The sequence below is a fragment of the Rhizobium sp. NPDC092011 genome (genome assembly GCF_044756305.1).
In the GTDB taxonomy this organism is placed as follows: domain Bacteria; phylum Pseudomonadota; class Alphaproteobacteria; order Rhizobiales; family Rhizobiaceae; genus Rhizobium.
In genome coordinates this window covers 1-57,671 of record NZ_JBIVSO010000014.1, presented here as the reverse complement: position 1 = coordinate 57,671, position 57,671 = coordinate 1, and the positions used below count along the sequence as shown (strand labels likewise).

Genomic DNA, 57,671 nt, shown 5'->3' with positions numbered 1-57,671 from the left:
GGGATGATCGGCTCCTTGAACATGAACTTCAGCAAGTCGGCGAAGGACTGAAACAGGCCGAAGGGACCGACGACGTTCGGGCCACGGCGCAGCTGAACCGCCGCCCAGATCTTGCGGTCCGCAAGCAGAATGTAGGCGATGAAAATCAGCAGGCAGACCAGGAGCAGCAAAGACTGGCCGATCATGATCAGCGCCGGCCAGAGATAGGTCGAAACGAATGAATCCATAGTCCTCTGCCCTTACTCTGCCGCAGCCTGGAAATTGTTGCGGGCCAATGCCGAGCACTCAGCCATGACAGCCGAGGCGCGCGCTATCGGGTTCGTCAAATAGAAGTCTTTGATCGGCGAAGCAAATGCCGATTTGCCCATCGCACCGGCTTTTTTCGCAAGTGCGGCAATTTGGGCGCTATCGGCTTCGGCAATCTCGTCGATACCGGCGAAATGCGGGAAGGCTGCATAGAGCTTTGCGCGCAATTCTCTCAGCGAATCAAAGGGAAGCTTCTTTCCGAGCACGTCGGAAAGTGCACGAATGACAGCCCAGTCCTCACGGGCATCGCCCGGTGCGAAACCGGCGCGGTTGCTCATCTGGACGCGGCCTTCGGTGTTGACCCAGGTGCCCGACTTTTCGGTGTAGGCAGCAGCCGGGAGAATGACGTCGGCGCTCTGGGCGCCGTTGTCGCCATGCGAGCCGATATAAACAGTGAATTTCGCGCCCTTGCGGCTGAAGTCGAGCTCATCGGCGCCCAGCAGGAAGAGGACATCCATGGACGACAGCATGGCAGCCGCATCGGCGCCCTTTTCACCCGGAACGAAGCCGAGATCGAGGCCGCCCACGCGGGACGCTGCCGTATGCAGTACAGCAAAACCGTTCCAGCCATCCTTGACGACGCCAACGGCAGCGGCAAGCTTGGCCGCATTTGCAAGCACCTGCGCACCATCTTCGCGGATCAGCGCGCCCTGGCCGATGATGATCATCGGGTTCTGGGCGTTCTTCAGAACCTCGGCAAACTTGTGCGAGCCGCCGACGAGATCAGCGAGAGTGTCCGGACCAGCACCGAGATAATCATAGCTGTAGCGCAGGTCGGCATGTTCGCCGATCACGCCGATCGGGAACTTGCCGCGGCGCCAGCGCTTGCGGATGCGCGAATTCAGTACGGCTGCTTCGAAGCGCGGATTGGCGCCGACGATCAGCAGCGCGTCGGCAGCTTCGATGCCCTGAATGCTCGGGTTGAAGATGTAGCTTGCGCGGCCGAGCGACGGATCAAGCGCCGTCCCGTCCTGGCGACAGTCGAGGTTCTCGGAACCAAGCGACTTCAGAAGCTCGGACAAAGCATACATTTCTTCGACCGAAGCCAGATCGCCGGCGATGGCGCCGATCTTGTCGCCGCTGGTGGCAGCAACGGCCGACTTGACTGCGGCGAAAGCATCGCCCCAGGTAGCGGGCTGCAGGCGGCCGTCCTTGCGAACGTAGGGCTTATCGAGGCGCTGGGTCTTCAGACCATCCCAGATGAAGCGGGTCTTGTCCGAAATCCACTCTTCGTTGATCTGCTCGTTGACCCTAGGCAGCACGCGCATGACTTCGCGGCCACGAGTATCGACGCGGATCGCCGAGCCGAGCGCATCCATGACGTCGATCGATTCGGTCTTGTTCAGCTCCCACGGACGAGCCGTGAAGGCAAAGGGCTTCGAGGTCAGCGCTCCCACAGGGCAAAGGTCAACGACGTTGCCCTGCAGCTCGGAGGTCATCGCCCGCTCGAGGTAGGTGGTGATCTCGGCGTCTTCGCCGCGGCCAATCAGGCCGAGTTCGGAAATGCCGGCAACCTCAGTCGTGAAGCGGACGCAGCGCGTGCAGTGAATGCAACGGTTCATCACGGTCTTGACGAGCGGGCCGATGTACTTGTCTTCGACAGCGCGCTTGTCTTCCTGATAGCGCGACGAGTCGATGCCGAAAGCCATAGCCTGGTCCTGCAGGTCGCATTCGCCGCCCTGGTCGCAGATCGGGCAATCCAGCGGGTGGTTGATCAGCAGGAATTCCATCACGCCTTCGCGGGCCTTCTTGACCATCGGCGTGTTGGTGAAGACTTCCGGAAGCTCGCCGTTCGGGCCGCCGCGAATGTCGCGCACGCCCATGGCGCAAGATGCCTGCGGCTTCGGCGGGCCACCCTTTACCTCGACGAGGCACATGCGGCAATTGCCGGCCACCGACAGTCTTTCATGGAAGCAGAAGCGCGGGACTTCGGCGCCGGCTTCCTCGCACGCCTGGATAAGCGTGTAGTGATCCGGAACTTCGATCTCTTTACCGTCAATCTTCAGTTTAGCCATCGTCCACTCAGTCCTATGTCACGTCTCCAGCCGAACCTGGCCGCAGACAATTTCATGATCGCAAACCGGATTGCCACCGGCGCGGCATGACCGCCGCGTGGCACCGGTTCGCTCCCAATAAGCTCTGCCGTATCTTGTCCCCGCAAGATCAGCGTCGCGATGAAAACACACGGGGCTTGCCCCGTGCCATCTCCATCGCCTTCATTCACTCTCCTCGGCAGCTCGATACAGCCGAGAAAAACTCAACTCCGGCCCTTGGCCAGCTGCGCCTTCGCCTGACCAACCCAGTCGTCGCGCCGGATGCGGCCATCGAAACCAAACTCGGCGTCGATCCGCTCGATATCGGCGTCGCTCCAGGCGGCGATATCAACGAAACGCTTGATGTCGCGCCCGTTCAGCACCTGCTCGAGTTTCGGACCGATGCCCGAAATCTGCTTCAGATCGTCTGCCTGCGCCGCAGAATTGCGACCGCGCGCAGGAACCGGCTTCGCGGCCACCTTTGTCGGCGCTTCGACCTTAGCCGCGCTTTTCGCAGGAGCCTTACTCTTTGCGGAAGGCACGACAGCCGCAGCAGCGGGTTTCGGAGCCACCTTCCTTGCAGCAGGAAGCTTCGGCTTTACAGCCACCGGCTTCGACACCGCAGGTTTGGCAACGGGCGAGGCCTTAACCGGCTTCGCATCCCCTGCCCCGTTTTTCTTCACCGACGTCTTTTCGTCGGCGACGACATCATTCTTTCCGTCCGGCTCGGCTACATGCTTGTTCGCAGTCTCGGCCGCAGCCTGAAGCGCGCCGAAAAAGGCGCCGGCGATCTGAGATGCAACGCCGAAACCGACAGCCGCCGCAGCGGCAAACGCCGCCGCCGGATGCGCCATCAGCGGATGAATTGTCATGGCAGGCGAATTCCGCAGCATATCGGCAGCGATACGGCCGAGCTCGGCCGATGCATCATCGGCCGCTCCGCTGTCCTGCTTGATATCCGTGGTCTTCGCCATCATGATCCTTACTCGGCCGCTTCCAGAACCGCGCCGCGGCTCGTCGCGTTTGCGGTGTACTGGTCGATGCGCTTTTCGATCTCGGGACGGAAGTTGCGGATCAGGCCCTGTACCGGCCATGCAGCGGCATCGCCGAGCGCACAGATGGTATGACCTTCGATCTGCTTCGTCACCTGGAACAGCATGTCGATTTCGCGCTTCTGCGCGTTGCCGCGTGCCATACGCTCAAGAACGCGCCACATCCAGCCCGTGCCTTCGCGGCAAGGCGTGCACTGGCCGCAGCTTTCATGCTTGAAGAAGGCCGAGATGCGGGCAATCGCCTTGATGATATCGGTCGACTTGTCCATGACGATCGCGGCAGCCGTGCCGAAGGACGACTTGACTTCACGCAGGCCGTCGAAATCCATCGGGCAGTCGATGATATCGGCAGCCGGAACGACGGGGCAAGATGCGCCGCCGGGAATGACGGCAAGCAGGTTGTCCCAGCCACCGCGAATACCGCCGCCATGCTTTTCGACCAGCTCACGGAAGGTGATGCCCATGGTTTCCTCGACCGTGCAAGGACGATTGACGTGACCGGAGAGCATGAACAGCTTGGTGCCGACATTGTTCGGGCGTCCGAAGGACGAGAACCAGCCAGCGCCACGACGCAGGATCGTCGGGGCAACGGCGATGGACTCGACGTTGTTGACGGTGGTCGGGCAGCCATAGAGACCCATATTGGCCGGGAAAGGCGGCTTCAGGCGCGGCTGGCCCTTCTTGCCTTCCAGGCTTTCGAGGAGCGCAGTTTCCTCGCCGCAGATGTAAGCGCCGGCGCCATGATGAACGTAAACGTCAAAATCCCAGCCAAGCTTGTTGTTTTTGCCCAGCAATCCGGCATCGTAGCACTCGTCGATCGCGGCCTGCAGAGCCTCACGCTCACGCATGTATTCGCCGCGAACGTAGATATAGGCAGCATTTGCGCCCATGGCGAAACCAGCGATGACGCAGCCTTCGATCAGCGTATGCGGATCGTGGCGCATGATGTCGCGGTCCTTACAGGTGCCGGGCTCGGACTCGTCGGCATTGACGACGAGATAATGCGGGCGACCGTCGCTTTCCTTCGGCATGAAGGACCATTTGAGACCGGTCGGGAAGCCTGCACCGCCGCGACCGCGAAGGCCGGAGGCCTTCATCTCGTTGATGATCCAGTCACGACCCTTTTCGAGGATTTGCTTCGTGCCGTCCCAGTGGCCGCGCGACATGGCGCCCTTCAGGGACTTGTCCTTGAGGCCGTAGATATTGGTAAAGATGCGATCCTGATCTTGTAACATGCTTCACCTCTTACCGCGGCTTCTTGCCGAAGACCTTGATATATTCCGCTTCGCCACCCTTAGCGAGTGCCTCAGCCTGCCTGACCCAATCGTCGCGCTCGATCCGGCCCTTGAAATTCAGATAACCGTCGACCCAATGGCGCTCGGCCTCGTGCCAACCGGCAACCTGCGCGAAGGTGAAGATGCCGAGTTCATGCAAGATGGACTCGATCTTCGGACCAACGCCGGAAATCAGCTGCAGGTCGTCGGGCTGCGCAGGTCTTTCGATGCCGGCAGGGCGATCCTTGTCGTCAAGCGACGGCTTCTTGGCGGCATCGACTTTTTCCGGCGAAGCGCCGGCAATGGGTTGCTCAGCCGCAGCCTTTGCCTTGGAGGCAACGCTCTTTGCCTGGGCTTCATCCGACAGAAGCGACGTCAAGCCGCCTTCCGGAGCGGAGAAAACGCGATCGATCTGAGGACCGGTCGGAACTTCACTGCCCTTGCCTGCGGCGAAAGCATCGATGATCTCTTCGAGACGTGCCGGCGTCAGATCCTCATAGGTATCCTTGCCGATCACCACCATCGGTGCGTTGACGCAGGCGCCCTGACACTCGACTTCTTCCCAGGAAAGCGTGCCGTCGGCATTGCGCTCGAAGGCGTGATCGTGGATCCGGCTCTTGCAAACCTTGATCAGCCCTTCAGCGCCGCGCAGCATGCAGGGCGTGGTGCCGCAAACCTGTACGTGAGCGCGTGTGCCGACCGGGTGAAGCTGGAACTGTGTATAGAAAGTCGCAACTTCGAGCGCACGGATATAAGCCATGTCAAGCATGTCGGCGATCTTCTCGATCGCCGGTCGCGTGACCCAGCCTTCCTGCTCCTGTGCCCGCATCATCAGCGGGATGATCGCGGACTGCTGACGGCCCTCGGGGTATTTCTTGATCGTCTTTTCAGCCCAGACCGCATTCTCCGCATTGAAGGCGAAGGCGGCAGGCTGGAATTGATCTTCGGCTAGTCGACGAACGGACATCTTTCACGCCTTATCTCAGTTTAAGGACCCACACCGCGTATTCGTCAGAGACGAAAATTCGCAGGCATAGGCCGACTGGTCTTTCTGCATAAACACAACAAACTTGCCGCCGTTCGGCACAGCGGCCTTGATCTGATACCCGCGGGAAAGAAGATCCGCGACGGTCGAATCCCCGCCCTGCGTCGTCTCTTTTCCGCCTTTCGCAGGGTTCGTGCTCGTTGCATTCGAACCCTGCAGGTTGATGCTCGGCAGGCTCGGCGTCTTGCTGGGCTGCTGTGCGGAGACCCCGCTCGCGACCAGAAGCGCCGGAATGATCACCTGCCAGGCTCGCATCAACGATCCACCTCACCGAACACGATATCGAGCGAACCAAGCACCGCCGCAACGTCAGCGAGCTGATGGCCGCGGCACATGAAATCCATGGCCTGCAGATGCGCATAGCCCGGCGCGCGGATCTTGCAGCGGTAAGGCTTGTTCGAGCCGTCGGACACCAGATAGACGCCAAACTCGCCCTTCGGCGCTTCGACGGCTGCGTAAACTTCGCCGGCCGGCACGTGATAGCCTTCAGTGTAAAGCTTGAAGTGGTGGATCAGCGCTTCCATCGAGCGCTTCATCTCACCGCGCTTCGGCGGAACGACCTTGCCATCGAGTGACGAGACCGGTCCCGTCTTGGCATCGCCGAGCAGGCGATTGACGCACTGCTTCATGATGCGAACGGATTCGCGCATCTCGATCATACGGATGAGGTAGCGGTCGTAGCAGTCGCCGTTCTTGCCGATCGGAATGTCGAATTCGAGATCGGAATAGCATTCATAGGGCTGCGCCTTGCGCAGGTCCCAGGCAGCACCGGAGCCGCGAACCATGACGCCGGAGAAACCCCAGGCCCAACAGTCTTCCAGCGAAACCACGCCGATATCGACGTTGCGCTGCTTGAAGATGCGGTTGCCGGTCAGAAGATCGTCGATATCGTCGAGCGCCTTCAGGAAAGGATCGCACCAATCGCCGATGTCCTGCACAAGCTTCTCGGGAAGATCCTGATGAACGCCGCCCGGACGAACATAGGCAGCGTGCATGCGCGAGCCGGAGGCGCGCTCGTAGAACACCATCAGCTTTTCGCGCTCTTCGAAGCCCCAGAGCGGCGGCGTCAGCGCGCCGACGTCCATGGCCTGCGTCGTGACGTTCAGAAGATGCGACAGGATACGGCCGATTTCCGAATAGAGTACGCGGATCAGCTGGCCGCGGATCGGGATGCCGATGCCGAGCAGCTTTTCGACCGCCAGCGCATAAGCATGTTCCTGGTTCATCGGCGCGACATAGTCGAGGCGATCGAAGTAAGGAACGGCCTGAAGATAGGTCTTCGTCTCGATCAGCTTTTCCGTGCCGCGATGCAGCAGGCCGATATGCGGATCGACGCGTTCCACAATTTCGCCGTCCAATTCAAGGACAAGACGCAATACGCCGTGCGCAGCCGGATGCTGCGGGCCGAAATTGATGTTGAAGTTGCGAACGTTATGTTCTGTCATGGCGGCGATGCTCGCGTTGTCAGATATTCAGAGAATGGCAGGCTGAAACCCGCCACACGCCTTCAAATTATACCTTGGCCTTTTCGTCACCGGGCAGCACGTAGTCCGTGCCTTCCCAGGGAGACAGAAAGTCGAAATTGCGGAATTCCTGCTTCAGCTCCACCGGCTCATAGACGACGCGCTTGGCGGCATCGTCATAGCGGACTTCGACGAAACCTGTCGTCGGAAAATCCTTGCGCAGCGGATGGCCTTCGAAACCGTAGTCCGTCAGGATGCGACGAAGATCGGGATGACCGGTGAAGAGAACACCGTACATATCCCAGGTCTCGCGCTCGAACCAGTCGGCGCCGGGATAGATACCACAGGCGGAAGGAACAGGCTGATCCTCGCCGACCGGAACCTTGATGCGAATGCGAAGATTCTTCTTGGGCGACAGCAGATGATAGACCACGTCGAAACGCTCGGCGCGCTGCGGCCAGTCGACGCCGCAGATATCCGTCATGTTGACGAAGCCGCATTTGGCGTCGTCACGCAGGAAGGTCAGCAGTGCGATAACGTTTTCGGTCGTCGTCGTCACATTCAGTTCGCCGTACTTGATCTCGCTCGACGAGATCAGGGCGCTGCGAACGTCCGTGAGGTAGGCGGCGAGCTCGTTCAGGGCTTCACTCATAATACCTTGTCCCCTGCCTTACCGTTCGATCGTGCCGGTGCGCCGGATCTTCTTCTGCAGCAGAAGCACGCCATAAAGCAGCGCTTCCGCCGTGGGAGGACAGCCCGGGATATAAATGTCGATGGGCACGACGCGATCGCATCCGCGCACGACAGAATAGGAATAGTGATAGTACCCGCCGCCGTTGGCGCAAGAGCCCATCGAAATGACGTAACGCGGCTCCGGCATCTGGTCGTAGACCTTGCGGAGCGCAGGCGCCATTTTGTTGGTCAGCGTGCCGGCAACGATCATGACGTCCGACTGGCGCGGCGACGCGCGCGGCGCAAAACCGAAACGTTCGACGTCGTACCGCGGCATGGAAACCTGCATCATCTCGACGGCGCAGCAGGCGAGACCAAAGGTCATCCACATCAGCGAGCCCGTACGGGCCCAGTTGATCAGCTCATCGGTGGAGGTGACCAGAAAACCCTTGTCGGCGAGTTCATTGTTGATCTCGCCGAAGAACGGGTCGTTGCTGCCAACCGGCCTGCCGGTTGCGGGATCGATGATCCCCTTCGGCTGCGGCGCAACGAGCGTTGTGTTGCTTGGGGCTACTCCCATTCCAGGGCTCCCTTCTTCCATTCATAGATAAAGCCGATGGTCAGCACCGCGAGGAACACCATCATCGACCAGAATCCGAACCAGCCGATCGCACCGAAGGATACGGCCCACGGGAAAAGGAAGGCGACTTCCAGGTCGAAGATGATGAAGAGAATCGATACCAGGTAGAAGCGGATATCGAACTTCATGCGGGCGTCATCGAATGCGTTGAAGCCGCATTCATAGGCCGAGAGCTTTTCGGAATCAGGCGCCTTGAAGGCGACGGCAAACGGCGTGATCAACAACGCCAGGCCAATCACCAAGGCAATACCAATGAAAATCGCTATCGGAATATAGGAACTGAGCAGTCCAGTCATCATGTCCATCCCTGCCTGCGATCAGCGCCGGGGCGGCGCATCTGAGCAAATGCCCAAGCAAGCGAAAGAGTGTTGCAACAAAGCCGTGGTTAGCGCAGCCGGAGCGCGGGCGCAAGCCTTTTGAATCTGTCGTTTGGAGTACTGTCGAGCGGTAGATATCAATATGTTGCGACGGCATCGCGACAAATCGGCGCAAAGGCCAAACGGCTCTTTCGCAATCGCAATAAATTGGTGTTTAATTGTAAAGGCTTGGAAAGAATGGCGCGAGTGACGGGGCTCGAACCCGCGACCTCCGGCGTGACAGGCCGGCACTCTAACCGACTGAGCTACACCCGCGCATTGTTTGGCATTTCAGCCGAGTGCAAGAACCGGAATTCTCCTTGAAAATGGCGCGAGTGACGGGGCTCGAACCCGCGACCTCCGGCGTGACAGGCCGGCACTCTAACCGACTGAGCTACACCCGCACTTCATTTCAAGTATTCCGGCTGCTTTCGCACCCATCAAAGCGGCCCTCGCCGTTCGATGAGCGGCTAACTACGGGGTTCGTGTTTGGGTGTCAAGCAGGTTTGAATACAAATCGATGACAGAATGCGAATTGTTTTGGACAACCCTGCCTGCAGTTTTCTGTCCTCCCGATTTGACATGGCAGGTTCCCACCGGACGCATTGCATAAGAGCCGGCGCGTCCCGTGGCTGCCCTGCCGGTTTGAGGACGGCATATGTGGACGACCACCGTCGAGGATGTGCAAAATTCAAAAAAATCAAAAAATCTTCACAAACACTCTTGCGGTTTGTCGTCGTTCCGCATAGATCACGGCCACCGAATGCGGCGGGGCAATGACCCGCTTCGCTGAAGGGCGATTAGCTCAGTTGGTAGAGCGCCTCGTTTACACCGAGGATGTCGGGAGTTCGAGTCTCTCATCGCCCACCATTTTCCCAAACTAAATCAAAGAGTGATCAGGCCACGCGAGACGAGGTCGTGTCCGAGGCGAATTACGCCCATGGATCGCTGTGATTACAGCTCAGTAATTGCCTACGATGACGATTCCGAGGAGTCCGACGGAAACCACGACAAGAGCCGCGATGATCATCAGCAACTCTTTCAACATGAATTTTTCCATTTTGCTGCCGTCCATGAGGTCTCCTCCCTCGCAAACAACTAGATGCTTTCCGGCTTCAAGCCGAATCACGACCTTATATTACTACAAATTCAGATAATGATTTGCCGCAATATTGACCATACCGGCGCAAATCAACTTGAAATGATCAAGAAACAACGATTCGGGTATTTGTCAGGCAACGTGAATCTTTACAGGCCTTTCCCTCGGCGGCGGATCGACATACGCACCGGGCGAATTGACCGTCCCCGACAGCAACCTATCGGCGATCTGCGTTGCAGCCGCGCGCGCGCCGTCGCTGGAACAGAAATTGCCCCGAACATGTACGGCAGCCGCAAGTAATCTGACGAACGCATCGCGAAGCTCTGCCGACGGCGGCGCTGGGTGGCGCCAGAATCGGTCGAGAGGAGCATGGTCGCTCAGCCCCTCGATATCGTAAACAGCCGTTCCCAGTGCTTTCACGGGCTTGCCGACATTCAGCGCGGAAAGCGCTGCAGTGGAATTGACCGTCACCATCCCTTGGCTGGCGACAATCAGCCGGTCAAGATTGCCGCCGTCCAGGAAATGGACACGAGGCGACAATCCCAATCCGTCGCTGATGCGCCCGATGTAAGCCTTCCAATCCACAAGCCCGTTATCGAGAGGATGCAGCTTGACGACAAGTTCCGTGCCGGCGGCCGCATTTTCTGCAAAGGAGCGGAGAATCAGCCTGATGGCGTCCTGCTGGCAATGGAACGGCGAGTGCGAACGCAGCTGGAAATCGGTCTGAAGCTGGAGCGGATAAACGAAGAATCGCGTGCCGCCCGTAGTCAGCTTCTCGATCAGGCCTTCAGCCTCGCGAGCACGCCTGCCGCTGGCCGGCAGTTTGCGCGACCATCCGGCATACTCCATCAGGGGATGGTAGAGCCCGTGGCGCCGATAGCCGGGATAGAGAAACCATAGAAAGGCGACGGGAAGATAGTATGCGAGATCATAGAGCGCTTCCGCGCGAAAGGTCTGGCTGAAACGGCGCTTCCAATCCGGCTCAGGCAGACTGGACGCGGCCTTGATTATATAAGCCGGATCCGTCGGGAAGTGGGAGTTGGAAGACAATCCGTCCCGCTCGAGCGTCACCCAATCCGGTCGCAAATAACCCATCTCGACGACGTTGACGCGGACACCTCGACGTTTCGCCTCTTCGATGGCAACGCGATGATAGGGCCGCTCCTCGCCATGCAGAATCATATCTGTGACGCCGTCGGCTTCGATTCGTCGCCCGATGTAGCTACGCCAACCGGCAAAATTGCCGCGATAATTGATTGCATCGCCCGCGCGCCAAGAAATCCAGTCACCGGCGTTCAGATTGATGCGGATGCACCGAGTTCCTGCCGCCTTCAACTCCTTCGCCGTCTCGACGAAGAGCGGTGACGATGGCCCCTGCAGGAAAAGGAATACCTTTGGGGAATCACCGGCCTCCCCCCGCCCTTCAGCCATTATTCCGGAACCTCGGTACTTAGGCCCGCATAGCGCAGCATCGCGCCGATGAAATTCCAGGGCGCTTCTTCCTGTGGCGGCTTGGGCTTTTGCGAATGCGCCCGGGCCCGCCCCAGCGGAACGATGACATAATCCGTCCGCGGATCCGGAAAAGGATCAGCAAATGCCTTCAGCAGGGGCGCGTGATCGCCGTAGAACAGCAACCAGACCGGGCGATCCAATCTGTCTAGGTGATGTGCGAGATTGCCCAGCGCGTGATCGGCACGCATCAGCAGTTCGCTGTAGATATCCACCGGATTGTCCAGATCGCCGCAACGACCCGGTTCCCAGGGACCGTGATTCGCCATGGATGCAACGAAGATGAAATTCTTGTCCGTACCGTCCTCGTCAATGGCGCGAATCACGCTTTTCGTCAGCGAGAGATCGCTGACATAGGGACCATCGCGCTCCGGATTGTGATCGAACTCGTCGAGCATCATCATCCGGTCGAAGCCAAGTTGCGGCAGAGCCTTGTGACGCAGGAAGAATGTCTTGTCATAGGGATGGATGAACTGGGTCTTCCAGCCAGCTTTCTTCAACCGCGCCGGCCAGACCACATCCTTGTAGTGGCTGGCGCGCAGATAGGGATAGCTTGCGTCGATATGGACATTCTCCGGCAACAGCCCGCTTAGCACCGCAAATTCGGTCCGCAGTGTATAGCCGCCTTCGAAGACATTGGTCATCCGGCCCCATTGGGCTGCCTGCTCCCGCAGCCGATCGAGGTTGGGAAGCTTGAGGCTCTCGACGCCGAAGTGCCGGAGGTCGATAAAGGATTCGGATTGCCATACGACGATCAGCGGCTCGTCGTCGCCATGCTCCCAAAGCTCATGCAAAGCAGAGATGAAACGCCCCGAGAGATCAGAGACGATCGCTTCGCGTTTCACGCCGACCCAGATGACGAAATGGAAAACCACCGAGGAGAACGCTCCGAATCGGACGGTGTCCATTTTGACATCGACCCGGCCGAGATATTTCTGCGTGAAATGGCAGACCGGCTCGCTGACAACCCTGCTGAACAGAGCAAGCCATGGCGAAATGGCCACGGCGATCATCAGAAGAACCCAGAAAATGCGATTGTGAAGCGGCAGGATCGACGGCTCCCAATACATATAGAGGCCGCTCAGGCCGAATACGTAGGCGAAGGCGATGATCCAGAAGAAGATATTCAGCGAGGTCGCGTAAAATATCTCCTTGTACTTGAAGACGTCGACAACGAGCGCGATGTCGGAAAAGACCAGGGGCTCACGGATAAACTCGAATTTTGCTCGCGAAATTCCGGTGAAGATAACGAAAAAACTGATGACTGCCTGGCAGCTATAAATCGGGCGCCAGGAGATCGCAAAGAAGGCCGCATAGATCAATGCAATCACGGGAAGCTTGACGCCCCAGTCGCAAAGACGGCGCCGCCAGGTTCTCTCCGTACGATTCTGCGCGTTGATCGCCGCCGGCATTGCGAAAATGTCGGTCATGAACACGACGACACAGGAAATCGCGAAGCAGGAAAGCGTCAAAAGAAATGGAAAATCATGAAGTTTCAAGACTGCGCCATCCAATGCCTACGGACCGTGACAGCGTTTCTGAGCCTGCTGGAGACAGGTCACCGATTCACTGACTTGCCTTTACCTGCCAATTTTCTTGCCGGAAGCCCGGCATCGCCCACCGTACAACCTCAATCACTCTTGCGTCCTACTTACCATGATAAGAGCCGTCGTCTGCCCCCTCGGCCGGGTCAGGCTGTCTTTTTCCTGTTATCTTTCGCGTTTTTCGCGAAAACCACCACATCAGCGGCGGCTTAATCAACGGGCCGAAGTAGGCAAGCATCGCGAGAGAAAATCCGAAATGGACCTTTGCCCTCCCCCGATCCACACCGCCAACGATCTTTGCAGCCACCCTCTCTGCATCCCACGGCTTGACGGAGCCCATCAGGATTTCAGCTTCGGCTGGCCGCATGGCGATCTCGCGTCGGTATTGCGGCGTCAGCGTATCGGGCGGAAAACAGATGGACACCTGGACGCCGTGGACACCAGCCTCCGCTCTCAAGGCTTCTGCGAAACCATTCAATGCGGATTTCGAGGCACAATAAGCGGTATAGCCAAAAATACCGATCAAGGCGGCGCCGGAGGAGATCATCATGATCCTGCCCTCGCCACGGCTTTTCATTCCCTTGTAGACCGCGCGCACAACATTTGCCGTTCCAAGCAGATTGATCGACACCTGCTCGTCAAAGACGGAAGGCGGCATCGCATCGAAAGCAACAGGTTCGACGACACCGGCGGAAGCAACGAGAATATCGCAAGGTCCGAATGACGCTTCGCAGGTTTCAATCGCCGACAAGGTCTGAGCAGCGGAGGTAACATCGACGGATATGGTCTGAATCCGCGACCTGTCGCTACCTGGCAGCTCTGCAATCTCAGCTTGCGCCTCTTCCAGACGCCCCGGATGGCGCGCCAGGAGAGACACCTGCTCCCCTCTGCTTGCGTAGATTTTCGCTATCGCCAGACCTATCCCGCTCGATCCCCCGGTGACGATAACGTGCATGAAATCCCCAACCTGATGCTATGACTTGCCACCCGAAGTCTGCGTCATCGGCAACAACTGCATCATCTTTTCCATGTCAAGCGAGGCCAGTCCGAAATTCCTGTCCTCCAAGCTCTTGAGTTTCGCGGCCGTCAAGGCGACGGCCCGGCGGATCTGCTCTTCGGTGTGATCGCAGGTGATGAAGAAGCGGAGACGCGCCATACCTTCCGGCACGGCCGGATGGATGATCGGCAGCACATTGATGCCTTCGGCCAGCAGATCATTGGAAAGCTGAGCGGCACGAAGCGAATCACCGACGATAACCGGCACGACGGAGCGGCCGATGCTGATACCGGTATCCAGACCAGCCTCTTTTGCACATTCGAGGAACAGCTGCCCGTTGCGGCTGAGGCGCTGTGTCCGTTCCGGCTCGGACTGAAGAATATCGAGGCCGGCGATGGCGGCGGCTGCAAGAACGGGAGAAAGACCGACACTGTAGACGAAACCGCCTGCCTCGGCTTTCAGGATATCAACAAGCGCGCTGCTGCCGGCGATATAGCCGCCGCAGCTTGACGTCGTCTTTGACAGCGTACCCATCCAGATATCGACATCGCGCGGATCGAGCCCGAAATGTTCGAACGTGCCGCGGCCCGTCTTGCCGAGGATACCGAGCGCATGCGCTTCGTCCACCATCAGCCAGAAACCGTAGCGGGCCTTCAACTCAAGCAGGGCCGGCAGGTCGGCCACATCGCCATCCATCGAATAGATGCCTTCGACGATCACGAGGATACGTCGGAAATCCGATGACAGCGTCTTCAGGATGCTCTCGAGATTCTCTACGTCGTTATGCTTGAAAAGCCGCCGCACGGCGCCTGAAAGCTTGATGCCAGCCAATGCGCTGTTGTGGATGAACTCATCATGGATCACCAGATCCTGAGGCCCCATGAGGCAGCCGATCGCCGCCACATTGGTCAGGTAGCCGCTGACGAAACAAACCGCAGCCTCGACGCCATAGACTTCTGCAAGCTTCTTCTCCAGCTCGACATGCCCCGGTCGTTCGCCTGCAACGAGGCGACTGGCCGAGGCGGAAATCCCGAAGCGATCGATCGCCTCCTTGGCGCTCGCCATCACATGCGGGTCGGTATTGGTAGCCAGATAGTCATATGAGGCAAAGTTGACGAATTCGCGCCCGCCGATTCGCGTCGTCGCGCCCGCAGCGACGTCGTGCGAGCGATAGAAGGGATTGGCGACGCCAAGCATTTCGCCCGCTATCCGCTGGGTTGCGACGCGTTTGTATTCGGGCAGATCCTCGAAGCGGATCGCCTGACGCTGCTGCGGCAGAGATTGCCGGTTCAGTCGCTCGGCGCGATTTCGCCCGGAGGATTGGCCAACGCGGCGCATTTCTTCGAGCAGGCTGCTTTTGCTCTGCTCGGCCGGGCTACCGCCATTGGCATCTTGCGTGGTCACTGGACGGCCCTTTTTTCCTGTTCGGCAGTGTGGCTGCGGGTCAGGCGTTCGACCACCTGATCCTCGATTGCCGGAGGAGCCTCCCCACCATCGCCACCGCGGTTCATGACGCGGTCGCGTAGACGGCTAACCACGTCGCTCACGGTCGTGCCCTCACCTACACCGCTCAAGGGAATATCGAAACCGGTCTTCTGCTGGAAGCTCATGCCGAGTTCCATGGCCATCAGGCTGTCGAGACCGATGTCCTTCAGCACCTTGTCGGGTGTCACGGTATCTTCGGTCACCCGAAGGATCGCAGCGATCTCGGCGGCGACCAGCGCGTGAAGAGCGGCTTGCGCCTCCTCCTCCGACTTGCCCTTGATCAGCTCCACAAGATCGATGCTATCGCCTTCGTTCAGCGACTGATGGCTTCCGGCATGACGCATCAGCGGCTCGAACAGGGATCGGCCCGATATCGGCAGCAAGCGAACGGCATTCCAATCGATTTCGCCGATCATGACGGCGGCCGCATCGACGGCCCCTTTGTCGGCCAACATGTAACGCTCGACCTGCTCCAAGGCGTCACGAGCTTTCAATGCAGCCTTGCCGATACGCTTGGAGAGCAGTTCGTTGACTTCACTGTTCCGGGCAAGGAAGCCCTTGTCCGCGATGGCGCCGAAGCCGACAGCAAGCGCAGGCTTGCCTGCTGCGCGCCGCGCACGCGCCAAGCCTTCCAGATAGCCGTTTGCCACGACGTAGTTGGCCTGCCCGGGATTGCCGAGCATGGTCGTCGCCGACGAAAACAGCAAGAAGAGTTCCAGGTGGTCTTTCTGCGTCAAACGATCGAGGATCTCGGCACCTCTTATCTTGACGTCAAGAACCGGCCGGTTGCGCTCCGGCGTCAGATTGGCAAGCAGCGCATCGCCCAGGACCATGGCGGCATGGATGACGCCCTTAAGTCCGCCTTCGGCACGAATAGACGCAAGCAGCGTCTCAACAGCGGCCTCGTTGGTAACGTCGCAGGCGTGCAGAGTCGTCACGACGCCTTTCTTCGACCAATCGCTCATCGCCTTCTTGGTTTCGGCATCGGCTTCACCTCGGCGCGAGCTTAGCGCGATTCGCCGCGCGCCCTTGGAGACGAGCCAATCGGCTGCGGTCAGCCCGAAGCCGCCGATACCGCCGACGACGAGGAAAACGCCCTTGGAATCAAAGCGCAGGGACTTGGCCGGCGCTGGCAGGACGCTATCGACCTCGGGAACCGGGGGGCGTACGACGATCTTGCCGATATGACCGGCATTCTGCATGAGCCGAAACGCATTGCCGATCTCGTCATATGCGAAGGCGCGATACGGCAGCGGGGTCAGCTTTTCATCCGCAAAGAGCTGACCGATTTCGGCGAAGATTCGGCGCGTCAGATCGGGAACATTGACCAGCAGCTGATCGGCGTCGATGCCGAAGTAGCTGACATTGCGCCGGAACGGCCGCAAGCCGATCTTGCGATCGGAATAATAGTCTCGTTTGCCGAGTTCCAGGAATCGCCCAAAGGGTTTGACCAGCTCGATGCTGCGCTCCATCGCTTCGGAGAAAAGCGAATTGAGAACGAGATCGACGCCTTCGCCGCCCGTCAGCCTGCGCACACCGCTAACGAAATCCAGAGATCGGGAATCGAGCACATGCTCCGCCCCGAGCAGCTCAAGGAAACGCCGCTTCTCGACCGTGCCGGCCGTGGCAATCACCTTGGCGCCCTTGAGCTTGGCGATCTGAAGTGCTGCCAGGCCAACGCCACCCGCTGCCCCATGGATCAGGATCGTTTCGCCCGGCTGAATGCGGCCAAGTTCCACCATCGCGTAATAGGCTGTCAGGAACGCGACCGGCACAGTCGCCGCAGCAACGGTTTTCATCTTTTCCGGCAGTCTGGTTACACCGTCGCGGCGGACACGAACATGGGTGGAGAAGGCCGCAGGCCCAATCCCCATAACCTTGTCGCCGACCCGCAGATCTTCGACGCCATCTCCGACGGCAAACACCCGGCCGGCAAATTCCATACCAATGGTGGCGCCGGCAAAGCCGTCTTCCAATGCCTCTTCCGGTAGAAGGCCCATCGCCCACATGATGTCGCGGAAATTGAGACCTGTCGCCTCAACGGCAATGACGACTTCGTCTTCTTCCGGCGCAGGGAGCTTTGTCTCCTCCCAAGCCATGCTGTCCAGACGACCACTTACATGCTGTCGGATCGTCGCGGCTGTGAAGTCGTGCCGGTTCGCGTCCGTGGCGATGAACGGGCCAGCGGCGGCGCGGATTTCACGCACCTCTCCCGTCGAGCGCTCCAAAACCCACTCTCTGTTGTCGGTCTCCGCCCGCAAAATGGTTTCGACCGCCGTCAGGGCACGTCTGTCATCCGCATCGGCATCCAACAGGTGCAGGTCGAAAGCGTCGTATTCGTTTTGAAGGACGCGCGCAAAAGCCCACAGACCCGCATTGGCGACGTCAACAGATCCATCGACCAGGGGCGAGCCTCCCGGGGAGACCACGACCAATTTGCGCCTTATGCCGTCGCTGCTTTGCGAAAGGATATTCGCCAGTTCGGTGAATATCGAAAGCCGGGACAGGGAGAGTTCAGTCGGGTCGAGATCCCGCTTCGAATTCGCGACATAGACGATCCTATGCGGATGCGGACCAAGCGCCTCCAGAGCATCGACAGCCTCTGCCTGCGACGAGCCAACTTCGACTACGGCAATTCGCTTGTCCAGGCCAACCATGCCCTTCCTGCCCTGTTCAGACAGGACCAGAAGCGGTTCCGAAATTTCAGCGGGGCTGATCGCTTCCGGCCGCGGCTCCGCAACTGCTGACGCAGCAATCAGGCTGCCTTCCGGGAAGGTCAATTCACGAACCTGCGCCTTGGCGAAGCCCAGTGCCGCAAGGAGATCCTCGATTTGCTCCACTGTGCCCAGCCGACCCACCGGAAACTCCGGCGACTGGCTGTCCTCGAACCACCCTTCAGACAGACCGAAGACGAAATCATTGAAGGCGCTCGGCGCTCGGTCGGCCAGAAACAGCTGGCCGCCGCGTGCCACGAGCTTCCGGACGATCGTCTTGATGCTGTCATCGTGCAGCAAGAGATGCCGGCTCTGGTCCCCTGATGCAACGAGGACATCTGCAACGGCCGATTCCGTTAGCTTTCCCGGCTCCGTCACAACGACATTAGGATCGCGTTCGAAAGCTATCTCGAGCGCACGGCGCGCCTGCTCGCGCGGCTCGATGATGATAAGACTAGAACCCGCTTGCCCCGCAATGGCCGCCAGCCGGCGGCTGAACGCCGGCGATACCGAACCTATTTCAACAATGTGTCTCACGGCTCCCGGATTCACCTCGATGGAGGCAGTCACCGCTTCGCCGAGAAGCGCAAGCCGTCTTTCGCTCAATGGGGATTGAACAAGAACATGCTCCAATGTCGCGCCGGCCGGCATGGTCAGTGCGGCGGCCGCGGGCTGTTGTCCAAGCCGGTGGCGCCGCGTGGCCGCCAATCGCTCAAGCGTCTCACAATAGGCATTGTTGACGAGAACGGCCTCAGCCACCCGGCCGGCGTCCTCGCGATAGATATCCTGCAGAAGCTCGGCAACCGGCGGCAGTGTCGGCTCCAGCGGTATCTTCCATTCGCTATCGGTCGCCGATGCTATGCCGGCATCTTCGAGAATATAGAGGCAATTGACGAGGAAGGACTGGAATTCCGGCTCCCCGGGGAGATCGGAAAACGACACCACGCCGTCGCGTCCACCAACTGCCAAAGCAATATCATGGCAAGCCCGGTAAATCGCCGCGTCGAACAGAAGGGTTGCGTTACTGGAGGAATGATCTCCGCCGGGAACCGCAGCGTCAGCCAGCCGCATATCCGCATTCAATCGGCGTGCAAAAGTGGCTGAGGGTACAGCTTCATAGTGAAATGCAACGGAATCGAGCGTCGCACGCCGGCGCAGTTGCGTTCGGCGGAAACGGCAATCCTCGAGAACGGCAATGCGATCGCCGTTTGCGTCGAGCAAGCTGAAGCGTGCCTTGATCGAATTGGCGCTGAAGCGATCGATGTCGATGACAGCTTTTACGACCGCTCTGCCCTTGCCGAAAACTCTGATCGTGCCGAAATGAACGGGGATATAAGGCGCGCCGGTTTCATCGCCGGAAAGCTGGTCGAACAGTGCGACAAGCCCGTGAAACGCAGCATCAACCGACATCGGATTGAGGTTGTACGCACAGAAAAGATGCGAAGGCCGAGCCGCCGGCTTGAGATCAACCTCGATTGCGCTGTGACCATAAGCAACAGCCTTCGACAGGAGCCGGAAGCTGGGACCGTAGTGCAGACCGAATCGCTCCGCCGTCTCATAAGTCGTCTCGGAAGTCAGGACGGATTTCCGTTCCTTGCTTCGCAATTCGGAGCCGGAGCCTGCCGCTTCGTCCTCAACCGGCTTGCGGCAGCGAGCGACGGCGTGAACGGTCCAGTCATCATGACTTAGACGCTCGCGTGACCGGATCTCGATATCTCCGGTTTCCGGCGATAGGATCGTCGACAGTTCCACCATGCGGTCCTGACGCAGCTCAAGCGGTCGGACGATCTCAAGATTGCCGATCTCCACATCATCCGCACCGTAATATTGCTGCGCTGCCGTAATCGCGATCTCGATAAAACCGCTGCCCGGCAGGATTGCCTTGCCGTCGACCACGTGCTCGGCAAGATCCGCGAACAGCTGGGCATCAATATGGTTCTTCCAGCTTGAACCATTCGGATCGGTTCGCCAGCCAAGCAAGCTATATGAACTCTTGCCGTCGCGGCCAAAGATATCGATCTCATCACTTGTCGGCTGAGTACGCAGTTCGACCAGTTCAAACGGAAGCGGCGGCAACTTGACGAAAGCGTTGCGGCCAGCACTGCCACGTCCCCGCAGCGCCGGGGCGCCATTGGCAACGGCGCGCGCAAACGACTGCGAAACCGGATCATGGCCCGCAACCGGAGCTTCGCGGAGCAGAGTCGAGATGGAGACAACCTGTATCGAGGCCTGCTTTGCGATTTCCGCCACGTAATTGGACAGGATCGGACGGGGTGAAATCTCGATGAAGAGATTGCATCCCATCGCCATCGCTGCCTGACAACCAGCCTTGAACAGCACTGGGTCGCGTACATTGCGCCACCAATATTGCGCGTCGAGCAGGCGCCCGTCTCGCAGCTCGCCCGTCACGGTCGAAATGAAGGTCCCTGCCCCGCCGTCCGGCGCCACATCGGGCAGATCCGCAAGGAAGGCATCCTTGGCGCGGTCAATGATCGGATGATGGAACGGATAGTTGATGTCGAGGATATGGGCAACGATGTGGGCTTTCCGCGCCGCATCCCTGAAGGCCTCAACCTCTCCAACCGGACCGGAAATCGTCACGGAGTTTGGAGCATTGATCGCCGCAATGCAGATATTGTCGAGTCCATGCGATTTTGCAAAGGCGAGCGCCGCATCCTCGTTGAGCACCACGGCGGCCATTTTGCCTTCGCCAGCAAGGAGATCCTGATGCAGCGAGCGCTTGGCGACGATAGCAACAGCCTCGGCTGCCGTCAGCGCCTTGGCGGCGTAAGCAGCAGCAATTTCACCGACGGAGTGACCGAAAACGGCATCGGGCCTGACGCCCATGGCCCACAAACAGTCTGAGAGCGAAGCCTGAACCGCAAACAGCAAGGGTTGGGCAATCTTGGTGTCAGCCAGCCTAGCCGAGAGATCCGGTGCGACCAGAATATCCGTCAGTTTCTCACCGAGGTAATATTCGAACAGGGCGCTGAAAGACTGGAAACATTGACGGAAATGACGATTTTCCTGATAGGCGCCGACGCCCATGCCTGCCCATTGCGACCCGTTGCCAGAAAAGACGAAGGCGATCTTGGCAGCCTGCATCGGCGCTTCGCCAGCTTCCCCGGCCGAGTTCCGACCGTCGAGGTGCGCATCGATCGCCTCAAGTACAGCAGCACTATCCGTTGCACGGACCGCGAAGCGATGCCGCATCGGCTCGCGATTGGCGGCAGCGGACGCAACGATCTGACGAGCCTCCTTGGACTCCATATGTCCGAGACGGGTCTTATAGCTTTCGAGCAGCTTCGAGAGCGCCGACGCCGTATGGGCACTCACGGCAAAGACGACCCCGTCGCCGCGATTTTGCGGCTCAGGCGGAGCAACCGGATCCGGATCGCTGATGACGACATGGGCGTTCGTGCCGCCGAAGCCGAAAGAGTTGATGCCGGCAAACCGCGGCTGCCTTGCAGGAAGAAGTTCGATCGCGGACGTGTTGATCCGAACGTTTAGTCCTTCGAAGTCGATATTTTCATTTGGCCGATCGAAATGCAGAGACGCCGGCAGGAAATTGTTTTCCAGCGCTATCATCGCTTTCAGCAAGCCGAAAAGCCCGGAGGCCGGTTCGGTATGTCCGATATTGGTCTTGATCGAGCCGACAGGAACCGGCGCGCGGCGCTTGCGTCCGATGATTTCGCCGATCGCCCAGATTTCGGCGGGGTCACCGACCTTCGTTCCCGTCCCGTGGCCTTCCACGAAGGCTATGCGGTTGACGTCGATATTGCGGCCTTCATAGATCGAGCGCAGCAAAGCGGCCTGCGCGTCGCGCGATGGCAGAGAGATGCCATTGGTGCGACCGGAGGAGTTGACACCGACGGCATGGATCCTGGCATAGCTACGATCCTTTTCCCGCAGCGCCACGTCGGTCCGGCGCAGCAGGATCGCCGCGCCGCCTTCGGCACGGACATAGCCGCGGCCGTTATCATCGTAAGCGCGACAAAGCCCTTCTGGAGAGAGCATTCGCGCCTGCGCAAAACCGACGAAAGACATTGGATGAAGCAGGACATTAATGCCGCCGACGATGGCGGTATCGATATCACCGCATTCAAGCGCCCGTACGGCTTGATCCAGCGCAACCAGTGACGAGGAACAGGCCGTATCGATCGTCATGCTCGGGCCTCGCAACCCGAATATATGAGAGATACGATTGGAAACGATGGATAGAGTGTTACCCGTCATGAAATACGGGCTGCCGGATGCAGGATCCTCGGTTGTCAGATTACCGTATTCGAGCGACGATGCTCCGATATAGACGCCGACCTTCTGCCCCTCGAATCCGTCGATCGGCAGATTGGCATCTTCCAAAGCGCGCCATATGACGTTGAGAAGGATGCGCTGCTGCGGATCCATCTGCATGGCTTCACGCTGCGAAAGACCGAAAACTGCCGGATCGAAGGCATAGACATCATCAATGACGCCTGCAGCGTAACTATAGGTTTTTCCTGAAACGCCGACCGCCGGATGCCAGAAACGCGCCAGATCCCAGCGGTCCTCAGGTATGCGGCCTACCGTGCTGCGCCCTTCCTTGAGCAGAAGCTGCAGCTCTTCGATCGAACCCGCCCCGGGGGCAACGCTTGCGCGTCCGATAATCTCAACTGTCATGATCTCTCGGCAAAAATGTCTACAAAAAGCTGAGCAATTTCACTATCAACCGTCCACACTGCAGTAATCTAGGACCATCATCAAAAGATCCAGACTTGCAACCACTATGCGGCACGGCAACAACCAGTGCAACATATCATTTCCATGACCTGAACACACTGCAGCAAAAGCCAAACTGCACGTTCCTAGTAAAACTGGCTGCTATGCGCAACAATTGAAGGCGATTTCCACATCGCCAACAAGGTCCGATCCGCTCCAGTCGTACAGATACCGACGCCCAAAATTCACTACCCAAGGCGGTGGCAATCTCGGTAAGCGCCTCGATCTCCCCATCCCGAACTATTGGTTTAGAAGCGCAGCCGTCCCTGCTCCCTGGGCTGCGATGCCCAGCGGAGTACCAACGATCGTTAGGAATTTGCGGAGATCGACCGAGGGATGGCGCGACACGTAGATGACGTCGCGGCTCTTGATCGGGAATGTCTGCCCGACGATCAAGCTGTCCGGATTGGACATGTCGAAGCGGTAGACAATCGGATAACGTCCCTTGGCGTCTGTCGCCATTCCCTTGCGCAACAGCCCCTGGAAACGGGCCGGACCAAGCAGGCTTTTTACGATATCGGGCTCTTCGTATCGGAACAGGAAGAAACCCTTGGCGTTGCTGGAGTCGTCGATAGCGCCATGCCCCAGGGCAACGGCCTCGAGAAGATTGAGGTCGTTGGCCCCGAATTCGATACGTCCGTCTCCGCGAACGGAACCGAGCAGCGTGAAAGTTCTCGGATCACGCACGAGGAAAATCTGATCGCCCGGCTGGACATAAATGTCTTCGGAGGGGTGCTCTATGATCGACTTGAGCAGAACCGTACCGGTTCTGTTGCCGCGAACCAGCGTGACATAGGTTTCGTAGGGCTGGGTCGAAGGGCCACCGGCTTTAGCGATGACTTCCGTGATCTTTTCCTTGGTCAGATCCAACGAAACCATAGACGGCTTGCCGACGGCGCCGGAAACGGTGACGGTTCGAGAGGGCGTTCCCATGCTGGTTACGATGACATCGGGCTCGACAGCCTTGCTGGCCAGAGCCGCGAGAATGCCCTTCCGGGCTTCATCCAATGTTTTGCCAGCGAATCGAACCGACCCGGCATAGGGGATCGCGGCCTTTCCATCCGGCTGCACGACTATATCCAGCGATACTTGTTTAGACTGCGAGGTCGAAAACAAACCATCCGCGCCCGCTTCGAAAATCGTCACCTTCAGAGCATCGCCAACACCGATGACAACCGGTCCGACACCACCGCCAATGCCAAAACGACGGCTAAGCGTTGAAGAAACATAATCTGAAACTAGGCGCGCGCTACGGCTGTCGATGTCGACGATATCGAAGACGGCGGCATTCTGGCGACCGAGTTCGGCGCTGGATTGCCCCGCATCCTTGTTGATTGCGCCGGCAAGTGGCCCTTCGCTCGAAACGGCATTACATCCCGCCAGAGCCACGCAGCAAAGTACAGCGCCAATACGAATCAACTGAACAACCTCAAATTTATTAGCTGTCGCCATTACCGGATGGCTTGGGCTGACATCGTATGCCTTAAAATTCAACGACGCTTTGAAAAGCATAACGGGCGCCCGCCAACAAGCCCATAACACTGGGAATGCAATCAAAAATACCAGGTGCGGTCATCGGAACACACTTGTGGCCCGATAATCACCCGACCTTACCGGTGTATAGGGGCCAAATGCGCGCAAGGCAATTTATCGAGCTACTCTTTGGTGAATTTAGATTAAAATTCTTGGAAAGATGGTAAACCGTCGTTAATCAATAGCATCGACAAGGAGCCGGCCAGAGCAGTGACATTGAATTTCGTGAATTCGCCCTCGCCCCGCTTTTCATCCACTTACCAATGCCTGTAGAAGACTAAGATTCTCAACCTCTATTCACTCCGAGGCAGCAGGCCATAAGAATTCGAACTGCCGGATCTAGGCTTTCATCATCACAATCAACGGGTAGCGACGAGAAAATCGGGTTGATACCCCTTTCTAGTGGATGGACGTCATCTCCGTGCTAAAGCGACATCTATAAATTGAAGCTGGATGGCAGGGTTCATAAAATACGCCATTTTGCTAGCAACTGTATTTCGAGGCTCGCTTTGGATGGCGGTTCACCCGAAGCCAGTCTGACAACTCCTCCAATGCGGTTAGACACCGATGGAACTGAAGGTCATTTGAATGCTCGGCTTTTCAAAACGCTCAAAAAAGAAATCGTCGAAAAATCCCTTGGAAATATTCGACCAGTACGAGCAAAGTACACCAAGCCACCAGAATGCCATCAACGCGCTCCCAGGATGGAACTGTAGCTTTCCGCCGGAACTCAATCTCGAGGCCGGGACGCTGCCTCTTTACGCTGACGACCGAATAGCTTGGGCCCTGCAGACTTTCGGCTCGATCGAAGGCAAAGCGGTCTTGGAAGTCGGGCCGCTCGAGGGGATGCACACGTACATGCTGAACCAACGGGGAGCAGCAAGAATCGATGCGATCGAAGCGAACCGGCTCTGTTTCCTGAGATGTCTTATTACAAAGCAGATTTTGAGGATCGACGACGCCTCATTTATGCTCGGTGACATCCAGTCGTGGCTAGCGGAGCGAGATGAAGTCTACGACCTCACCATCGCATCCGGCGTTCTCTATCATATGGCGGATCCAGCGGAGTTTCTGCGATTGCTGGCGAAGCGATCCAATGCGGTCTTCATCTGGACGCATTTCGTCCTGGAGGAAGCGATGCCGAAGGACGACCTACGGTGGCTTCCGTTTAGTGGCAAAGTCGAGACCAGGATGGTTGACGGCGTTTCAGTGCGATATTACGAGCGCAGCTATCATCACGCCAATGCCAACGCATCCTTTTGCGGCGGTATGAAGGATCGTCATTTTTGGATGCACAGGGACGATATATTGGTACTTTTACGCGCGTTTGGTTTTAGTCACATTGACATTCGCGATGAAGACTTGAACCACCCGGGTGGCCCGAGCTTTTCGCTTCTCGCGCGCAAGGCAGCTAGCGAATCCTGAGGAAATTCAGCGCTGGCTTTCAATTTCGAGGCGTTGAGCGGTGTGGCGGACAATTTGATGCGTTTAGATACTCAAACCGGATATGGTTCGCAGCAGGTGGAGGCACCGGAGGTCATAGGTGCTATTTAACCTTGAGCATGATCATGGCGACCTGATTGAGGGCTACCTTATCCCCGATGGCTTTTCAGACAAGCCGCAGATCAGGGTGTCCGACGCCAGCGGCGAGTTGATGATACTGCCATGCGACCAGATCAAGCAGGCTGTCATCGATTCTGGACGGCACGAAGACGGTCGCGTCGGTTTCAAGCTCGATCCAGCGATCATTCCCGACCTGGCGGATCGTACCTCGCTCACAATCCACGACGCCAAGTCGGGATTGTTGATCTATCGGCGGCCTCAGGTATTGCAGCCAATCCCCCTGAAAGTCGTGCGGCTCGAAACGCAACTGTTGCCGATGGTCAAGTTTGACCATCATTGCGGCCGCCATTTCCAATACGAGATTTCATCCGTGGAGCGCTTCGGCCACGAGACGACACTTCAGGCGTTTCATCTTAACGCCATACAGTCGATCTACATTAGCGGCCGCCTGCTGATGCGCAATTATGAGGAATTTCTGGATAAGGGGTTCAAGGCGATCGCTCTGCTCACCGACCCGTACTACGAACTGGCCTTGCGAATATTTCTTCTCAAACGGATGGCGAAAACCCAGATCTCGTTCTTCGGCGATCGCGACAAGATCATCCTGGCACCGGCGGCCGAGCATTTTGCAGAGGTCAATCTCGACGACGAGACGTCCTTGAAGACGGTGCTGAAGAAGGCGCCACAGAATGTCCGCACAGTGCTAGTCTCGCCCGTCACCCGCCAGTTGGCGACGACGATACCGGAGCAAACCGTGACACGCACGGATGTCGCCACAGCGATCGATCTTCTGTCGCGCTTTGCCATCGTTGGCCGTGACACCGACAGCCTCCATTTCCAGCGAGCCGTCAGCGAGATGCTCGGAATTTCAATCGACGACTTCCCGCTGCCCTCAAGACACAGCACCCTTGAAGACGTTGCGACACGGCTCCGTTCATTGCATATTGCCGAGCTCATGCTCGAAGAAGATTTGATTTTCGATCATTACGTACGCGAAGCGATGAAGCCAAGCGCATCTGCACTGCGGGAAACGATTGCAAGCTGACATGCCCAAACCAGTCATCGAAGACGCAATAGTCCAGGAACAGCTGCGGGTAAGGCCGGCTCGACACATCCTGCCGTCGTTGTTCCGGCGCAGGATGCCCAGTCAACGCAATCGCAACGATCTGGAAGAGATCGAATATGTGCCGGTGCATGATGGACAGGAGCCGGAAGCCAAAGCCGGTGGCAAGCCCCCGCTCAGACTGATTGGCTTTCTCTTCCTCGTTATCCTGCCTTTCGTGGCGAGCTCGATCTATTATGCCTTCATTGCCTCGGATCAATATGTGGTGGAAGCGCGCTTTGCCGTCCGAGCCGTATCAGGGACCACGGACAGCAGCGAGAACAGCGACGCTGCCGCGGGCGGAGGTGCCAGCGCCCTCAACATGCGTTCCGCTTCGCAGGATGCTTATGTCGTTACCAGCTTCATCCATTCGACGGAGATCTTGAAACGGATCGGCGCGAAGCTCGATTATCGTTCGATGTTCACAAAACAGGATGCCGATTTTCTGACGCGTTTCAGCGCCTCTCAATCCGACGAAGAATTCCTGAAATACTGGAACGACCACGTTACCGCCTACATTGACGTCACCTCCGGCATCATAACCCTGAAAGTCAGGACCTTTGCCCCGGACGACTCCGTAAAACTGGCAGATGCGATCATCGACGAAAGCGAAAAGCTGATCAACGAGCTCTCCGAGCGGGCGCGCAATGACATCGTCCGGAGCATGAAGGCGGATGTCGAAAAGAGCGGTAAAGCCTATGGCGACACCTTGGTCGCGCTCAATCAATTTCAGAATGCGTCAGGGCTGCTCAGCCCGCAGACGCAGGCCAAGAATAGCGGAACGCTTCTGACCGGCCTGCTGGCCCAGAAGATGGAATTTGAAACCCGCTTGTTCGTCATGCGGCAATCCAATGCCGAGAACTCTCCGACCTATCAACAGCTGAACCTCGCCAAAGATAGCTTGGACGCGCAAATCGAGAAGATGAAAGCCGAACTGACAGGGCCGGAGAATGAAAGTCTTGCGAAGGCCTTGCTCGAATATTCCAGGCTCGACACGGATCGTCTCATTGCGCAAAAACTGTATGAAAGTTCGCAAAAGAACTATGATGCCGTCCTGGCCGAAGCACTGCGCAAGACGCTCTATCTTGCCGTGTTCGTCAAACCTGTACTGCCGGAGGAGTCGATTTTCCCTCGCCGCGTCAGTACGCCGTTGATCATATTGCTTGCGCTGATCGTGACATGGGCGACGCTTTCCCTTATCTGGGCATCCGTCGAAGACCATCGGATATGAGTGAACGCACGTCATGATCCGCTTCAACAACGTCTCGAAATTCTTCAAGACGCAAGCTGGCAAAAAGGTCATTCTTGATCGCGTCAGTTGCGAGTTCCAATCGGGCTATTCCTATGGCCTGCTGGGCGTGAACGGCGCCGGAAAATCGACGACCATACGCATGATCGCCGGAACGATGCTGCCCAATTCGGGCAAGATTGCCAAGGACGTACGTGTATCCTGGCCGCTGGGCTTGAGCAGCGGCTTCAATCCTCTGATGACAGGAAGAGCCAACGTTCATTTCGTTGCGCGCGCCTATGGAGAGGATGTGAGGCGGGTCTCGCGCTTCGTCGAAGAGTTTGCGGAACTGGGCGATTATCTTGATGCTCCCGTCCGCACCTACTCTTCCGGGATGGGTGCTCGCCTGGCGTTCGGCCTTTCAATGGCCATAGAATTCGAATGCTATCTGGTGGATGAGGTTCTTGCCGTCGGCGATGCCCGCTTTCAGGAGCGTTGCCGCATTGCGTTCGAAAACAGACGCAAGACTTCCGATATCATTATGGTTTCCCATAGTATGGGCATGATCAGTACGCATTGTGACAAGGGCATGCTGCTTGTCGACGGCAGGCTTATCGTTTTCGATGAGGTGGAACAGGCGATCGAAGCCTACTATAGACTGAACCGATAGAACACGAGGGATTGCCGGCAAGGCTCGATATGGCTCACGATACCGAAAACGCGCCAAAAACGATTGAGCTCAGCGCAACGGAGCACAGCCGCAGTGTAGCTGCCAATCTGTCCGTGACGGCGCGGAAGCTGCGCTTTTCGACGTCGAGGCGGAGCCAGTTGTTCAAGGCGGTCGGTCTGCGACCACGGCCGATGCAACAAATCATCGGCCGTTCTATTCTCGCATCGATCATTCTGCTGCTGGTCATCCCCAATGTCGCTTCGGTTTGCTACTTCACCTTCATGGCATCCGATCAATACCAGTCGGAAACCCGCTTTACCGTGCGGTCTTCGACGCCGGCGCTCGGCGGCGGGCAACTCGCCAAAGTCACCGGTTTGCCGGCGGCACAGATCGTCCAGGACACGTTGATCGTTACCAATTTCATCAAGAGCAAGGACATGGTCGCGGCCCTGCAAGGCAAGGTCGATTTCCAGAAGCTGTATGGAGATTCGTCCATCGATCCGGTCGCGAGGCTCAAAAGCGACGCGAGTTCGGAAAAACTGCTGAAATACTGGGAGGATATGATCTCCGTCAAAGTCGATGCCAATAGCGGTATCGTCACGGTCAAGGTCCGCGCTTTTTCGGCCGTCGACGCCCAGAAAGTCCTGCAGGAAGTCGTCAAAGCCTCGGAAGGCGTGGTCAACGACGTCAACAACCGCATCTGGCACGATGTCATTGCGACGGCTCAGACCAACCTGGAGAATTCCAAGAGCCAGCTGCAGAAGGCGCGAGACCATCTTCTGGCGGCGCGCAATCAGACGGGTGTCCTCAGCGTAGAAGGATCGTCGACGGTCCTGACAAACCTCATTTCAGCGGTGCGGAAAGAGCAAATCGATCTCCAGCAAAGGTATAATGCGCAACTCGGAACCGTATCGGCGAACGCACCGCAAATGCGCGTCCTCAAGCGGGAAATCGACAGTAAGCAGGCGCAACTCGACCAGCTGAACAGCCAGATCGCCGGACAGAACAAATCCGAACAGAACCTTGCCGACGTGTCTGTCGACATGTCTCAGCGCGAACTTGAGCAGACCCTTGCGGAACAGCAGTTCGCTATCAGCATGAAGACGCTGGAGCAGGTTCGATTCGTCAGCAAGCAGCAGCTGCTCTATCTCGATACATTCCTTGCCCCCGACCTGCCGGATGAAGCGGAATATCCGCAGCGGCTGCTCTGGATGTCGGGAATATTTGGCGCGACACTGTTGATTTGGGGGGCGGCTTTCGGCGCTCTCGCAAATCTTCGAAATCGCTTCGCCTAGCGCAGCACGGTGGGGCCCATGCAAGTTCTGCGCGATGTCCTCTATCGATTGCTTCCCAGGCCGCAGCCTTCGGGGACGATGGCAAGAGATCGTCAAGGCGCGGCAAAGCGGCTGCTTATTCTCTCTCGATACCCGAATCCCACAGTCAGCTACTATCTCGACGAGCGGGCCAAACTCGCCGAATTGCCTGTCATCATGAAGAGCCTCGACGACTCCCTTGATGCGATCGACAGCGACGGCCTCTTCGTCGTCATCTGTCGCTACATAAAGCCGCCGCAGCTGCGCTGGCTAGAAGAAAGGCGCGAAAGTCTTGCCGGTGTGGCTTACTTTGTCGACGACGACATCAGGGCCGTCGTGACGGGTAGAGAAGCAAGCTGGCTCTACAAATTCCGGCTTATGACGCTGGCTGTTCGTCCCTTGCCGCGGGTCAATCGTTTGTTGACCCATATATGGGTCTCTACCGAAGCTCTGTCTCGCACGCTTGCCACTGCCGGCCAAGACATCGATATCCTGAACCCTTTGCCGGCGCACCCCGCCAATGTGCCCGTCAGTACCGTGATCGAAGACGTGACGCCGCTCAAGATGGTGTATCACGCGACCGGCGTTCATCGTCACGAACATGAATTCCTCATGCCGATCGTCAAGGCCGCGATGGAGCGGCATGACAACCTGCATTTCGAGGTCTTCGCTAGCGGCGCCCTTGCGCGTTGCTGGAATCGGCTGGGCATCGATCCCGCAAGAATAACGATCGTCGCTCCGCTCTCCTGGCCGGCCTATCTTGCCAGGACGACGCATGAGAATGCCGATATAGCCCTCGTCCCCCTGCTTCCGGGAAAGACGAATGCGAGCCGTGCCGATACCAAGCGTGTCGATATCACCCGACTGCAAGCCGCAGCCATCTTCTCGCAATGCCCGACCTTCGCGCGCTGCGCGGTCGCCGGAGAATTGCATATCGACAATACTGTCGAAGATTGGTCGGCTGCGATCGATCAACTGGTGAATGATCGTGAGTGCCGTCTTGCCGCCCGCGACGCCACGCGATACTCGATTGACAGGATGCGAGAGCAAGCAACACCGACATTTCCCGGCGTTCGATTGTATCCGGCAGTGACACAACATGACGTCGCCATTCTCTAAACAACGCGCTAGAGGCGCGTGAATAGAAACAAATTGATGACATTGAAGATCTTACCAAACGCCGATCTTGAGCCTGAAATCGTGACCGGCGCCGATCCAAATTTATGGAAGGCGCAAGGCGATGATCCCGCCTTCGAAATCAGGTTCTCGCCTGTCAGAAAGAGGTTACTCGTCCTTCACATAGCCGCAACCGATGAGCCGATAGATCCCAAGTTCTACATCAATCGCGGCCACGGTTTTCATGAGAGGGATGCCGTCTCTCTGCCGGAAGCACGCCGGTTCATCATCACGGCGGATATCGGCGCGGTGGGCACTATTTGTGCGCTCCGAGCCGATCCGGCCAGCTTCCCGACGACATTCAGCTTCGACGTCAGAGCCTTTTCCTCCGCCAAATCGGCAGAGAAATATATAACTCACCTCCTCGACAAGGGAGACCGAGCCGAGCGCGTCGATCTTGGCAAGCTGCCACGGCACTGGACCAAAATACCGAAGCTCAGATTCGGAAAGCGGGCCGCCAGCCTGACGATCCAATATGCGGATGCCAATTATCGGCTTGCGGCCGATCTTGTCGCTTCGCCCGTATCGGCGACGGCGGGAACCTGGCTCAGCATCATCGTTCCCGTTTACAATGCGCCAGCTCGGTATCTGGACGATCTCGTCAGATCCTTTGAAATGCAGGCGGAACAAGGCACCGAGCTCATCCTGAGCGATGACGGTTCGACGTCTGCGGAAACGCGTCAGTGGTATAAGTCGAGACAGGCGAAGGACAATATTCGCTTCGTGTTGAACGAACGAAATGGCGGCATCGCAGCGGCCACCAACTCCGGGCTATCCCAGGCCCGCGGTCAATGGATTGCCTTTCTCGACCACGATGATGTCGTTGCCCCGCATGCCTTCAAGCTCATCCGGCATACGCTGGAGCAAAACCCGGGCGCCAATTTCCTCTACACCGACGAGCTCGTTGTCGACGACACGTTGAAGCCGACCGGCGTCATGCTCAAGCCAGCCTATGATTCCGTTCTGCTGAGCGGCGTCAACTACATCAATCATTTCTCCATCTATCGCCACGATCGCCTTCGGGAGATCGGCTACCTTCGGACCGGCTATGACGGCTCGCAGGACTACGATCTGCTGCTGCGTTATCTGGAAGGGCTTCCGGAACACAGCATCCTGCATCTGCCCTATCCGGCCTACTGGTGGCGTCGAAATGGCAAGACCTACTCGCGTAAATTCATGGACGCCGCGACCACGAATGCGAGAAAGGCGCTGACGGAGAGATTCGGACGGCAACAGCAGGCAATTCAGGTCGAGGGAACGCTGACCAAGACATTGCATCGCGTCGTCTTCGAACCGCCTCGCGAGTGGCCCAAAATCTCGATCGTCATTCCCAGCAAGGACAATTTCGATCTGATCTCGCGCATCCTTCACGATCTCTTTGAAAAAACGGATTATCCGACTTTCGAAGTTCTGGTCGTGGACAATGGTTCGACGGATCCGGCGGTGCTCAATCTCTACGAGCGGTATCGCCGATCACATCAGAATTTTTCCGCCGCCGTCGCCTCCGAAGCCTTCAACTTCTCACGCTCGGTCAATCGCGGCCTGAGCACGGCGACGGGCGAACATCACCTGATCCTCAACAATGACATCGAGGTGATCGAGCCTGACTGGCTTAAAGAGATGGTATCCTGCCTCGCCTATGACGGAACCGGTATCGTCGGCGCGAAGCTGCTCTTTCCGAATGACAAGATGCAGCACGCGGGCGTGGTCATCGGCTTTGGCGGATTGGCTGGTCATTGGTATCTGAACAAGCCGAAAGAGTACGGCGGCCCGATGAACCGGCTGCATCTTCGCAACACGATGACCTGCGTAACCGGTGCGGTCATGCTGATATCCGGCGACTGCCTGCGAAAGATCGGCCTGTTCGACGAGGAGAATTTCGCAGTCGCCTATAACGACGTCGATTATTGCCTGCGTGCGCACAAGGCCGGCTATCGCATCGTCTGGACACCCTTTGCCTGCCTCTATCACCATGAATCGCTGTCGCGAGGATCGGACAAATCCGGAGAGCGGAAAAAGCGTTTCGACCAGGAAAAGCAAAACCTGCGTCGGCTGCACGCGACGCAGAATTTCGCCGACAGGGCACTTAACCCCGCCTATAGTCGCAACAAATCAGATCCGAGGATCGTCGTCCCGACACAGTTGTTCATTCCGTCGATGTCGTAGCCGACCGAGAAGCCGGCTTCACGGCTCACAGCCTGATCAGATCCAGATCGCGGCCGATTTCGCGCTGAGCGATCTCGACGATGCTCATCTCATGCGTGAAAAGGATCGTCTGGAAGCGTTCGGCCGTCGTCGCCAGCACCTTCAGGCCGGCGCTTGCCCGCTCGTCGTCAAATGTCTGGAAGATATCGTCGACGATTAGCGGAGCCGGCTCGTTGCGGGCGGAGTAATCTTCCAGGAAAGCCAGTCGCAGGGCCAGATAGAGCTGATCGCCTGTGCCTTCGCTCAAGCCGTCGAGCGGCACGCGCTCGCCGCCCACGCGTTCCGCCAGCAGCTGCAATGTGTCGCTTTCGTCATGTGCTTCGACGAGACGCAGGAACCGGCTTCCGGTGAGTTGCGAAAACAATTCACCCGCTCGTTTGATGACCGGGTCGGCCTGCTTTTCCCGATAGGATTCCATCGAGCCCGCCAGCATTCGCGCTGCAATTTTCAGGACCACCCATTGCCGGGCGAGGTCCTTGGCCTCCTGCTCGGCCGAGAGCTTTTCGAAAACCGCATACTCGGCACTGGCACCCGTTTCGAGCGTCTGCTGTTGTCGCCGATTTTCCGCCAACCGGGCCGCGAGCTCGCCATGTCGTGTGAATTGCCGCTGATCTTCTTCAGTCAATCGCTCGATTTCGAGAGCGGCCGCAACCCGGTCGAAATCATGAAGCTGACGCCGGAGCTCGTCCTCCGCCCGCCCCTCGGCCTGCTGGCGAAAACGATCGCGGCTTTCCAGCAATCGCACATTCAAGCGGGTACGCTCCCGCAGACGCGATAACAGCACTGGCAGATCGGTGCTCCCCGGCAAACCGGCGGTCAATTGATCAAGATCATTCAATATGGCCGCAAGCGCCTCCTCATGGCGGGCAAGCGATCCTGCCGCGCGCTGCCGATCTTCCTCAAGGCTCTCGCGCTTCTTCAATTCGCCGCGCATCGCATTGGCGCGGCTATGCAGAGCCTCGGCGGCCGCGTCCGGCGGCAAGTGCTCCAGTTCGTAGCCGGAATTGGCCACAAGGGTCGCGAGCCGCCGCTCGAAATCCGCCATGTCCCGTCGCATACCACTGACACGCCGTAGCCTGTTGTCGCGCTCCGCCAGAGCGTCGGGTAACTCTTCCCACGCCTTCAGGGCCACCGCCGCCATGTCGAGGGTTGCATCATCCGGCAGGTCGAGAGGAGACAGAGCTTTGCTGAAGATCTCGCGCCAATCGGCCCGCCGCCGTTCGAGCGCCTGCTGCTGTTCGTCAAATCGTGCCAAGCGGTCGCGCGCAGAGCTGATTTCCCCTTCCCGCGTTCGGCTTTCACTCCAGTGCTCCGCGGCAATGCGCAGATGCTTGCGCAATCCTTCCGCCATCGCAACGGGTGGAAGACGCCCGCTTCTGTAGCCGGTCGCTTCGGCGATATCCTGCAAAGCGGGCAATACACGCTCCTCCGCCAAAGCGTTCTCGTCGCGCTCGTCCAGCAGGTCGCGCAGAGTCTTGCGCTGGCGCGACAGGGCTTCGACGCCTCGGCGCCACTCGAGCATGGTCGATGGATCCAGCGCGGCAACGCCGCAAGGCTCGAAGAGCCCAGCAAAAGATGCCTCGGCTTTCGCTAGAAGCTTCTCATGCTGTTGCAGCCGGCCGGATACATCGTCGCGCTCCCGCCGCAGCCGCGCCTCGCGGAGACGATAGTCAGCGTGGCGAGCGACACGATCGGCGTCGCCGAGCACCGTGTCGGCAAGGCGATCGGCGTAACCGATGCTGACCGTCAATGCGGCGATGGTCTTGGCATTGGGAGGACGACCATCCGCCAGCATGTCCTGGATAGATGACCATTTGCCATCGCGATCTTCACGCGCGGACGCCACCTGTTCGCGCGTGACCACCGGCCCGGTGCGCTCTGCATCCGCCAAGGCTCGCGCGATCTCCGCCAGTTGATCATCTTGGGTTCGCAGCTTTTCCGCTGTCTCGCGAACCCTTGCTCTTGCCGCATCGATCGTCTCGCGATGGGTGCCGATCTCAGCTGGCTCCGGCAAAGGCACAGCGAAGAGTGCAGAGATGTCACCGGCCGGTGGCCGCAGTCGAGCAGCCGCCTCCTCAAGATCCGACTCGACGCGACGTATCTGCGTTTCCAAGGCATCGAGGCGCGCAAGGCTTGTGAGCTCGGCAGCCAGCGAGTCCAGTTGATCGCTATAGGGCCGAGGATCAAACAGGCGCCCGGCAAAGCTGCCTCTTTCCAACGCCGCAAGCTGGGAACGTTCGCTCTCCGCCTGTTCGGCAAGCCCCTGCAGCTGACGCGAAAGCTGCTTGCCCTGCTCTACCAGCTCGGACAGGCGGGCCAAATCGACATCGCTTGGCTGATGCGCTTCGAGTTTCGCGGCGTCGGAGACACCCAGTCGACGAGCCAGTTGCGCAAGGGCGTCGTCATAGCCCGCCAGTTCCTGATCGACACGCGGCAGATCATGACGCTGGCTGCGATAGTTGCCGGTATCGGCAAAGAGCTGCGTGATATCGCCCGATATCAGCAGCAAGGCATCGTCGACCTGGATGCGAGACAAATCATCTTCAGCGCGCGTTACTGTGTGGCGCACGCGTTGCATGTCTTCCTCGGCCACCTGCTTATCGCGAAGCCTTTGTTCGAGCCTGTCCGCAAGGCTTTCTGGAATGGCTGAGAGATCTGTCAGCTGCTCGAGAGCCATACCCTCCGCATCAATTTCAGCAAGCAAGGGCTGCAAGGTCTTCAGCTTCTTGAGCCGATCCAGTGCCTGACGCGTTTCATGACGTTCCGCCTGCAATCCGGCCAGCTCAGTTTCGATTTCGGCTGCTTCCGCCAGCAGCTTCTTCCAGTCCCCCGATTTGAGCTCATGATCGCGTTCGGCCTTGCGGGCGTCTTCGTAGCGATCCAGCGCCTGATAGAAGCCGCGATCCTTCGAGCGGCGAGCCGCATAAATGCCATCGGCTTCCGATTCCAGCGACTGGCGCAGCCGAGAAAGACCGGTCAGGCCGGAAGCCGCCGAAAACAGCAGGCTGCCGATCTCGCCGCCACTGCGCAACATCGTCGTCGCGCCTTGCCGAAGCCGCTGGGAATCGAGGCCAAAGGCGCGCTCGAAGACATCCCGGCTCAGATTGCCGATGAATGGCGCAAGCGCATCCTCGGCAAGCGGCGTCTCCTTGTCGTCAGGTGCGAGAAGCGTGCTCTTGCGACCGCGCCGGCGGCGGAAGGCCAGCTTGGCGCCGTCACGCGCCCGGATATCGGCTCCGATACGCAAGGTGCCGGGCTCGTGCAGAAAGCTCTGTTCGGCGGCGGACGGAAAGCCGAAGAGCAAGTCGGAAATAGCGCTGAGGGCAGACGATTTGCCCGCCTCGTTCGGCCCGAAGATGACATGCAGTTTGGCGCCGACGCGGAAATCGAGCGTGCGGTCGCTCAGCGCGCCGTAGCGAAGAATGTCGAGACGATCGAAACGCATGTCAGACTGCCCCCTGTCCGCGCGCCAGCAGCAATTGTCGCGCTTCCTCGATGAGGGCTTCCGTGCTGTCGTCCAGCGGCGTCGCCGTCGCACCCAACCCGCCCGGCAGACGTATCGCGATCTCGTCGACCAAGCGGGTTGCTTCAACGGCGATATCGGTATCTCCCGCATGCTCGGCCAACAATTGCTGGAGATCGAGCGCGCCGTCCGCTTGCGCAACGGATGCCGCCGGCGATTCCAGCCGCAGCTCCAGCTTTTCCAGCCAGATGTCCTCATGCACGCGATGGCACGCGGCTTCGACTTCGTCGCGCCATTGTTGGCGGTTGGCGGCAATGGCGCCTTGCAGCGGCGTTACGCCGGAAAGACGTACGCGCAACGCGGTCATCCTCCCAGCCATGTCGTCGGCTATGGGCTGTAGCGCGTGCTCGACGCGGCGTAGGATCGCCGCCTGATCGTCGTCAGGACCAACGTCCACATCGACTTGCGCAAAGCGCGCTTCATCGACGATCAGGCGTTCATGCTCAATGCGGCCGTCTTCGACCGTCACCAGCACCGCGCCCTTGGCGCCCCGCTCGCGAATGTTGCGCCCCTGCAGGTTGCCGGGGAAAATCACCAGCGGGTCTCTGGCCACGACTTCGTAGTCATGCACGTGACCGAGCGCCCAATAGTCGTAGCCACGCGACCGGAGATCATCGACAGAGCACGGGGCGTAGGGTGCGTGCGGCTCGCGGCCGGTGAGCGAAGTGTGGAGAATGCCGATGTTGAACCAGCCATTGATCGGCGCAGGATAGGAGATCGCCAGATTGTCGGTCGCCGAGCGTTCGGCAAAGCCCTGACCATGCAGTGCCACCTGCAGTGCATCGATCTTGACGCTGCCGGGCTTGCCGGTCGGAAACTCGTGCACATTGGCGGGTAAGGTGATCGTCTTCGTTATCACGCTTGCCGCGTCATGATTGCCGCGCAGCAGATAGACCGGGATGCCGGCCCGCTCCAGCCGCGCCATTTCGCGATTGAAGAACAGGCCGATCTTGTTGTCCTTCCAATCGCCGTCATAGACATCGCCGGCGATGACGAAGAAGTCGACACGCTTTTCGATGGCCAGCCCCACCAGCGTCGAGAAGGCCTTGCGGCTGGCTTCGACAAAGACCGCGGCGACGGCAGCATCCTTCAGGGCCAGCCCCTGAAAGGGACTGCCAAGATGAAGATCGGCGGCATGGATGAAGCTGAAAGAGGACATGGGCTCCGATAGCAGTCAGAAATCCGATCTCCTCTTTTAAGGAAGCGGAGGCGCAAAGAACACTGCATCACTTGCTTCATCCAGTGGTTTCGTAGGTGGACGAAAGCTGCCATATTCCAAGCTCACGCGATTGCGATGCGATATCGCCCTTCGTCGGCTTGCCGCAGGTCCGGGCGGCTGCTACTGCGCTGACCTTTCATCACCTATGACGAGGAGATTTCTCATGAGACATCATGCTTTCGGGCGGACAGCCTTTATCGTGACGGATGTCGGCTTCGGCGCCTGGCAGATCGGCGGCGCATGGGGCGATGTCAGCGAGGCCGATGGCCGCGCGGCGCTGAATGCCGCCCTCGATGCCGGGATGACCTTCGTCGATACCGCCGATGTCTATGGTGATGGCCGTTCCGAAAAGATCATCGCCGATGTCCTGAAAGCGCGCGGCGGGGAACGCCCGATGGTGGCGACCAAAGCCGGCCGCCGGCTCAACCCGCATGTGGCGGACGGCTATACCAAGGCCAATCTGGAAGGCTTCATCGATCGCAGCCTGAAGAACCTCGGCGTCGAAAGCCTTGACCTCGTGCAACTTCATTGCCCTCCGACGGAAGTTCTCTACCGGCCGGAAGTTTTCGCCGGTCTCGACGAGTTGCAGAAGGCCGGCAAGATCAAGGGATATGGCGTCAGCGTCGAGAAGGTCGAAGAGGCGCTGAAGGCGATCGAATATCCGGGCGTGCTCAGCATCCAGATCATCTACAACATCTTCCGCCAACGCCCCGATCATCTCTTCTTCAAGGAAGCCAAGCGCAAGAACGTGGCTGTCATCGCCCGCGTGCCGCTGGCCTCCGGCCTGCTCTCCGGCAAGATCACCCGCGACACCCAATTTGCCAGCGACGATCATCGCAACTTCAACCGCCACGGCGAGGCCTTTGATGTTGGCGAAACCTTTGCCGGCGTTCCGTTCGAAGTCGGTCTGCAGGCTGTCGAGGAAGTGCGCAAGTTGGTTCCGGCCGGCGCCAGCATGGCGGCTTTCGCCCTACGCTGGATCCTGATGAACGATGCTGTCACGGTCGTCATTCCCGGCGCCCGCAATGCCGAGCAGGCCAAGGCCAATGCCGCGGCAGCAGATCTTGCGCCGCTCTCCGCCGACGTCATGGCAGCGACGCGCGAGATCTATGAACGGCTGATCGCACCGCACGTTCACCATCGCTGGTAAGCGGCGGCCTAAAGCATATCGCGCTGAAGTGTGCGGCGGTTTGCGGCTACGACATGCGCAAAATCAAAGAGCCAAAGCGTGTGAAGCGAATCTTAGAGATCGCGACGCGCTCTGGCGAACGAGAAAGGCCGGGCAAAAGCCCGGCCCCCTACTCACTCATGAAGAGAGTTTCCGGTCACACCTGCCGGACGATGGTTCCAATCACGTTGGTAAGAATGCGCGCCGCAGTATTGGCCGACAGGCCGTCAATGTCGGTCGGTGGATAGAACTCGACCAGATCAAAGCCCGCGATCTTCGCCCGCCTGCCGAGGCCTGCGATCAAGTCGATGATCTCGGTATAGGTCAGGCCGCCCGGCGTGCGCGCAGCGACCCCCGGCATGATCGATGGATCGATGCTGTCGCAATCAAGGGTAACGACGACCTGCGCGCCCTCAGGAATATGTTGCAGAGCCGCTCCGACACCCTGCGCACGAATGTCGCGAGCCGTCACGAAGCGGCTGCCATAGCACCGCGCGTCTTCGATCTCGGTGATGCGTGCGCTGCCGACGCTGCGAAGGCCGACCTGGACCATGCCTGCGACATGCGGCATCTCGCTCGCCCGGCGCATCGGGCTCGAATAACCATAGCGCTCGCCCTGTACCTCATCACGCCAGTCTATATGTGCATCGATCTGCAAGACCCAGATCGGCCCCCTCTCCGCAAAGCCATCGAGGAAGGGAATGGTTACTGAGCAGTCGCCCCCGAACAGGATCGGAACCGCCTGCAGCGCCAGGATCTCTCGCGTCTTTGCCTCGATCCGCCCGCGATTGCCGACATTGTCGCGCATGATGGTGGAGACATCGCCGACATCGACACAGGAGATGGGCTTGCCGTCAAACAGCGGTCCGCCGAGATCGAAATCCCAATGCTCGACCAATGGCGCCTCACTCTGGCTTGCCGCGCGAATGGCATCAGCCGCCAGCGCATAGCCGCTGCTGTCCTTGTTGGGATAGGTGCTGCCGTGGCCGGCTCCGAAGAGGACCGCATGAGGCGCACTGCCATCGGTTAATTGATCGGGAAAGCCGAGGAAGGGAGGCGATGCAGTCATGTCTTGGTGGCCCTGATGAACATTCGGCTGAAGCTTCAGCGTTGGATACGGAAGATATCCTAGAGCATTTCCGTTTTATACGGAGTCACAGACATGCTCTATCTGCTTGTTTTCACGCAATTTCGTACGCAAGTCCGCCACGGGCTTTTCCTGGAATTGCTCACGTGAAGTTCTCTTAGCAAGAAAACCTGCCAATACTCCACCTGTCGGTCGCAGCCGCCAGGCAAACCCGCGACCTCCCTACCCCAAAACAAAAAAGGGTCCGCAATGCGGACCCTTAATATTCTCCAACCGCAAGGCTAACACCTCGCAGCGGGTGAAAACGAAATCAGCTGTTGACCGCGTCCTTCAGGCCCTTGCCAGGCGTGAACTTCGGAACATTGCGAGCAGCGATATCGACCTCAGCACCCGTGGACGGGTTGCGGCCCTTCGTGGCTGCACGGTGAGAAACAGTGAAGCTGCCGAAACCAGCGAGGCGAATGTCGCCGCCCTTCTTCAGTTCAGCCTGGACGGTCTCGAAAACAGCGTCAACAGCGGAAGCAGCGTCAGCCTTCGTGATACCGGCCTTCTCGGCCACTGCGGACACGAGCTCATTCTTGTTCATGTTTCCACCCCTTTCTTTGGTATGAAACGACTTATCAGTAAGCGGGGTGCAAGTAGGAATGCTCTTACCCGCCGCACCCCCAAAAACCCTGCAAACCAAGGAAAAGCAAGCGTTTCCGGACGCTTTTCACAAAAAAAGACCGGCAAAAATGCCGGTCTTTTCGCCATTTCTGGCAATTCGACAGAATTGAGGCGAAGAGCCTCAATGTGCGATCGACGCACCCACATCGTCGACGCCTTCGACCGTTGCGATCACGGGCGTTTCGACAGTGCCATCCCATTCGATCGGCTCCGGCCGGCGGACGAGCGCGTGTTTGATCACCTCGCCCATGCGCGAGACCGGAATGATCTCCATGCTGTTCTTCACGTTGTCCGGAATCTCCGCCAGATCCTTGGCGTTTTCTTCCGGGATCAGCACCTTCTTGATGCCGCCGCGCATTGCTGCCAGCAGCTTTTCCTTCAGGCCGCCGATCGGCAGCACGCGGCCGCGCAGCGTGATTTCACCGGTCATGGCCACATCCTTGGAAACCGGGATGCCGGTCATGATCGAGACGATCGCGGTTGCCATGGCAACGCCGGCCGACGGACCATCCTTCGGCGTCGCGCCTTCCGGCAGATGCACGTGGATGTCGCTCTTGTCGAAGCGCGGTGGTTCGATGCCGAAATCGACAGCGCGCGAGCGGACGTAGGAGGCCGCTGCCGAGATCGATTCCTTCATGACTTCCTTCAGGTTGCCGGTGACCGTCATGCGGCCCTTGCCCGGCATCATCACGCCTTCGATCGTCAGCAGCACGCCGCCGACTTCAGTCCAGGCGAGACCGGTGACGACACCGACCTGATCTTCGCGTTCGGCTTCGCCATGACGGTAGCGCGGCACGCCCAGATAGTCCGGAACGTTTTCGGCCGTCACGGTGATCGACTTGGTCTTGCCCTTGATGATCTCGGTGACCGCCTTGCGGGCGAGCTTCATCAGTTCGCGTTCGAAGTTACGGACACCGGCTTCACGGGTATACTGCTCGATGACGACCATCAGGGCATCGTCACTGACCGAGAACTCGCTCGGCTGCAGCGCATGTTCCTTGATGGCCTTCGGCAGCAGGTGCCGCTTGGCGATCTCGCGCTTCTCGTCTTCGGTGTAGCCGGCGATACGGATGATCTCCATGCGGTCCATCAACGGCGCAGGGATGTTCAGCGTGTTCGCCGTCGTGATGAACATCACGTCCGACAGATCGTATTCGACTTCCAGGTAGTGATCCATGAAGGTCGAGTTCTGAGCCGGATCCAGCACCTCAAGCAGAGCCGAAGACGGATCGCCACGATAGTCCATGCCGAGCTTGTCGATTTCGTCGAGCAGGAACAGCGGGTTGGACTTCTTAGCCTTCTTCATCGACTGGATGACCTTGCCGGGCATCGAGCCAATATAGGTGCGGCGGTGACCGCGAATTTCGGCTTCGTCACGAACGCCGCCGAGCGCCATGCGGACATACTCACGGCCGGTCGCCTTGGCGATCGACTGGGCGAGCGAGGTCTTGCCGACGCCCGGAGGGCCGACGAGGCACAGGATCGGGCCTTTGATCTTGGTCGCGCGAGCCTGCACTGCCAGATACTCGACGATGCGCTCCTTGACCTTGTCCAGACCGAAATGATCGGCTTCGAGGATCTTCTCGGCATTGTTCAGATCGGTCTTGATCTTCGACTTCTTGTGCCACGGAATGCCCAGCAGCCAATCGAGATAGTTGCGTACAACAGTCGCCTCGGCCGACATCGGGCTCATCTGCCGCAGCTTCTTCAGCTCGGCGTCAGCCTTTTCCTTGGCTTCCTTCGACAGCTTGGTCTTGGAGATGCGCTCTTCCAGCTCGGCCATCTCGTCGCGGCCTTCGTCGCCATCGCCGAGTTCCTTCTGGATCGCCTTCATCTGCTCATTCAGGTAGTATTCGCGCTGGGTCTTCTCCATCTGGCGCTTGACGCGCGAGCGGATGCGCTTCTCGACCTGGAGAACCGAAATCTCGCCTTCCATGAAGCCGAGCGCCTTTTCGAGGCGGCCCTTGACGCTGGTGGTTTCCAGCATCTCCTGCTTCTCGGTGATCTTGATCGACAGATGCGAAGCGACCGTATCGGCGAGCTTGGAATAATCGTCGATCTGGCTGGCGGCACCCACCACTTCCGGGGAAATCTTCTTGTTGAGCTTCACGTAGCTCTCGAATTCCGAAACGACCGAGCGGCTCAGCGCCTCCAGCTCGACCTGATCTTCTTCCGGCTCGTGCAGGGTATGACCGAGGGCTTCGTAGAAATCCTCGCGGCTGGTGTATTCGTCGATCTCCGCGCGCGCACGGCCTTCGACCAGCACCTTGACGGTGCCGTCGGGAAGCTTCAGTAGCTGCAGCACATTGGCAATGGTGCCGACCTTATGGATTGCATCCGGCGCGGGATCGTCATCGCTGGCATTGATCTGGGTGACCAGCATGATCTGCTTGTCGGAACCCATGACCTCTTCCAACGCGCGAATGGACTTCTCCCGTCCGACGAACAGCGGCACGATCATGTGGGGGAAGACCACGATGTCGCGCAACGGCAATACCGGATAGGCAATGCTCTCTTTTGCCGCAGACGTTTTCTTAGTCATATTATTTCCTTTCCGTCGTCCCGTTTCCGGGCTCTCTGCCGGCTGGGGAGGATTAGCCGGCTCTCTCACTTGGTTAACAAGTGGAGCTTCACATTACCTATTTCAAGTCATGCGAGACGCACTGTCGTTGGACAGCGGACCCGCGGATTCACGAGGACGAACGCAACAACAAAACACCAAAGCCCAGCTACTCGAACACGGCTGGCGAAGCTAAATCCGAAGATGAAACGCCGGGCTTGCGCCCTATCCGCCGGATGCTCCAGAATCATGCCATCATGGCCGCAGCGGGAGTTCTTCACAACCGGTTTCGACTGCGTTCCCATAAGCTTATCCAAGACTTTATCAGCAAAGCACACGACTTTTCAAACAGAAAGGGGCCCGTCGACGACGAGCCCCTCGATTCATGATGGCCGATGCAGGCATCAGGCCGTTGCGTTGGCCTTTTCTTCCTGCCGGTCGGCATAGATGTAAAGCGGGCGGGCGGAGCCGCGAACCACTTCCTCGGAAATGACCACTTCGCGCACGCCTTCCAGCGCCGGCAGCTCGAACATAGTATCGAGCAGGATCTTTTCCATGATCGAGCGCAGGCCGCGAGCACCCGTCTTGCGGACAATCGCCCGGCGAGCGATCTCGCGAAGAGCGTCCTCATGGAAGGTCAGCTCGACGTCTTCCATCTCGAACAGGCGCTGGTACTGCTTGACGAGCGCGTTCTTCGGCTCAGACAGGATCTGGATCAGCGCATCCGCATCCAGGTCTTCCAGGGTCGCCAGCACGGGCAGACGGCCGATGAATTCCGGAATCAAGCCGAACTTGACCAGATCTTCCGGCTCCAGCTCGCGCAGCACTTCGCCGACGCGACGATCGTCCGGAGCCTTAACGGTGGCGCCAAAGCCGATCGAGGTCTTCTCGCCACGGGCAGAGATGATCTTGTCGAGGCCTGCGAAAGCGCCGCCGCAGATGAAGAGGATGTTGGTCGTATCCACCTGCAGGAATTCCTGCTGCGGATGCTTGCGGCCACCCTGCGGCGGAACCGAAGCAACAGTGCCTTCCATGATCTTCAACAGTGCCTGCTGCACACCTTCGCCAGAGACGTCGCGCGTGATCGACGGATTGTCCGACTTGCGCGAGATCTTGTCGACTTCGTCGATGTAGACGATGCCACGCTGTGCACGCTCGACGTTGTAGTCGGCAGCCTGGAGCAGCTTGAGAATGATGTTTTCGACGTCTTCACCGACATAGCCGGCTTCGGTCAGCGTCGTCGCATCAGCCATGGTGAACGGCACGTCGATAATCCGGGCGAGCGTCTGGGCCAGATAGGTCTTGCCGCAACCCGTCGGACCAACGAGCATGATGTTCGACTTCGCCAGCTCGACATCGCCGTTCTTGGACGCGTGAGCGAGACGCTTGTAATGGTTATGAACGGCAACGGAGAGGATCTTCTTCGCCTGCCGCTGACCGATGACGTATTCGTCAAGAACCTTGATGATGTCCTGCGGTGTCGGAACTCCATCACGCGACTTCACCATCGAGGATTTGTTTTCCTCGCGGATGATGTCCATGCAGAGTTCAACGCACTCATCGCAGATGAAGACGGTTGGCCCGGCAATCAATTTGCGGACTTCATGCTGGCTCTTACCGCAGAACGAACAATAAAGCGTGTTCTTCGAGTCGCCGCCGTTGCTGCCGCTGACTTTGCTCATATCACTTTCCTTCCAGCACGCCGCCAATTTCCAAGTCGAAATCGCGGTCCACTCAATGCGCCCGCCGGACCTGCCCCTCGTTTAATGGCAGATCGCGGCGCTCTTCGGGGTACTGAACGCAATTCCGGCAAACCGGAACTGCGTGGCAACGATTCCCCTTCGAATGCCGAATGCCATGTCACAAAAGCGCTACATAGCATTAATGCTTACTATTACCGCGTTCCGTTCCACATTAAACCCCTATTCGATCACAAATGGGATAGAACTGTGGCGCAGAAGTCACCGCCTCGAGGATAAATCACGAAGCGGTTTCGCCTTCCATTTCGGTACGCGACGTCAGCACCTTGTCGATCAGACCCCATTCCTTGGCCTCGTCCGAGGACATGAAATGGTCACGATCGAGCGTCTGCTCGACTTCTTCATAGGTGCGACCGCAATGCTTGACGTAAACTTCGTTCAAACGGCGCTTCATCTTGATGATGTCGCGCGCATGGCGCTCGATGTCCGAAGCCTGGCCCTGGAAACCGCCCGACGGCTGGTGAACCATGATGCGGGAGTTCGGCGTTGCGAAGCGCATGTCCTTGTCGCCGGCGGCGAGCAGCAGCGAGCCCATCGAGGCGGCCTGGCCGATGCACAGCGTCGAAACGGCAGGCTTGATGAACTGCATCGTATCGTAGATTGCCATGCCCGCGGTGACGACGCCGCCCGGCGAATTGATATAGAGCGCGATTTCCTTCTTCGGGTTTTCGGCCTCAAGGAAGAGAAGCTGGGCGCACACCAACGTCGCCATATGGTCCTCAACCGGCCCGGTCAGGAAAATGATGCGTTCCTTCAGCAGGCGGGAATAGATGTCGTAAGACCGTTCCCCGCGATTGGTCTGCTCAACAACCATCGGCACCAGAGCCATAGCTGTATCGACTGGATTTCTCATGTGCGTCCTTTACCAAGCTTGCCCCGGCGACGAAAACGCCGGGAATCGAGTAAAATTCCTTTACCCCTACATAGAGTGTCCCTGCCCTGCACTTCAAGACGCACGAAAGCATAACCTCAAAAAGCAGTAATGCCCCAAGAAGCGTTGACAAAGGATTTCTAATCGCGGCTTTCGCAATGCCAATTGTATGGGCGCGGTGTCTTGCACAACCCACCGCTTTTCCCGGGCGTAAGGTGAAGGAAACATAAAGGAACGTTGCGATAGCATCCCAACGGGAGACACAGGCAAAATTTACCACGTCATTTAAGGAACTTGCCACCTTATTCGATGAGGATAGGCAGCGGCAGAAACCATAGCGTCTCCGGCGCCGTCGCTACTGCCCTGGGGGAAAGGGAGAAGACACAGATCGTGCTGAACATGACGACAGGGCTAAGCATCTGGTGCTCGGAGGCTATTACCCTGGCAACCATACTCCTTCTTGCCTGGCGTCACGATCGCCAGTCACCCGCCTACCTGATGTGGGCGGTGGGCTTTGCCGTCAGCGCCATCGGATTTGCGCTTGTGGCAGCCCGCGGCTTTGTTCCGGATATGTGGTCCATCAAGATCGGCAATACAGTCGCCCTCATGGGCGAAAGCGCCTGGATCGCCGGTTTCCGGTGGATGGACAAACGCAAGCTCCAATGGCCGGCATTGCTGCCACCGGCCATCTGGCTGGTGGGCGTAAACTTGCCATGGGTCGCCGAAAGCTTCGTCAATCGCATCATCCTCTATGATCTTGCGGGCGCCGTCGGCGCCAGTCTGCTCGCCTTTGCCGTGCGACCGAACGAGGGCCGGCGCGAACCCGCGCGGGGGCAGCTCGGCGTCGTCTTCATGACGCTGGCATCCTTCTGCTTCATTTCGGCGCTTTGGACGTCTTTGCGGGCGCCCTCGCTGGAAGAGGCGCAAATCTATCGCGGCTATGCAGCGCTCGGCTACGGACTGCTCGTCATCGCCGCAATCGTTCTGAACGGGAAGCTTTTGATGGAGCGCTCCGAGCGCCGCTGGCGAGCCATCTCCATCACCGATACGTTGACGGGTGTGCTGAACCGCCGCGGCCTTCAGGATAGCTACGACATTCTGGCCGGAGACGGGCAACGGCAGCCGCAGAAGCTTGCCGCGCTGTTGTTCGATCTCGACCACTTCAAATCGATCAACGACCGCTACGGTCACCAGACCGGCGACGCCGTCCTCATCGAATTTGCCCGGATCGCGCGTCTATTCGTACCGCGCAACGGCGCGTTCGGCCGTATGGGCGGCGAGGAGTTCATCGCCTTCGTGCCGATAACCGATCGGGAGGAAGCCGAGGCGCTGGCCGAAACCATCCGTGCCGATTTCTGCCGCGTTCCTCTGCTTGCCGGCCGCTCGCTGGTCCCTGCGACCGTCAGCATCGGCGTTGCGATCATGCCGCGCGACGAGGTGAGCTGGGATCGGCTCGTTTCCTCCGCCGATCGCGCCCTTTACGCCGCCAAGCATGCGGGGCGCAATTGCACCATCGTCTTCAGCGAGGCGGAGATCGCCAAGACCGAGGATGCGCCCCCGAAGACGGATATCGGCGAACTGGTGCCGACGCTGGAAGATCAGATCCACGCTTTGCGGCGCATGGGCAAGCTCGCGAAAATGTGACCTGGACTTCGCCGCACCTGCCGCCTCGCCTCCACACCGGCGGCTGGCGCGAAGGCCCCGGCTCTCTCGGGACATCTCTCGATTAAAGCGCGCCTCGATCTTTCAGCTTCACCTCACACGCTTCAGATCGTTGATTCCACCCATGCCGCAGCCGCAAGAACGCCGCATGATTTTGTGCGACATGCTCTGGCGTCTCTCCATCAGCTCCAGCCGTCCTACGAAACCACCAATGCCGGCTGCGCAAACGACGAGTGGCAATCGGCAAGATCTGCGATCGCCTCCGAACGCAAAATGGCGCGCCGGATCGGCGCGCCATTGCGAATAATCGTCTTCGGTAACCCGGAACCGGCTCAGCCGTAACGGCCGGTGATATAGTCTTCCGTGCGCTTCACCTTCGGCGCCTGGAAGATCTGCTCGGTCGCGCCATATTCGATCAGTTCGCCGAGATACATGAAGGCGGTGCTGTCGGAGATACGGCTTGCCTGCTGCATGTTGTGCGTGACGATGACGATCGTAAACTCGCCCTTCAGCTGCGACACCAGCTCCTCGACTTTCGCGGTCGAGATTGGGTCGAGAGCCGAGGTCGGTTCGTCGAGCAGGAGGACTTCAGGGCGAAGCGCAATCGCACGGGCGATACACAGGCGCTGCTGCTGACCGCCGGAAAGGCCAAGTCCGCTCTGGTGCAGCTTTTCCTTGACTTCGCTCCACAGCGCCGTCTCCGTCAGCGCCGCTTCGACGCGAACGTCCATTTCCGCCTTGGAAAGCTTCTCATAGAGACGAATGCCGAAAGCGACGTTTTCATAGATCGACATCGGGAACGGCGTGGGCTTCTGGAACACCATGCCGACCTTGGCGCGCAAATCGTTGAGATCGACGTCCTTGGTCAGAATATTGCGGCCGTCCAGCAGGATTTCGCCCGAAACCGTCTGCCCCGGATAAAGATCATACATCCGGTTGAAGGTGCGCAGCAGCGTGGACTTACCGCAGCCCGAAGGGCCGATGAAGGCGGTGACCGCATTCTTGCGGATGTTCATGTTCACACTCTTCAGAACGCGATGACCGTTCTGATAGGTGAAGTCGAGGTTCTTCACGTCGAGTTTCGCAAGGCCGAGATCCGACTGGGAAACGGCGTCCTTCCCCGACTGTGCATTGACGCTCTGGAAATTGCTGTCGCTCATGTTCATGGTCTCATTCCTATCGTTCGGCGGCTGCGTCACTGGCGGCGCCCACTCAAGACACGTGCAAGGATGTTGAGGGCAAGGATGGCGACGGTGATGATCAGTGCGCCGGCCCAGGCCAATTGTTTCAGATCCTCGCCGGGATCGGCGGCGAGCGTGTTGATGGCAACCGGCAGTGTCGCGATCGGACCGGTCAGGCCCGCATTCATGAATTTGCTGTAGCCGGCCGTGAAGAGAAGCGGTGCTGTTTCGCCGCTGATGCGGGCAACCGCCAGCAGGATACCGGTGAGGATGCCCGTCCAGGCCGAACGGTAGATCACCATCATCATGGACTTCCAGCGCGGCGCGCCGAGTGCAGCCGTCGCTTCGCGAAGCGCATTGGGCACCAGCAGCAGCATGTCCTGCGTCGTACGATTGACGACAGGAAGGGCTATCAGCGCCAGCGCGAGGATGCCGGCGAACGCAGAGTTACCGTGCATGGGCACAACGACGGCGCCGTAGACGAACACGCCGACGATGATCGAGGGTGCCGAGAGCAGGATGTCATTGAGGAACTTGGCTGCTTCGGCCAGCTTGGAGCCGTTGGCATATTCCACCAGATAGGTGCCGGCGAGAATGCCGATCGGCGCCGCGATCAGAATGGCGCAGCCCGTAACCAGCACGGTGCCGTAGATTGCGTTGATCAGGCCGCCGCGCGAACCCTGCGCCGGGATCGACATGGTGAAGACGTCGAGGCTGAGCGCCGAAACACCGCGAAAAACCAGGGTCACGAGGATTACGCTGAGAAAGAATATGCCGAGGACAGCGGCGAGAAAGCACAAGGCCATCATCACCCGGTTCTTCCCATAGCGCCTCGACACGAGATTTTGACGAATTGCATTTTCCATCGGGGTTTCCTCAGTGCGAGTCGCCGCGGCCGATCATCCACCTTGCCAGCGCCAGCACGCAGAAGGAGAGGATGAACAGGAGCAGGCCGAGCGCAATCAGGCTCGACAATTGCAGACCGTCGGCATCGCCGAAGTTGTTCGCGATCTGGGCGGAAATGGTGGTGGACGGCGAGATGATCGACGATTGCAGGCGGCTCACCGAGCCGATGACGAAGGTCACGGCCATTGTTTCGCCAAGCGCGCGACCCAGGCCGAGCATGATGCCGCCGACCAGACCGCGGCGTGTATAGGGGATCAGGATGTGACGGGCCACTTCCCATGTGGTCATGCCCATGCCGTAAGCGGATTCACGCAGCATCGGCGGTACGGTGCCGAACACGTCGCGGGCGATGGCGGTGATGAAAGGCAGGATCATGACAGCCAGAACGAGGCTTGCCGTCAACAGGCCGACGCCCGGCGCCGGCGGCTGGAACAGCAGGCCGATCACCGGCACCTGGCCGATCGTCATGATAAGGAAGGGCAGGACATAATTCTGCATCAGCGGCACGAGAATGAACAGGCCGACGATGCCGTAGATGATCGAGGGAACACCGGCCAGAAGTTCGATGGCCGTACTGATCGGGCGCCGCAGGCTACCTGGGCAAAGCTCCGTCAGGAAGATGGCGATGCCGATACCCAGGGGAACAGCTATCAACATGGCGATGAGTGCGCTCACCAAGGTACCAACCACGGCCGGCACGGCGCCATAGATTTCGGCGGGAGCGCTCCACTTCGTTCCCCAGAGGAACGAAAAGCCGAAGGCCTGGAAAGTCGGCACGGCGTCAATGATGAGAACCGCAAGGATTGCCAGCAGCAGAAGCACGACAAGAGCAGCCGAGCCAAGCGTCATGAAATAGAAAATCCGGTCCTGCATCCGGAATTTTCTCGTAATGGCGGTGGTATCCATTGCCTGGAAGCCAGCCGTCTGAGTCGCATCAGCCATCGATTTCCCCTTGTCCCGTCATGAAAGGCGGACAGGGCAATACCCTGTCCGCCGCAACTTTTTCATTCAGCACAAATTACTTGGTGCCGAAGTCCGTCTTCCAGGACTTCTCGACGATCTCGGCAACATTCTCCGGGATCGCGAGGTAAGACAGGGCAGTAGCGTCCTTCTGACCGTGCTCGTAGGACCACTTGAAGAACTTCAGCGCCTCTTCATTCTTAGCAGCATCAGCCGGCTTCTTGTAGAGCAGAACCCAGGTCGAAGCTGCAATCGGCCAGCTCTTTTCGCCCGGCTGATTGGTGATGATCAGGTTGAAGTTCTTGGCCTTGGCCCAATCGGCGTTGGAAGCAGCAGCCTTGAACGTTTCCAGGCTCGGCTCGATAACCTTGCCGGCAGCATTCTTCATCTTCGCGAAACCGATGTGGTTGGCGACGACGTAGGAATATTCAACGTAGGAGATCGAACCAGCCGTCTGGTTGACGGTGGTGGAAACGCCTTCCGAACCCTTGGCACCGAAGCCGACCGGCCATTCAACTGCCGTGTTCGAACCAACCTTTTCCTTCCACTCCGGCGAAACCTTCGCCAGGTAGTCGGTGAAGTTGAAGGTCGTGCCCGAGCTGTCGGCGCGATAAACGACAGAGATCGCGGTAGAAGGCAGCTTCACGTTGGGGTTCAGAGCCTTGATGGCTGCATCATCCCACTTGGCGATCTTGCCGAGGAAGATGTCGGCGAGCGTCTTGCCGTCGAGAACGAGTTCGCCCGGCTTTACGCCTTCAACGTTATAGGAAACGACGATACCGCCGGAGATCATCGGGAATTGGGCAATACCGTTCTTCTCGAGATCAGCGTCGCTCATCGGCTTGTCCGAAGCGCCGAATACGATGGTCTTGTCGAGGAGCTGCTTGATGCCGGCGCCCGAACCGACCGACTGATAGTTGACGACATTGTTCGTCGCAGCCTTGTAGCCTTCGGCCCACTTGGACAGAACAGGTGCGATGAAGCTCGAGCCGGCGCCCGTGATATCGGCAGCCGAGGCCGAAACGGACATAGCCGCGATAAAGCCTGCAGTCAGGTAGAGCGAACGGAGTTTCAGGTTAAGCATAGTAGACTCACTTCCTCAAGTGAATGAAAGGATGGCGAGCAGAAGATCGGCGCGAGGTCCCCATAGTAAACGAACCTCCCCACCTGAAATCTCCTGGCGACAGGAATGGCTCTAAAGACGCATTGTTTCAGTTTGATGACAGTTTAATGAAGCGGCGGTGACACAACCTGCAGCAAGCATAACGATCTCAGCCGAAGCACATGGAAAGGTTTGCGCTTCCCGGGGAAAAGTCGAACTTCATGTTTTGATTCAAGAGGGTCTTCAAAGACGGATCACATAATCCTTGCGAGTCGTTTCAATGACTTCCCAGGTCCCCTTGAAGCCTGGCTTCAACACCATTCGGTCGCCGGCGCGCAAGTGAAAGACTTTGCCGTCATCTGCCGTCACAATGGAATAGCCCGAGAGAATGTGGAAGTACTCCCACTCGTCATAGACGATCCGCCACGTCCCGGGGGTCGCCTCCCAGATGCCGGCGTAGAGACCGCCCTCGGCCTCATCGAGGTTCCAGGTCCGGAAGATCGGAGCCCCCGAGACGAGCCGGTCTGCTGCCGGCGTACCCAACTCCGGCTCGACGCCGCCAATATCCAGTTGCACATAGGTGGTCACACGTGCCTCCTGCCGATTGTGTACGGCCAACAAACGATCGTCCCCGCCGCTGCTTTTCGCAGCCACGGGGACGACACAAGCATGAAACACCTGGCCATCAAAGATCGCGCTCGGCGTTTTCAGTCTTTTTCAGCCCGATCCTTAGACCTTGGCCAGCGATTGCTCGAGATCGGCAATGATATCCTTCACATCCTCGATGCCGATCGACAGGCGGACGACGTCGGGGCCGGCGCCGGCTGCGACCTTCTGCTCGTCCGTCAGCTGCTTGTGTGTCGTCGATGCGGGATGAATGACGAGCGAACGCGTGTCACCGATGTTTGCGAGGTGTGAGAAGAGCTCAAGCCCTTCCACAAGACCCTTGCCGGCCTGATAGCCCCCCTTCAGACCGAAGGTGAAGACCGAGCCGGCTCCCTTCGGCGAATAGCGCTGCTGAAGCGCATGGTTCGGATCTTCCTCGAGACCGGCATAGTTGACCCACGCCACCTTGTCCTGGCTCTTCAGCCACCGCGCAACCGCGATCGCGTTATCGGAATGACGCTGCATGCGCAGCGGCAGCGTCTCGATGCCGGTCAGGATCAGGAAGGCATTGAACGGGGAGATTGCCGGGCCAAGATCGCGCAAGCCGAGAACGCGGCAGGCGATGGCGAAGGCGAAATTACCGAAGGTCGAGTGCAGAACGACGCCATTGTATTCCGGTCGCGGAGCCGACAGCATCGGATAGTTGCCCGATGCCGACCAGTCGAAGGTGCCGCCATCGATGATGATGCCACCCATGGAATTGCCATGACCGCCGAGGAACTTCGTCAGTGAATGGACGACGATATCGGCGCCGTGTTCCAGCGGCCGGATGAGATAGGGGCTTGCCATCGTGTTGTCGACGATCAGCGGCAGGCCATGCTTGTGGGCAACGGCAGCGATCGCCGCGATATCGACGAAAGTGCCGCCGGGATTGGCAAGGCTTTCGATGAAGATGCCACGGGTGCGCTCATCGATCTGCGCTTCGAAGGTGGCGGGGTCGGCCGGATCGGCCCAGCGAACGCGCCAATCGAAATTCTTGAACGATTGACCGAACTGATTGACCGAGCCGCCGTAAAGCCGCTTGGCGGCGATGAAATTGTCACCCGGCCGCATGATGGTGTGGAAGACCAGCAGCTGCGCGGCATGGCCGGAAGCAACGGCAAGTGCAGCCGTTCCGCCTTCAAGCGCCGCGACCCGCTCCTCGAGCACGGCCTGCGTCGGATTCATGATGCGCGTATAGATATTGCCGAACTGCTGCAGGCCGAAGAGGGCTGCGGCGTGATCCGCATCCTGAAAGACGAAGGACGTGGTCTGGTAGATCGGCGTCGTTCGCGCGCCTGTCGTGGGATCCGGCTGCGCGCCCGCGTGGATTGCGAGCGTGTCGAAGCCTGGGTTGTTTGTTGGCATGATATTTCCTCCCGCCAGATTCTCTTTGCGATGGAGGGATCATAACGGGCGCGACACGAAAGTTAACCGCGAACTTTGCCGCGGGCTTCAACTCACGGAAAAAACTTGCCATCTTTCAGCAAGATCGCGCGATAAACTGCCGCGTCGGATCAGGCGACCAGCCGCGGATATTCGATGGCCGGGCAGCGGTCCATGACGACCCTGACACCCGCGGCCTCGGCTCTGGCCGCCGCGGCATCGTCACGTACACCAAGCTGTCCCCAGATCACCGGCGGCCGGGGATCGATCATGATGGTCTCCTCGACCACCGACCGCAGATATTCCGGCGCACGAAAAACATCGACCATATCCACAGGCTCGGGGATGTCGGCCAGATGCGCATAGACCCACTGCCCGAGGATTTCCTTGCCGGCCTGCCCCGGGTTGACTGGGATGACACGGTAGCCCCTGTTCAGCAGGTAGGCCATCACGCCATTGCTCGGCCGCGCGGGGTTTGGCGATGCGCCAAGGAGCGCAATGGTTCTGACGGATAAAAGGATATCGGCGATATAGGAATCGTCGTAACTATCGTGGTTCATCACGAAGCCTCCCTGGGCGATCAAACTTGCGTTTTTGCCGCAAATACGGAAACCGCAACTGCGATTTCCGCGTATATATTACATTATAACAATTTCTGGGAGGATTAACCCCATGAAAAAGATCGCTCTCCTGGGCCTGCTGATTGTCTCGGCTTCCACACCGGCACTGGCCATTTCCCGCTATAACTCCATGTCGATGACCTGCGCCGAAGCCAAGGCGGTCATCAATCGCGAGCGGGCTGTCATCATGCGTTACCCGGCCAAAAGAACGCCCAGGATGACGCTCTACGATCGATATGTCGCAGACAGCGGCGCTTGCGATCTCGGCTACTATGCCGACCAGGACTATCTGCCCACGAAGGACCGAGCCTCCTGCCCCGTCTACATATGCCGGCCGGCAACAGATCTCGATGACGATGATTTGATTTTCCGGCGATGATCGTGGTGCGCTAGGTTTGGGCTCGCAATCGTTTGCCCAGCTAAATACGACCGCTGATTGTCCTCGACCAGGATCGTGGCCATTCCAACGACCGCGCGGGCATTGTCATATGCTTCGCTTGGACATGTTTTTGGAGGCGCTTTCACAGGCTTTGCCGGCGCGGGCGGACATGTTCTTCTGAAATACGACCTTTGTTCTCCATTCATTCACTTCAAATTCAGAATAAGCTAATACAAAGATCACACAGCAAGAGATCGGCCGCCTGCAAAGAAGATGCACGGCGCCCCGATCTTTCCGATCGGTTATTTTTGGAACTTGCGCAATTTCGCACGCAACGAATCATCTTGAAATTCGGTTTGTACTTCAAACCGAGGCGCTCATTCGTCTGATCGTCGCGGATCTGACCAAAGAGGTCACCTGTAATAGTTTACAGTATTTGAAATTTTTTCCACTATACTCGAGGGTGCCTCAATTATAACGAGAAGAAATCATGACGGTATCAACCGGAAGATCATACATGAGCGACGGACGCCCATGCAACAGAGCGCCCCGCGCTGGTAGCCTTAGGTGAAAAAACGCTAATTCTACCCATGCGTTCACATGGCATGCGATGTTTGTTCGCGATTCATACTACAATAATTTAGTTAAACATAATATACATAGCGATTATTGGAACATAGAGAGAACAATTCCGCGACCGATCCTTTTCAGGAGCGTCGCCGCAGGAAGCAGGGCCACCGGCTAGCATTCTCGTTGCTTTTTGATGCGTTGAGGATCATATGGGAACCTCACTCCCACAAAATACCAAGTTTTTGCGTCCCTTCCCCTGATTTCCGAGGTTTTCGTGTCTCTCGACGTTATCGCCCTTGTCCTCTTCGGCGCACTGCTGCACGCGACATGGAATGCGATCATCAAAGCCGGGACCGACAAGTCTCTCGACGCCGCGCTTGTCTCAGCGGGCGGAGCCGTCGCCGCCCTGCCCCTGCTGCCGTTCCTGCCGCTGCCCGCCTCCTCGGCCTGGCCGTTCATCGCCGCTTCGGCGATCCTGCAATTTGCCTATTTCCAGCTCGTCGCGGCCGCGTATCGCGCCGGCGACATCGGCCTCGTCTATCCGCTGATGCGCGGCGTGGCGCCCCTCATCATCGTCTCGACAAGCAGCTTTATCCTGAAGGAAACGCTTTCGGGCGGCGCCCTGATCGGCACGATGACGATCTGCGCCGGCATACTGACACTGGCGTTCGAGGCGCGAAAGGGCGGCCGGCGGGCGATCCTGCTTGCCCTTTCCAACGCCGTGGTCATCGCGACCTACACCTATGTCGACGGCATCGGCGCCCGGATTTCAGGCAACTCAATATCCTATACGCTGTGGATGTCGCTTCTGCCGCCCGTCCTCCTGTTTGCGTGGGCGGTCTCGCAACGCGGCGCCAATGCCGTCGCCGCCCATATCCGCTATAACTGGTGGCGCGGACTTGTCGGCGGCGGCGGTTCGATCGCCTCCTACGGTATCGCCTTGTGGGCCATGACCAAGGCGCCGGTCGCCATGGTCGCGGCCTTGCGCGAGACATCGATCCTCTTTGCGCTGGTCATTTCCGTCCTCTTTTTGAAAGAGCGCTCCAGCATCTGGCGCTACATCGCCGGCGCGATTATTGCCGCAGGTGTCCTTGTTTTACGGCTAGGCTGAGCCTTGAAATATGTGGTGTCAAAATACCACCAAAATAAGACATTGATTTTTATAGGTATTTTCTACGGACGCTCAAGACGACAATATTGACGGAGCGTCACATTCCCTCTATAAGCCGCCACAGATCGCAGCCTTTCCGGGCTGCTTTCTTTTTGGCACGCATTTAGCACGCCAAACCAAGCAACAAGAAACGCCCTAACGCCTTCGGGCCAAAGGGTCTCAAAAGAGAGTATGCAACATGGCAACCTTCTCCCAGAAGCCTGCAGAGGTGGAGAAGAAGTGGGTTCTCATCGACGCCGAAGGGCTTGTCGTTGGCCGTCTCGCTTCTATCATCGCAATGCGTCTGCGCGGCAAGCATAAGGCTACCTTCACGCCGCACGTCGACGACGGCGACAACGTCATCGTTATCAATGCCGACAAGGTCGTCTTTACCGGCAAGAAGTACGAAGACAAGGTTTACTACTGGCACACCGTTATGCCGGCGGCATCAAGGAGCGTACCGCTCGTCAGATCATCGAAGGCCGCTTCCCGGAGCGCGTCGTTGAGAAGGCTGTCGAA

At 58.6% G+C, this 57,671-nt stretch carries 41 protein-coding genes, 3 tRNA genes and 1 pseudogene (1 of these 45 running past the window's edge); 13 read left to right on the top strand and 32 right to left on the bottom strand.

Going from position 1 to position 57,671, the window contains the following annotated elements:
- The 12 genes from nuoH to ACIQJ2_RS31880 form a co-directional block, all read right to left on the bottom strand.
- Nucleotides 1-227, bottom strand: partial view of an NADH-quinone oxidoreductase subunit NuoH gene (gene nuoH, locus ACIQJ2_RS31935; RefSeq protein ID WP_034507519.1) — the start only. The gene continues 817 nt to the left of window position 1, outside the view; 227 of the gene's 1,044 nt are visible here — the first part of the coding sequence; the start codon lies at nucleotides 225-227; its stop codon lies off the left edge, out of view.
- A 12-nt stretch (nucleotides 228-239) separates the two neighbouring features.
- Nucleotides 240-2,321, bottom strand: a complete 2,082-nt coding sequence (gene nuoG, locus ACIQJ2_RS31930) for an NADH-quinone oxidoreductase subunit NuoG (RefSeq protein ID WP_400675058.1) — start codon at nucleotides 2,319-2,321, stop codon at nucleotides 240-242.
- 242 nt (nucleotides 2,322-2,563) lie between these two features.
- Entirely contained in the window at nucleotides 2,564-3,313 is a 750-nt protein-coding gene (locus ACIQJ2_RS31925) for a 5' DNA nuclease (protein ID WP_400675176.1), read from the bottom strand.
- An 8-nt stretch (nucleotides 3,314-3,321) separates the two neighbouring features.
- A complete protein-coding gene (nuoF, locus tag ACIQJ2_RS31920) occupies nucleotides 3,322-4,626 on the bottom strand; it encodes an NADH-quinone oxidoreductase subunit NuoF (protein ID WP_184701792.1) in 1,305 nt (434 codons plus the stop codon).
- Nucleotides 4,627-4,636: 10 nt separating this feature from the next.
- On the bottom strand, nucleotides 4,637-5,632 hold the full coding sequence (gene nuoE / locus ACIQJ2_RS31915) for an NADH-quinone oxidoreductase subunit NuoE (RefSeq protein WP_199144785.1): 996 nt from the start codon (nucleotides 5,630-5,632) through the stop codon (nucleotides 4,637-4,639).
- Nucleotides 5,633-5,647: 15 nt separating this feature from the next.
- Nucleotides 5,648-5,965 (bottom strand): hypothetical protein, encoded by a 318-nt coding sequence (locus tag ACIQJ2_RS31910; RefSeq protein WP_199144818.1) that lies wholly within the window; start codon nucleotides 5,963-5,965, stop codon nucleotides 5,648-5,650.
- A complete protein-coding gene (locus ACIQJ2_RS31905; protein WP_400675053.1) occupies nucleotides 5,965-7,155 on the bottom strand; it encodes an NADH-quinone oxidoreductase subunit D in 1,191 nt (396 codons plus the stop codon). The genes ACIQJ2_RS31910 and ACIQJ2_RS31905 overlap by 1 nt, the downstream gene beginning before the upstream one ends.
- Before the next feature lie 67 nt (nucleotides 7,156-7,222).
- A complete protein-coding gene (locus tag ACIQJ2_RS31900; protein WP_199144787.1) occupies nucleotides 7,223-7,825 on the bottom strand; it encodes an NADH-quinone oxidoreductase subunit C in 603 nt (200 codons plus the stop codon).
- Nucleotides 7,826-7,843: 18 nt separating this feature from the next.
- On the bottom strand, nucleotides 7,844-8,425 hold the full coding sequence (locus ACIQJ2_RS31895) for an NADH-quinone oxidoreductase subunit B family protein (protein WP_015339504.1): 582 nt from the start codon (nucleotides 8,423-8,425) through the stop codon (nucleotides 7,844-7,846).
- Nucleotides 8,416-8,781: an NADH-quinone oxidoreductase subunit A gene (locus tag ACIQJ2_RS31890; RefSeq protein ID WP_034489570.1), complete on the bottom strand. Its 366-nt coding sequence runs from the start codon at nucleotides 8,779-8,781 to the stop codon at nucleotides 8,416-8,418. The genes ACIQJ2_RS31895 and ACIQJ2_RS31890 overlap by 10 nt, the downstream gene beginning before the upstream one ends.
- A gap of 259 nt (nucleotides 8,782-9,040) precedes the next feature.
- A tRNA-Asp gene (locus tag ACIQJ2_RS31885) sits at nucleotides 9,041-9,117 on the bottom strand.
- Between the two features lie 51 nt (nucleotides 9,118-9,168).
- Nucleotides 9,169-9,245: transfer RNA gene (locus ACIQJ2_RS31880), tRNA-Asp, on the bottom strand.
- 390 nt (nucleotides 9,246-9,635) lie between these two features.
- Here ACIQJ2_RS31880 and ACIQJ2_RS31875 point away from each other — a divergent pair.
- Nucleotides 9,636-9,711, top strand: a tRNA-Val gene (locus ACIQJ2_RS31875).
- A 361-nt stretch (nucleotides 9,712-10,072) separates the two neighbouring features.
- Here ACIQJ2_RS31875 and ACIQJ2_RS31870 read toward each other — a convergent pair.
- From ACIQJ2_RS31870 to ACIQJ2_RS31845, 6 genes are all read right to left on the bottom strand, one after another.
- Nucleotides 10,073-11,371 carry a capsule biosynthesis protein gene (locus ACIQJ2_RS31870; protein WP_400675050.1) on the bottom strand — a complete coding sequence of 433 codons (1,299 nt, stop codon included), beginning with the start codon at nucleotides 11,369-11,371 and terminating at the stop codon, nucleotides 10,073-10,075.
- Nucleotides 11,371-12,948 carry a sulfatase-like hydrolase/transferase gene (locus ACIQJ2_RS31865; protein WP_246761731.1) on the bottom strand — a complete coding sequence of 526 codons (1,578 nt, stop codon included), beginning with the start codon at nucleotides 12,946-12,948 and terminating at the stop codon, nucleotides 11,371-11,373. The genes ACIQJ2_RS31870 and ACIQJ2_RS31865 overlap by 1 nt, the downstream gene beginning before the upstream one ends.
- A gap of 148 nt (nucleotides 12,949-13,096) precedes the next feature.
- On the bottom strand, nucleotides 13,097-13,948 hold the full coding sequence (locus ACIQJ2_RS31860) for an SDR family oxidoreductase (RefSeq protein ID WP_400675048.1): 852 nt from the start codon (nucleotides 13,946-13,948) through the stop codon (nucleotides 13,097-13,099).
- 18 nt (nucleotides 13,949-13,966) lie between these two features.
- Complete coding sequence (locus ACIQJ2_RS31855) at nucleotides 13,967-15,328, bottom strand: aminotransferase class I/II-fold pyridoxal phosphate-dependent enzyme (protein WP_400675172.1); 1,362 nt, start codon at nucleotides 15,326-15,328, stop codon at nucleotides 13,967-13,969.
- Between the two features lie 62 nt (nucleotides 15,329-15,390).
- Nucleotides 15,391-22,848: a type I polyketide synthase gene (locus ACIQJ2_RS31850; protein ID WP_400675045.1), complete on the bottom strand. Its 7,458-nt coding sequence runs from the start codon at nucleotides 22,846-22,848 to the stop codon at nucleotides 15,391-15,393.
- 339 nt (nucleotides 22,849-23,187) lie between these two features.
- Nucleotides 23,188-24,366, bottom strand: a complete 1,179-nt coding sequence (locus ACIQJ2_RS31845) for a polysaccharide biosynthesis/export family protein (protein ID WP_400675043.1) — start codon at nucleotides 24,364-24,366, stop codon at nucleotides 23,188-23,190.
- 702 nt (nucleotides 24,367-25,068) lie between these two features.
- Here ACIQJ2_RS31845 and ACIQJ2_RS31840 point away from each other — a divergent pair.
- The 7 genes from ACIQJ2_RS31840 to ACIQJ2_RS31810 all read left to right on the top strand — a co-directional run bounded on the left by ACIQJ2_RS31840 (nucleotide 25,069) and on the right by ACIQJ2_RS31810 (nucleotide 33,698).
- Nucleotides 25,069-25,905 carry a class I SAM-dependent methyltransferase gene (locus ACIQJ2_RS31840; RefSeq protein WP_400675040.1) on the top strand — a complete coding sequence of 279 codons (837 nt, stop codon included), beginning with the start codon at nucleotides 25,069-25,071 and terminating at the stop codon, nucleotides 25,903-25,905.
- 118 nt (nucleotides 25,906-26,023) lie between these two features.
- Nucleotides 26,024-27,088, top strand: a complete 1,065-nt coding sequence (locus tag ACIQJ2_RS31835; RefSeq protein ID WP_400675037.1) for a hypothetical protein — start codon at nucleotides 26,024-26,026, stop codon at nucleotides 27,086-27,088.
- Nucleotide 27,089: 1 nt separating this feature from the next.
- Nucleotides 27,090-28,376, top strand: a complete 1,287-nt coding sequence (locus tag ACIQJ2_RS31830) for a capsule biosynthesis protein (RefSeq protein WP_400675034.1) — start codon at nucleotides 27,090-27,092, stop codon at nucleotides 28,374-28,376.
- Between the two features lie 13 nt (nucleotides 28,377-28,389).
- Nucleotides 28,390-29,043 carry an ABC transporter ATP-binding protein gene (locus tag ACIQJ2_RS31825; protein WP_199144805.1) on the top strand — a complete coding sequence of 218 codons (654 nt, stop codon included), beginning with the start codon at nucleotides 28,390-28,392 and terminating at the stop codon, nucleotides 29,041-29,043.
- A gap of 29 nt (nucleotides 29,044-29,072) precedes the next feature.
- Nucleotides 29,073-30,338 carry a capsule biosynthesis protein gene (locus tag ACIQJ2_RS31820; RefSeq protein ID WP_400675031.1) on the top strand — a complete coding sequence of 422 codons (1,266 nt, stop codon included), beginning with the start codon at nucleotides 29,073-29,075 and terminating at the stop codon, nucleotides 30,336-30,338.
- Nucleotides 30,339-30,356: 18 nt separating this feature from the next.
- Nucleotides 30,357-31,475: a hypothetical protein gene (locus ACIQJ2_RS31815; protein WP_400675029.1), complete on the top strand. Its 1,119-nt coding sequence runs from the start codon at nucleotides 30,357-30,359 to the stop codon at nucleotides 31,473-31,475.
- A gap of 36 nt (nucleotides 31,476-31,511) precedes the next feature.
- The gene (locus ACIQJ2_RS31810) at nucleotides 31,512-33,698 is read left to right on the top strand and encodes a glycosyltransferase family 2 protein (RefSeq protein ID WP_400675026.1); all 2,187 of its coding nucleotides are present in this window, start codon (nucleotides 31,512-31,514) and stop codon (nucleotides 33,696-33,698) included.
- A 25-nt stretch (nucleotides 33,699-33,723) separates the two neighbouring features.
- Here the strand turns inward: ACIQJ2_RS31810 and ACIQJ2_RS31805 are convergent, their stop codons facing one another.
- Nucleotides 33,724-37,182: an AAA family ATPase gene (locus tag ACIQJ2_RS31805; RefSeq protein WP_400675024.1), complete on the bottom strand. Its 3,459-nt coding sequence runs from the start codon at nucleotides 37,180-37,182 to the stop codon at nucleotides 33,724-33,726.
- Between the two features lies 1 nt (nucleotide 37,183).
- The gene (locus ACIQJ2_RS31800) at nucleotides 37,184-38,419 is read right to left on the bottom strand and encodes an exonuclease SbcCD subunit D (protein WP_400675021.1); all 1,236 of its coding nucleotides are present in this window, start codon (nucleotides 38,417-38,419) and stop codon (nucleotides 37,184-37,186) included.
- Between the two features lie 223 nt (nucleotides 38,420-38,642).
- Between ACIQJ2_RS31800 and ACIQJ2_RS31795 the strand changes: the two genes are divergently transcribed.
- Nucleotides 38,643-39,629, top strand: a complete 987-nt coding sequence (locus ACIQJ2_RS31795; RefSeq protein WP_199149818.1) for an aldo/keto reductase — start codon at nucleotides 38,643-38,645, stop codon at nucleotides 39,627-39,629.
- Nucleotides 39,630-39,804: 175 nt separating this feature from the next.
- Here the strand turns inward: ACIQJ2_RS31795 and ACIQJ2_RS31790 are convergent, their stop codons facing one another.
- The 5 genes from ACIQJ2_RS31790 to clpP all read right to left on the bottom strand — a co-directional run bounded on the left by ACIQJ2_RS31790 (nucleotide 39,805) and on the right by clpP (nucleotide 46,573).
- On the bottom strand, nucleotides 39,805-40,716 hold the full coding sequence (locus ACIQJ2_RS31790) for an agmatinase (protein ID WP_400675019.1): 912 nt from the start codon (nucleotides 40,714-40,716) through the stop codon (nucleotides 39,805-39,807).
- Nucleotides 40,717-41,044: 328 nt separating this feature from the next.
- Nucleotides 41,045-41,320: a DNA-binding protein HupB gene (hupB, locus tag ACIQJ2_RS31785; protein WP_037153530.1), complete on the bottom strand. Its 276-nt coding sequence runs from the start codon at nucleotides 41,318-41,320 to the stop codon at nucleotides 41,045-41,047.
- Nucleotides 41,321-41,521: 201 nt separating this feature from the next.
- A complete protein-coding gene (lon, locus tag ACIQJ2_RS31780) occupies nucleotides 41,522-43,942 on the bottom strand; it encodes an endopeptidase La (protein WP_199149816.1) in 2,421 nt (806 codons plus the stop codon).
- Nucleotides 43,943-44,364: 422 nt separating this feature from the next.
- Nucleotides 44,365-45,642: an ATP-dependent Clp protease ATP-binding subunit ClpX gene (clpX, locus tag ACIQJ2_RS31775; RefSeq protein ID WP_015339478.1), complete on the bottom strand. Its 1,278-nt coding sequence runs from the start codon at nucleotides 45,640-45,642 to the stop codon at nucleotides 44,365-44,367.
- A gap of 298 nt (nucleotides 45,643-45,940) precedes the next feature.
- On the bottom strand, nucleotides 45,941-46,573 hold the full coding sequence (clpP, locus tag ACIQJ2_RS31770; protein WP_092852375.1) for an ATP-dependent Clp endopeptidase proteolytic subunit ClpP: 633 nt from the start codon (nucleotides 46,571-46,573) through the stop codon (nucleotides 45,941-45,943).
- A 417-nt stretch (nucleotides 46,574-46,990) separates the two neighbouring features.
- On the opposite strand from clpP, the gene ACIQJ2_RS31765 reads away from it, so the two are divergent.
- A complete protein-coding gene (locus ACIQJ2_RS31765; protein ID WP_400675169.1) occupies nucleotides 46,991-48,235 on the top strand; it encodes a diguanylate cyclase domain-containing protein in 1,245 nt (414 codons plus the stop codon).
- A 350-nt stretch (nucleotides 48,236-48,585) separates the two neighbouring features.
- Here the strand turns inward: ACIQJ2_RS31765 and pstB are convergent, their stop codons facing one another.
- From pstB to ACIQJ2_RS31730, 7 genes are all read right to left on the bottom strand, one after another.
- Nucleotides 48,586-49,419, bottom strand: a complete 834-nt coding sequence (pstB, locus tag ACIQJ2_RS31760) for a phosphate ABC transporter ATP-binding protein PstB (protein ID WP_199149814.1) — start codon at nucleotides 49,417-49,419, stop codon at nucleotides 48,586-48,588.
- A 29-nt stretch (nucleotides 49,420-49,448) separates the two neighbouring features.
- Complete coding sequence (pstA, locus tag ACIQJ2_RS31755; protein ID WP_400675015.1) at nucleotides 49,449-50,300, bottom strand: phosphate ABC transporter permease PstA; 852 nt, start codon at nucleotides 50,298-50,300, stop codon at nucleotides 49,449-49,451.
- A 10-nt stretch (nucleotides 50,301-50,310) separates the two neighbouring features.
- Nucleotides 50,311-51,282, bottom strand: coding sequence for a phosphate ABC transporter permease subunit PstC (gene pstC, locus ACIQJ2_RS31750; RefSeq protein ID WP_400675012.1), 972 nt, complete (start codon nucleotides 51,280-51,282; stop codon nucleotides 50,311-50,313).
- Nucleotides 51,283-51,358: 76 nt separating this feature from the next.
- The gene (pstS, locus tag ACIQJ2_RS31745) at nucleotides 51,359-52,330 is read right to left on the bottom strand and encodes a phosphate ABC transporter substrate-binding protein PstS (protein WP_400746691.1); all 972 of its coding nucleotides are present in this window, start codon (nucleotides 52,328-52,330) and stop codon (nucleotides 51,359-51,361) included.
- A 315-nt stretch (nucleotides 52,331-52,645) separates the two neighbouring features.
- Nucleotides 52,646-52,990: a cupin domain-containing protein gene (locus ACIQJ2_RS31740; RefSeq protein WP_199149810.1), complete on the bottom strand. Its 345-nt coding sequence runs from the start codon at nucleotides 52,988-52,990 to the stop codon at nucleotides 52,646-52,648.
- 141 nt (nucleotides 52,991-53,131) lie between these two features.
- Nucleotides 53,132-54,415, bottom strand: coding sequence for an O-acetylhomoserine aminocarboxypropyltransferase (locus ACIQJ2_RS31735; protein WP_400677863.1), 1,284 nt, complete (start codon nucleotides 54,413-54,415; stop codon nucleotides 53,132-53,134).
- A 149-nt stretch (nucleotides 54,416-54,564) separates the two neighbouring features.
- A complete protein-coding gene (locus tag ACIQJ2_RS31730; protein ID WP_199087912.1) occupies nucleotides 54,565-54,993 on the bottom strand; it encodes a CoA-binding protein in 429 nt (142 codons plus the stop codon).
- Nucleotides 54,994-55,105: 112 nt separating this feature from the next.
- Between ACIQJ2_RS31730 and ACIQJ2_RS31725 the strand changes: the two genes are divergently transcribed.
- The 3 genes and pseudogenes from ACIQJ2_RS31725 to rplM form a co-directional block, all read left to right on the top strand.
- Nucleotides 55,106-55,432, top strand: coding sequence for a hypothetical protein (locus tag ACIQJ2_RS31725; RefSeq protein WP_199149808.1), 327 nt, complete (start codon nucleotides 55,106-55,108; stop codon nucleotides 55,430-55,432).
- Nucleotides 55,433-56,276: 844 nt separating this feature from the next.
- Nucleotides 56,277-57,113, top strand: a complete 837-nt coding sequence (locus ACIQJ2_RS31720; RefSeq protein ID WP_400677864.1) for an EamA family transporter — start codon at nucleotides 56,277-56,279, stop codon at nucleotides 57,111-57,113.
- A 238-nt stretch (nucleotides 57,114-57,351) separates the two neighbouring features.
- Nucleotides 57,352-57,671, top strand: a pseudogene (gene rplM / locus ACIQJ2_RS31715) (50S ribosomal protein L13); the annotation flags it as partial.

Bases quoted from the DNA above. Each gene is read 5' to 3' on its own strand.
- nuoG (WP_400675058.1), bottom strand. From the start codon at position 2,321: ATGGCTAAACTGAAGATTGACGGTAAAGAGATCGAAGTTCCGGATCAC.
- ACIQJ2_RS31925 (WP_400675176.1), bottom strand. From the start codon at position 3,313: ATGGCGAAGACCACGGATATCAAGCAGGACAGCGGAGCGGCCGATGAT.
- nuoF (WP_184701792.1), bottom strand. From the start codon at position 4,626: ATGTTACAAGATCAGGATCGCATCTTTACCAATATCTACGGCCTCAAG.
- nuoE (WP_199144785.1), bottom strand. From the start codon at position 5,632: ATGTCCGTTCGTCGACTAGCCGAAGATCAATTCCAGCCTGCCGCCTTC.
- ACIQJ2_RS31910 (WP_199144818.1), bottom strand. From the start codon at position 5,965: ATGCGAGCCTGGCAGGTGATCATTCCGGCGCTTCTGGTCGCGAGCGGG.
- ACIQJ2_RS31905 (WP_400675053.1), bottom strand. From the start codon at position 7,155: ATGACAGAACATAACGTTCGCAACTTCAACATCAATTTCGGCCCGCAG.
- ACIQJ2_RS31900 (WP_199144787.1), bottom strand. From the start codon at position 7,825: ATGAGTGAAGCCCTGAACGAGCTCGCCGCCTACCTCACGGACGTTCGC.
- ACIQJ2_RS31895 (WP_015339504.1), bottom strand. From the start codon at position 8,425: ATGGGAGTAGCCCCAAGCAACACAACGCTCGTTGCGCCGCAGCCGAAG.
- ACIQJ2_RS31890 (WP_034489570.1), bottom strand. From the start codon at position 8,781: ATGACTGGACTGCTCAGTTCCTATATTCCGATAGCGATTTTCATTGGT.
- ACIQJ2_RS31870 (WP_400675050.1), bottom strand. From the start codon at position 11,371: ATGGCTGAAGGGCGGGGGGAGGCCGGTGATTCCCCAAAGGTATTCCTT.
- ACIQJ2_RS31860 (WP_400675048.1), bottom strand. From the start codon at position 13,948: ATGCACGTTATCGTCACCGGGGGATCGAGCGGGATAGGTCTGGCGATA.
- ACIQJ2_RS31855 (WP_400675172.1), bottom strand. From the start codon at position 15,328: ATGCGCCGCGTTGGCCAATCCTCCGGGCGAAATCGCGCCGAGCGACTG.
- ACIQJ2_RS31850 (WP_400675045.1), bottom strand. From the start codon at position 22,848: ATGACAGTTGAGATTATCGGACGCGCAAGCGTTGCCCCCGGGGCGGGT.
- ACIQJ2_RS31840 (WP_400675040.1), top strand. From the start codon at position 25,069: ATGCTCGGCTTTTCAAAACGCTCAAAAAAGAAATCGTCGAAAAATCCC.
- ACIQJ2_RS31830 (WP_400675034.1), top strand. From the start codon at position 27,090: ATGCCCAAACCAGTCATCGAAGACGCAATAGTCCAGGAACAGCTGCGG.
- ACIQJ2_RS31825 (WP_199144805.1), top strand. From the start codon at position 28,390: ATGATCCGCTTCAACAACGTCTCGAAATTCTTCAAGACGCAAGCTGGC.
- ACIQJ2_RS31820 (WP_400675031.1), top strand. From the start codon at position 29,073: ATGGCTCACGATACCGAAAACGCGCCAAAAACGATTGAGCTCAGCGCA.
- ACIQJ2_RS31815 (WP_400675029.1), top strand. From the start codon at position 30,357: ATGCAAGTTCTGCGCGATGTCCTCTATCGATTGCTTCCCAGGCCGCAG.
- ACIQJ2_RS31810 (WP_400675026.1), top strand. From the start codon at position 31,512: ATGACATTGAAGATCTTACCAAACGCCGATCTTGAGCCTGAAATCGTG.
- ACIQJ2_RS31805 (WP_400675024.1), bottom strand. From the start codon at position 37,182: ATGCGTTTCGATCGTCTCGACATTCTTCGCTACGGCGCGCTGAGCGAC.
- ACIQJ2_RS31800 (WP_400675021.1), bottom strand. From the start codon at position 38,419: ATGTCCTCTTTCAGCTTCATCCATGCCGCCGATCTTCATCTTGGCAGT.
- ACIQJ2_RS31795 (WP_199149818.1), top strand. From the start codon at position 38,643: ATGAGACATCATGCTTTCGGGCGGACAGCCTTTATCGTGACGGATGTC.
- ACIQJ2_RS31790 (WP_400675019.1), bottom strand. From the start codon at position 40,716: ATGACTGCATCGCCTCCCTTCCTCGGCTTTCCCGATCAATTAACCGAT.
- hupB (WP_037153530.1), bottom strand. From the start codon at position 41,320: ATGAACAAGAATGAGCTCGTGTCCGCAGTGGCCGAGAAGGCCGGTATC.
- lon (WP_199149816.1), bottom strand. From the start codon at position 43,942: ATGACTAAGAAAACGTCTGCGGCAAAAGAGAGCATTGCCTATCCGGTA.
- clpX (WP_015339478.1), bottom strand. From the start codon at position 45,642: ATGAGCAAAGTCAGCGGCAGCAACGGCGGCGACTCGAAGAACACGCTT.
- clpP (WP_092852375.1), bottom strand. From the start codon at position 46,573: ATGAGAAATCCAGTCGATACAGCTATGGCTCTGGTGCCGATGGTTGTT.
- ACIQJ2_RS31765 (WP_400675169.1), top strand. From the start codon at position 46,991: ATGACGACAGGGCTAAGCATCTGGTGCTCGGAGGCTATTACCCTGGCA.
- pstB (WP_199149814.1), bottom strand. From the start codon at position 49,419: ATGAACATGAGCGACAGCAATTTCCAGAGCGTCAATGCACAGTCGGGG.
- pstA (WP_400675015.1), bottom strand. From the start codon at position 50,300: ATGGAAAATGCAATTCGTCAAAATCTCGTGTCGAGGCGCTATGGGAAG.
- pstC (WP_400675012.1), bottom strand. From the start codon at position 51,282: ATGGCTGATGCGACTCAGACGGCTGGCTTCCAGGCAATGGATACCACC.
- pstS (WP_400746691.1), bottom strand. From the start codon at position 52,330: ATGTCCGTTTCGGCCTCGGCTGCCGATATCACGGGCGCCGGCTCGAGC.
- ACIQJ2_RS31735 (WP_400677863.1), bottom strand. From the start codon at position 54,415: ATGCCAACAAACAACCCAGGCTTCGACACGCTCGCAATCCACGCGGGC.
- ACIQJ2_RS31730 (WP_199087912.1), bottom strand. From the start codon at position 54,993: ATGAACCACGATAGTTACGACGATTCCTATATCGCCGATATCCTTTTA.
- ACIQJ2_RS31725 (WP_199149808.1), top strand. From the start codon at position 55,106: ATGAAAAAGATCGCTCTCCTGGGCCTGCTGATTGTCTCGGCTTCCACA.